Source organism: Longirhabdus pacifica (assembly GCF_004115085.1).
GTDB lineage: Bacteria > Bacillota > Bacilli > Paenibacillales > DSM-105158 > Longirhabdus > Longirhabdus pacifica.
The window spans coordinates 1-48810 of sequence record NZ_QXJP01000029.1; the positions used below are offsets into that span (position 1 = coordinate 1).

The 48810-nt window shown below is 35.2% G+C and carries 53 protein-coding genes and 1 pseudogene; 14 read left to right on the forward strand and 40 right to left on the reverse strand.

Translation table 11 applies throughout. The features are described 5' to 3' along the window. Nucleotides 1-274 precede the first annotated feature (274 nt). The 5 genes from D1Z92_RS15665 to D1Z92_RS15685 all read left to right on the forward strand — a co-directional run bounded on the left by D1Z92_RS15665 (nucleotide 275) and on the right by D1Z92_RS15685 (nucleotide 4808). Nucleotides 275-1546, forward strand: a complete 1272-nt coding sequence (locus D1Z92_RS15665) for a helix-turn-helix domain-containing protein (protein WP_128896624.1) — start codon at nucleotides 275-277, stop codon at nucleotides 1544-1546. A gap of 705 nt (nucleotides 1547-2251) precedes the next feature. Next, nucleotides 2252-2740 (forward strand): sigma-70 family RNA polymerase sigma factor, encoded by a 489-nt coding sequence (locus D1Z92_RS15670; RefSeq protein ID WP_240666778.1) that lies wholly within the window; start codon nucleotides 2252-2254, stop codon nucleotides 2738-2740. A gap of 165 nt (nucleotides 2741-2905) precedes the next feature. Beyond that, nucleotides 2906-3727 carry a phosphodiester glycosidase family protein gene (locus D1Z92_RS15675; RefSeq protein WP_128896626.1) on the forward strand — a complete coding sequence of 274 codons (822 nt, stop codon included), beginning with the start codon at nucleotides 2906-2908 and terminating at the stop codon, nucleotides 3725-3727. Between the two features lie 112 nt (nucleotides 3728-3839). Next, nucleotides 3840-4463, forward strand: coding sequence for a hypothetical protein (locus tag D1Z92_RS15680; protein WP_128896627.1), 624 nt, complete (start codon nucleotides 3840-3842; stop codon nucleotides 4461-4463). 114 nt (nucleotides 4464-4577) lie between these two features. Continuing rightward, a complete protein-coding gene (locus D1Z92_RS15685; protein ID WP_128896628.1) occupies nucleotides 4578-4808 on the forward strand; it encodes a BhlA/UviB family holin-like peptide in 231 nt (76 codons plus the stop codon). Nucleotides 4809-4991: 183 nt separating this feature from the next. On the opposite strand, the gene D1Z92_RS17655 is transcribed toward D1Z92_RS15685, so the two are convergent. After that, nucleotides 4992-5174, reverse strand: a complete 183-nt coding sequence (locus D1Z92_RS17655) for an excalibur calcium-binding domain-containing protein (RefSeq protein WP_240666779.1) — start codon at nucleotides 5172-5174, stop codon at nucleotides 4992-4994. Beyond that, nucleotides 5169-5564 (reverse strand): annotated as a pseudogene (locus tag D1Z92_RS15690) (NucA/NucB deoxyribonuclease domain-containing protein); the annotation flags it as partial. The pseudogene D1Z92_RS15690 and the gene D1Z92_RS17655, both read right to left, overlap by 6 nt. A gap of 93 nt (nucleotides 5565-5657) precedes the next feature. Here D1Z92_RS15690 and D1Z92_RS15695 point away from each other — a divergent pair. Beyond that, nucleotides 5658-6781 (forward strand): IS3 family transposase gene (locus D1Z92_RS15695; RefSeq protein WP_128896630.1). Its coding sequence is split into 2 segments (ribosomal slippage): nucleotides 5658-5907 and nucleotides 5907-6781, totalling 1125 coding nucleotides; the frame shifts between segments, so codons are not numbered across the junction. Here D1Z92_RS15695 and D1Z92_RS15700 read toward each other — a convergent pair. The 3 genes from D1Z92_RS15700 to D1Z92_RS15710 form a co-directional block, all read right to left on the reverse strand. Beyond that, a complete protein-coding gene (locus D1Z92_RS15700) occupies nucleotides 6765-7031 on the reverse strand; it encodes a hypothetical protein (RefSeq protein ID WP_128896631.1) in 267 nt (88 codons plus the stop codon). The genes D1Z92_RS15695 and D1Z92_RS15700 overlap by 17 nt on opposite strands. An 88-nt stretch (nucleotides 7032-7119) precedes the next feature. Then, nucleotides 7120-7539: a prepilin peptidase gene (locus tag D1Z92_RS15705; RefSeq protein WP_128896632.1), complete on the reverse strand. Its 420-nt coding sequence runs from the start codon at nucleotides 7537-7539 to the stop codon at nucleotides 7120-7122. 97 nt (nucleotides 7540-7636) lie between these two features. Then, nucleotides 7637-7822 (reverse strand): hypothetical protein, encoded by a 186-nt coding sequence (locus D1Z92_RS15710; RefSeq protein ID WP_128896633.1) that lies wholly within the window; start codon nucleotides 7820-7822, stop codon nucleotides 7637-7639. 154 nt (nucleotides 7823-7976) lie between these two features. Between D1Z92_RS15710 and D1Z92_RS15715 the strand changes: the two genes are divergently transcribed. Next, nucleotides 7977-8192: a hypothetical protein gene (locus tag D1Z92_RS15715; protein WP_128896634.1), complete on the forward strand. Its 216-nt coding sequence runs from the start codon at nucleotides 7977-7979 to the stop codon at nucleotides 8190-8192. 143 nt (nucleotides 8193-8335) lie between these two features. Here D1Z92_RS15715 and D1Z92_RS17765 read toward each other — a convergent pair whose 3' ends face one another. Together D1Z92_RS17765 and D1Z92_RS15720 are read right to left on the reverse strand one after the other, a co-directional pair. Further along, entirely contained in the window at nucleotides 8336-8416 is an 81-nt protein-coding gene (locus D1Z92_RS17765; RefSeq protein WP_306438824.1) for a putative holin-like toxin, read from the reverse strand. Between the two features lie 157 nt (nucleotides 8417-8573). Beyond that, entirely contained in the window at nucleotides 8574-9047 is a 474-nt protein-coding gene (locus D1Z92_RS15720) for a hypothetical protein (RefSeq protein ID WP_128896635.1), read from the reverse strand. Nucleotides 9048-9269: 222 nt separating this feature from the next. On the opposite strand from D1Z92_RS15720, the gene D1Z92_RS15725 reads away from it, so the two are divergent. Beyond that, complete coding sequence (locus D1Z92_RS15725; protein WP_128896636.1) at nucleotides 9270-9488, forward strand: hypothetical protein; 219 nt, start codon at nucleotides 9270-9272, stop codon at nucleotides 9486-9488. 129 nt (nucleotides 9489-9617) lie between these two features. Here the strand turns inward: D1Z92_RS15725 and D1Z92_RS15730 are convergent, their stop codons facing one another. The 20 genes from D1Z92_RS15730 to D1Z92_RS15825 form a co-directional block, all read right to left on the reverse strand. Then, nucleotides 9618-10070 carry a hypothetical protein gene (locus tag D1Z92_RS15730; protein WP_128896637.1) on the reverse strand — a complete coding sequence of 151 codons (453 nt, stop codon included), beginning with the start codon at nucleotides 10068-10070 and terminating at the stop codon, nucleotides 9618-9620. Further along, the gene (locus D1Z92_RS15735; RefSeq protein WP_128896638.1) at nucleotides 10071-10496 is read right to left on the reverse strand and encodes a hypothetical protein; all 426 of its coding nucleotides are present in this window, start codon (nucleotides 10494-10496) and stop codon (nucleotides 10071-10073) included. After that, entirely contained in the window at nucleotides 10496-10714 is a 219-nt protein-coding gene (locus D1Z92_RS15740; protein ID WP_128896639.1) for a hypothetical protein, read from the reverse strand. The genes D1Z92_RS15735 and D1Z92_RS15740 overlap by 1 nt, the downstream gene beginning before the upstream one ends. Before the next feature lie 49 nt (nucleotides 10715-10763). Beyond that, nucleotides 10764-11639 (reverse strand): type II secretion system F family protein, encoded by an 876-nt coding sequence (locus D1Z92_RS15745; RefSeq protein WP_164931657.1) that lies wholly within the window; start codon nucleotides 11637-11639, stop codon nucleotides 10764-10766. Between the two features lie 5 nt (nucleotides 11640-11644). Beyond that, nucleotides 11645-12604, reverse strand: coding sequence for a hypothetical protein (locus tag D1Z92_RS15750; RefSeq protein WP_128896641.1), 960 nt, complete (start codon nucleotides 12602-12604; stop codon nucleotides 11645-11647). 12 nt (nucleotides 12605-12616) lie between these two features. After that, the gene (locus tag D1Z92_RS15755; RefSeq protein WP_128896642.1) at nucleotides 12617-13921 is read right to left on the reverse strand and encodes an ATPase, T2SS/T4P/T4SS family; all 1305 of its coding nucleotides are present in this window, start codon (nucleotides 13919-13921) and stop codon (nucleotides 12617-12619) included. After that, the gene (locus D1Z92_RS15760; RefSeq protein ID WP_128896643.1) at nucleotides 13893-15236 is read right to left on the reverse strand and encodes a CpaE/TadZ family protein; all 1344 of its coding nucleotides are present in this window, start codon (nucleotides 15234-15236) and stop codon (nucleotides 13893-13895) included. The genes D1Z92_RS15755 and D1Z92_RS15760 overlap by 29 nt, the downstream gene beginning before the upstream one ends. Beyond that, a complete protein-coding gene (gene cpaB, locus D1Z92_RS15765) occupies nucleotides 15190-15972 on the reverse strand; it encodes a Flp pilus assembly protein CpaB (RefSeq protein WP_128896644.1) in 783 nt (260 codons plus the stop codon). Before cpaB ends, D1Z92_RS15760 begins: the two co-directional genes overlap by 47 nt. Nucleotides 15973-15977: 5 nt before the next feature. Next, entirely contained in the window at nucleotides 15978-17129 is a 1152-nt protein-coding gene (locus D1Z92_RS15770; protein ID WP_128896645.1) for a replication-relaxation family protein, read from the reverse strand. Next, nucleotides 17104-19866 (reverse strand): type IV secretory system conjugative DNA transfer family protein, encoded by a 2763-nt coding sequence (locus tag D1Z92_RS15775; RefSeq protein ID WP_128896646.1) that lies wholly within the window; start codon nucleotides 19864-19866, stop codon nucleotides 17104-17106. The genes D1Z92_RS15770 and D1Z92_RS15775 overlap by 26 nt, the downstream gene beginning before the upstream one ends. Next, complete coding sequence (locus D1Z92_RS15780) at nucleotides 19859-21013, reverse strand: M23 family metallopeptidase (RefSeq protein WP_164931658.1); 1155 nt, start codon at nucleotides 21011-21013, stop codon at nucleotides 19859-19861. The genes D1Z92_RS15775 and D1Z92_RS15780 overlap by 8 nt, the downstream gene beginning before the upstream one ends. A gap of 29 nt (nucleotides 21014-21042) precedes the next feature. Then, nucleotides 21043-22929, reverse strand: a complete 1887-nt coding sequence (locus D1Z92_RS15785) for a VirB4 family type IV secretion system protein (protein ID WP_128896648.1) — start codon at nucleotides 22927-22929, stop codon at nucleotides 21043-21045. Beyond that, nucleotides 22907-23653, reverse strand: a complete 747-nt coding sequence (locus D1Z92_RS15790; protein ID WP_128896649.1) for a hypothetical protein — start codon at nucleotides 23651-23653, stop codon at nucleotides 22907-22909. The genes D1Z92_RS15785 and D1Z92_RS15790 overlap by 23 nt, the downstream gene beginning before the upstream one ends. Next, nucleotides 23631-24470 (reverse strand): hypothetical protein, encoded by an 840-nt coding sequence (locus D1Z92_RS15795; protein ID WP_128896650.1) that lies wholly within the window; start codon nucleotides 24468-24470, stop codon nucleotides 23631-23633. The genes D1Z92_RS15790 and D1Z92_RS15795 overlap by 23 nt, the downstream gene beginning before the upstream one ends. Nucleotides 24471-24473: 3 nt before the next feature. Beyond that, nucleotides 24474-25322 (reverse strand): hypothetical protein, encoded by an 849-nt coding sequence (locus D1Z92_RS15800; RefSeq protein WP_128896651.1) that lies wholly within the window; start codon nucleotides 25320-25322, stop codon nucleotides 24474-24476. Between the two features lie 13 nt (nucleotides 25323-25335). After that, nucleotides 25336-25653 carry a hypothetical protein gene (locus D1Z92_RS15805; RefSeq protein WP_128896652.1) on the reverse strand — a complete coding sequence of 106 codons (318 nt, stop codon included), beginning with the start codon at nucleotides 25651-25653 and terminating at the stop codon, nucleotides 25336-25338. Between the two features lie 473 nt (nucleotides 25654-26126). Continuing rightward, nucleotides 26127-26342: a hypothetical protein gene (locus tag D1Z92_RS15810; protein WP_128896653.1), complete on the reverse strand. Its 216-nt coding sequence runs from the start codon at nucleotides 26340-26342 to the stop codon at nucleotides 26127-26129. Between the two features lie 83 nt (nucleotides 26343-26425). Then, the gene (locus tag D1Z92_RS15815; protein ID WP_164931659.1) at nucleotides 26426-26929 is read right to left on the reverse strand and encodes a metal-dependent hydrolase; all 504 of its coding nucleotides are present in this window, start codon (nucleotides 26927-26929) and stop codon (nucleotides 26426-26428) included. A gap of 67 nt (nucleotides 26930-26996) precedes the next feature. After that, nucleotides 26997-28313, reverse strand: coding sequence for an FtsZ/tubulin family protein (locus D1Z92_RS15820; RefSeq protein ID WP_128896655.1), 1317 nt, complete (start codon nucleotides 28311-28313; stop codon nucleotides 26997-26999). A gap of 1 nt (nucleotide 28314) precedes the next feature. After that, nucleotides 28315-28683 carry a hypothetical protein gene (locus D1Z92_RS15825; protein ID WP_128896656.1) on the reverse strand — a complete coding sequence of 123 codons (369 nt, stop codon included), beginning with the start codon at nucleotides 28681-28683 and terminating at the stop codon, nucleotides 28315-28317. A 242-nt stretch (nucleotides 28684-28925) separates the two neighbouring features. On the opposite strand from D1Z92_RS15825, the gene D1Z92_RS15830 reads away from it, so the two are divergent. The 3 genes from D1Z92_RS15830 to D1Z92_RS15840 all read left to right on the forward strand — a co-directional run bounded on the left by D1Z92_RS15830 (nucleotide 28926) and on the right by D1Z92_RS15840 (nucleotide 36237). Beyond that, entirely contained in the window at nucleotides 28926-29618 is a 693-nt protein-coding gene (locus tag D1Z92_RS15830; RefSeq protein WP_240666781.1) for a helix-turn-helix domain-containing protein, read from the forward strand. Nucleotides 29619-29699: 81 nt separating this feature from the next. Continuing rightward, complete coding sequence (locus D1Z92_RS15835; protein WP_164931660.1) at nucleotides 29700-30866, forward strand: S-layer homology domain-containing protein; 1167 nt, start codon at nucleotides 29700-29702, stop codon at nucleotides 30864-30866. A gap of 1 nt (nucleotide 30867) precedes the next feature. After that, the gene (locus D1Z92_RS15840; RefSeq protein ID WP_128896659.1) at nucleotides 30868-36237 is read left to right on the forward strand and encodes a PKD domain-containing protein; all 5370 of its coding nucleotides are present in this window, start codon (nucleotides 30868-30870) and stop codon (nucleotides 36235-36237) included. Nucleotides 36238-36304: 67 nt separating this feature from the next. On the opposite strand, the gene D1Z92_RS15845 is transcribed toward D1Z92_RS15840, so the two are convergent. The 4 genes from D1Z92_RS15845 to D1Z92_RS15860 form a co-directional block, all read right to left on the reverse strand. Then, entirely contained in the window at nucleotides 36305-36727 is a 423-nt protein-coding gene (locus D1Z92_RS15845) for a hypothetical protein (RefSeq protein ID WP_128896660.1), read from the reverse strand. After that, complete coding sequence (locus D1Z92_RS15850; RefSeq protein WP_128896661.1) at nucleotides 36720-37490, reverse strand: ParA family protein; 771 nt, start codon at nucleotides 37488-37490, stop codon at nucleotides 36720-36722. The genes D1Z92_RS15845 and D1Z92_RS15850 overlap by 8 nt, the downstream gene beginning before the upstream one ends. 56 nt (nucleotides 37491-37546) lie before the next feature. Next, nucleotides 37547-37870 (reverse strand): hypothetical protein, encoded by a 324-nt coding sequence (locus tag D1Z92_RS15855; RefSeq protein WP_240666777.1) that lies wholly within the window; start codon nucleotides 37868-37870, stop codon nucleotides 37547-37549. 93 nt (nucleotides 37871-37963) lie between these two features. Further along, nucleotides 37964-39670 (reverse strand): hypothetical protein, encoded by a 1707-nt coding sequence (locus D1Z92_RS15860; protein ID WP_128896663.1) that lies wholly within the window; start codon nucleotides 39668-39670, stop codon nucleotides 37964-37966. A gap of 802 nt (nucleotides 39671-40472) precedes the next feature. Between D1Z92_RS15860 and D1Z92_RS15865 the strand changes: the two genes are divergently transcribed. Beyond that, on the forward strand, nucleotides 40473-41156 hold the full coding sequence (locus tag D1Z92_RS15865; RefSeq protein WP_128896664.1) for a hypothetical protein: 684 nt from the start codon (nucleotides 40473-40475) through the stop codon (nucleotides 41154-41156). Between the two features lie 226 nt (nucleotides 41157-41382). Here D1Z92_RS15865 and D1Z92_RS15870 read toward each other — a convergent pair whose 3' ends face one another. The 3 genes from D1Z92_RS15870 to D1Z92_RS15880 all read right to left on the reverse strand — a co-directional run bounded on the left by D1Z92_RS15870 (nucleotide 41383) and on the right by D1Z92_RS15880 (nucleotide 42881). Then, entirely contained in the window at nucleotides 41383-41589 is a 207-nt protein-coding gene (locus D1Z92_RS15870; RefSeq protein WP_128896665.1) for a hypothetical protein, read from the reverse strand. Continuing rightward, complete coding sequence (locus tag D1Z92_RS15875; RefSeq protein ID WP_128896666.1) at nucleotides 41586-42227, reverse strand: recombinase family protein; 642 nt, start codon at nucleotides 42225-42227, stop codon at nucleotides 41586-41588. The genes D1Z92_RS15870 and D1Z92_RS15875 overlap by 4 nt, the downstream gene beginning before the upstream one ends. Nucleotides 42228-42458: 231 nt before the next feature. Continuing rightward, nucleotides 42459-42881, reverse strand: coding sequence for a DUF3997 domain-containing protein (locus tag D1Z92_RS15880; RefSeq protein WP_128896667.1), 423 nt, complete (start codon nucleotides 42879-42881; stop codon nucleotides 42459-42461). A gap of 362 nt (nucleotides 42882-43243) precedes the next feature. Here D1Z92_RS15880 and D1Z92_RS15885 point away from each other — a divergent pair, with 362 nt between their 5' ends. Continuing rightward, nucleotides 43244-44110 carry a hypothetical protein gene (locus tag D1Z92_RS15885; RefSeq protein WP_128896668.1) on the forward strand — a complete coding sequence of 289 codons (867 nt, stop codon included), beginning with the start codon at nucleotides 43244-43246 and terminating at the stop codon, nucleotides 44108-44110. 384 nt (nucleotides 44111-44494) lie between these two features. On the opposite strand, the gene D1Z92_RS15890 is transcribed toward D1Z92_RS15885, so the two are convergent. From D1Z92_RS15890 to D1Z92_RS15895, 3 genes are all read right to left on the reverse strand, one after another. After that, nucleotides 44495-45043, reverse strand: a complete 549-nt coding sequence (locus tag D1Z92_RS15890; protein ID WP_128896669.1) for a hypothetical protein — start codon at nucleotides 45041-45043, stop codon at nucleotides 44495-44497. Nucleotides 45044-45077: 34 nt separating this feature from the next. Beyond that, on the reverse strand, nucleotides 45078-45233 hold the full coding sequence (locus tag D1Z92_RS17380; protein WP_164931661.1) for a hypothetical protein: 156 nt from the start codon (nucleotides 45231-45233) through the stop codon (nucleotides 45078-45080). 71 nt (nucleotides 45234-45304) lie between these two features. Then, nucleotides 45305-45736 carry a JAB domain-containing protein gene (locus D1Z92_RS15895; protein WP_128896670.1) on the reverse strand — a complete coding sequence of 144 codons (432 nt, stop codon included), beginning with the start codon at nucleotides 45734-45736 and terminating at the stop codon, nucleotides 45305-45307. 857 nt (nucleotides 45737-46593) lie between these two features. Between D1Z92_RS15895 and D1Z92_RS17385 the strand changes: the two genes are divergently transcribed. Next, nucleotides 46594-46761, forward strand: a complete 168-nt coding sequence (locus D1Z92_RS17385) for a hypothetical protein (protein ID WP_164931662.1) — start codon at nucleotides 46594-46596, stop codon at nucleotides 46759-46761. 189 nt (nucleotides 46762-46950) lie between these two features. Here D1Z92_RS17385 and D1Z92_RS15900 read toward each other — a convergent pair whose 3' ends face one another. The 3 genes from D1Z92_RS15900 to D1Z92_RS15910 all read right to left on the reverse strand — a co-directional run bounded on the left by D1Z92_RS15900 (nucleotide 46951) and on the right by D1Z92_RS15910 (nucleotide 48715). Next, entirely contained in the window at nucleotides 46951-47622 is a 672-nt protein-coding gene (locus tag D1Z92_RS15900; protein ID WP_164931663.1) for a DUF3560 domain-containing protein, read from the reverse strand. A gap of 114 nt (nucleotides 47623-47736) precedes the next feature. Next, a complete protein-coding gene (locus tag D1Z92_RS17890; RefSeq protein WP_128896672.1) occupies nucleotides 47737-47892 on the reverse strand; it encodes an aspartyl-phosphate phosphatase Spo0E family protein in 156 nt (51 codons plus the stop codon). Further along, the gene (locus tag D1Z92_RS15910; protein WP_128896673.1) at nucleotides 47840-48715 is read right to left on the reverse strand and encodes an ArdC family protein; all 876 of its coding nucleotides are present in this window, start codon (nucleotides 48713-48715) and stop codon (nucleotides 47840-47842) included. Before D1Z92_RS15910 ends, D1Z92_RS17890 begins: the two co-directional genes overlap by 53 nt. Nucleotides 48716-48810: the final 95 nt, after the last annotated feature.

The window sequence follows — 48810 nt, forward strand, 5'->3', positions numbered from 1 at the left end:
TCCTTTCTATCTTTTCTTCTTCCTTGTAGCTGCCGTTAAAAAAGGCAATGGAATATACCAGGACTTTGCCGCATGGCTTAGTCCTGGTTATTCGCTTGTCTTTTAGGTAGCGTATGGCTAGGGGATCCAAAACATACTTTGATTTTAAATTAATAGAAATAAGTGAATAAAACAATAACGAATGTTATTTAAGCGACATGAAAGACGATACTTCGACATTGATTTAATGCTATATTAATGGAAATAAGTTTCTTTAAAATAGGGGAGATATAAAATGATAGAAACTATGAAAACATTGGGGGAATTAGTTAAAAGACAGAGAGAAAACCAAAACATCACGCTAGGGCGGCTACAAGAAGAACTAGGGATTAACAAAGGAGTAATAAGCAAGATTGAAAATGGAGACACAAAACGGCCAGAGTTTAAAACGATATTCACTATCGCAGATGCCCTGTCTATCCCTCATGAAAAAATTATAGATAAATACGTAGAAGTAGAAAATCGTCCGGAAGTTTTACATGAATTACTTGTTAAAACCATTACAATAACGGATGATATTAAGCTCATAAAAAAAATAGCTTTATTGTACATTGAATCAGATAAGCATGAAACAGAAGATGCACTATCCTCTTTGTATTCCTACACAAAAACAGTCGAAAATAAAGAGATAAGATTAACACTATACATACAAATCGCTGAATATGCACGACTAAGAGGTATACCACCATTTATCGCTAAAGGATTAGTGGAATCGTACTTCATTCACTTTCAGGACATTACAAGAGATAAAAAGACGTATGCAGAAGGAAAAGAAATTATCCATTACATGGACTTCTTACCAAACGAAACACAACGTGAATTTTATTTTAAAATGTGCAGACAAGCCTTTGCATTAAAGGAATACGAAGAAGCCATTGAACTAACCCAATGTGGGCTATCCATTTCCGGCAAGACATCCGAACTAGAAACCAGAGCATATGGAACCATGATTAATGCTTATTATTTCCTTGAAAAATACGAAGATGTAGAAAAACATTTGCCTAAATTCGAACAATTAGATTATTTTGATAATGTCAAAGAAGTAATTCAAGTGTTGCGAGCAAATATAAAAGCAAAACAAAAAGAATATGATACTGCTATATCCATATTAAAACAGTGTTATATGACAGTTACCGATAAACAAAAAATACATATCATCAACGACTTACTGGACATTTACATGGAACTAAATCGGATAGAAGACATACAACAAATCGTACAAACAGAGAACGAATTTCTACCGACAGAACCTGTTGAACATCATTATGAAGGAATGGGAAAATACTATGTAACCAAGGGTAATTTTAAAATGAAGCATGGTAATGTAAATGAAGCCATACATTGTTATAGTGAAGGGTTAAAAGCGTATATCTATATCCAGCGATATGAAGAAGCTTTAAGCATATATGCTCAAATTATTTCTTCTTGTGTTGAAAATAACTATGAACTCAATGCACCCCAATTGCAGCAAATCAATGAAGCAGCTAAAATGATCAAGAACAAATAAGGAGGATGATCATCATGAAAAAATTATGTGCAACACTTTTATTGTTATCTGTTATAGTTTTTAGTACCACACCACCTATAGGTGACGTTATCGTAACATCTGTCATTCACTTTGACGAAAGATAACATATAAAGCAATAACAAAAACACACGTAGCGATTACATGAAGTAATCCATCGTGTGTTTTTTGGTGTCAATGTAAAAGGAAGAGAAGAGTAAAAACACGTAAAGATGCGTTTTAAAAACTCATCTTTACGTGTTTTTTTATTTTCGTATTTCTATTGATTTTAATAATAAAACAATGCCGTAACAAATATTTTTCCACTGTAATACATAATGACAGCTTGCTCTGCAAGCTTACGGTCACTTTGGGTCATCCTTGCCTTTTCCGGCACATCCTATCATCCTCGCTACCTTGTCAAAAGTTTTCTCGGCATATCCTCGCTTCACTGTGGTATTCCAAAATCCTTTTGACAAGCAAGTTGTACCGTCCAGCAGCCGCAAAAGTCGGCTTAACTGGAACCTTGGTACAACTACGCTATGTAGTATTTCAATATAGCAGCATCCTTATGATACGTCATGACCGGAGGCAAATATACGTGACCTTATTTAAACAAAAAATTATTTAAAAAGGAAAATAAAAGAATAAGTTTACATTTTTTCTTTTAAATTCTTTTTTATATATAGGGGGTGTATAAAAGTGGAAATGTTAAATCTCGTACATGAAAGCAAAACTAGAAATAAAGATTCAATTTTAAAGATCATTCAGGAATATCTACCACTCATCAAAAAGTACAAACGTAAACTACACTACGAAGATGGAGAAAACGATCTGATTGAAAAACTCATTCATATCTTATATGACCTACCAGAATTAAAAGAAGAAGACATAAGTAAATATATTGCAACATCAATAAAACATCAGTATATTTACTTATCAAAAAAATACTATGCCACAAAAAACAAAGAATTCTTAACGAATGAATTTAACCATTATTGTACGATAGAAGACCCGTTACTACTAAAACTAGCAATAGAGCAACTGACCGAAAAGCAAAAAAAAATCATTCTATATAAGTACGTATATGGATACAAAATAAAAGAAATTAGTCACATGATGAAGCTTTCCAGACAAAGCGTATATAAGCACCAAAAACAAGCATATGAAACATTAAAAAAATGGATTTTAAATTAAATTAATAAAAAAGTTTACATTTTTAATAAAGTTTTCTTCTTTATATAGTGAAGAGGAAAAAACCTCTACAACAAAATACATACCCAATAATCCATGAGGGATGCATGGATGAACGGTACATCCTTGTATTTTGAAACAAATTTAAAATAAAAGGAGAATTTTAAAATGGCCTTAGAAGATCACTATTTTAGTCACTTTAAATATACTAAATCAGAAAGCGATGCATTAGTAACTGCATTATATTGCGATCCAGAAGATTTAAATTTGAGGTATCTTCAATATGATGCAATATTTGATAAATCAAGAAGTGGAGTTAATGGGACTTTTTATTCGTATCATGATGAAGAAAAAGACATAGAACCGTATGCTCTAGGAATTTTTATGGAGAATGGTTACAAAGTAAAAAATGGTAGTGATATCAATGGAGTTGATAAAAAAGACAAAAGAAGATATCGGGGTACAATGTACTATCTTAACGGCAAAGTTAACGTTGGTGTTTGTTTTAATATTAAGCAATTAACATATGAACGTGTTAGTTGGGCTGTCGGTGGATTTTCTTTACACTTGGACCAATCGTTAACTGATGAGGAATATCGCAAATCTCTCGAAATTGAAGAGTTAAAAAATGTTGATTCAGGGACTAACACACGCCCCCGTACTTTACTTGGATATGATATTAGTAAGAATAAAATGTTATTAGTAACTGTTTTTAATTATGACGATCCAAAAAATTTTAAAAAAGGCGTAACTATATATGAAGGTAGACAACTTATGAGAAGACTAGGTTGTGATATGGGTATTCATTTAGATGGTGGAGGATCCTCGGCGGTCGTAGTACGTCCCATTGGTGGAGATATACACAAAGGTTTTACTACTGATGGAGGATTAGGAAAAACTGGATTTATGATCGATACAGGAACATCCGAGTCTACACCCCAGGAAAGTAGTACAATATCTGGTTCAACTGATATATGGATTGGGCTATAATAAAACTTTAAAGAAATGAAAGGAGAAAATAATACTTTTTCTCCTTTTTCATAAACCTCTGTTGCTTATTTGTTAATACTCAACTAATATAGAAATAAGTGGAGGTGTTTTTATGAAAAAAATTAATTTATTATTATCATTAATTCTATTCATTACGATAACTGGTTGTGATAATCTTCGTGATGATACGACAGAGGTTAGTAGCTCTACTAACGAGGAAGAAAAAAACAGTATGACAAAATTACAAGAAGAAAACGATAAACTAAAAAAAGAAATTGAGAATTTACAAACTAGAATTGACTCATTAGAAGAAAGTAACTTTCAATTTGAGAATACAATACACGACAAGAAAAAAATTATTATGCCAGATACTGATGAAATTATTTTTGATCAAAAAATACCCTTTGAAATATTAGAAATATTTCAAACCTATATTAATGCTTTAGAAACAAACGACGTGAAATTAATGAATACTATTCTCGCCTATCAACCTCAACCCACCAATCTTTCTTATTTAACAGGATACACAGAAGAATCAATTAAAAATAACAGTAATACTGAATATAAACTAATTTCTTTAAGGGGACCCCACGAAGAAGGTGAGGATACCATTTACGTGCAGGTAGAATTTGAATATGTAACAGAAGACAACGTTATCGAAAGTGTTGGAGGAATATTCACTTTACAATCATTAGAAGCATACAATTATGTTTGGAAAATAGTGAAACAAACATAACCATATAGATTGATATATAGATGAATTTAGTGGTTATTTTGCACCTAATTTATATAGAAGATAATGGAGAGATTTCATCGGCAAGTTAATGCTTCCTAGATGGGAGTGATTATATTGGAAAGCGAACTTATTAAAATAGCCGTCAGCCAAGGTCTTTGGGCAACTTTAGCTGTTGTACTTATACTTTACATCTTAAAAGCACAAGAAAAACGAGATCAAAAACAAGCAGAAAGAGAAACTAAGTACCAAGAAATAATTAAAAACTTATCACATCAATTAAATATTGTAACCGATCTAAAACAGGATATAAAAGATATAAAAAATCATATTATATCTAGTAAATAAAAAGAAATGATATAACAATCATTTCTTTTTTATTTACGAAATTTATGTTTATTTAAATGTTAATATGATTTTACCCACAAAAAAATAACCACCCCAACTAGGAACGGATTATATGTTATAATTTATATACGGGTGAGGAAGCACCTTCCCGTTAGCGTCTCTATACGTATAGGGGTGCTTTTTCTATTTTTCACAGGCTACCCCATCGCCATCTCTGTCCAAACTAGTACTATATCCCGCATCACCTTTATGAAGGGGTGCGGCTCCTGCCGCTTTGGCTTCTGAACAGTTGGCAAAAGGCTGTGTACCTGTTGTTTCCTCTATGACAACTAAATCAACACTATCAGTGTCTACTTCTCCCTCAATTACAAAAAGTACTCTTGCACCATCTTCATATTCAGAGAGTTGGTTTGCCACCCATGAACCAGCACCGCGGTTGTCGGAGGGATCAACGTAGGCCACGCTTGCACCTTGTCCACCTTCCTCGCACATTGCCATCGGCCACTCATCACGGTCATGATCGGCTTTGGTGTCTATGCCCGCAAGGGACTCATCACGGTTTTCATCTGCACCGTCACGGTCAATTGTACATATTTGAGACTCGCCGTTCTCTATTGCTAAGGAAATGTGGGCAGCAGTCTCAGGATACTTGTCGGCAGGAAATTGAAGTGTTACAGGTTCAGATATGCTTACCGATGTTGAAGCTGTCATTGCCTCGCCAATTAAAACGGTTTGTGTGTCATTGTCCCAACCAATTTCTACCCCTAGGGTGGATCGGCTACACTTAGCTAGACAGAAAAATTAAGGTCAAGTAGACTAGAACTAATAATATATGAGGAGCGTTCTACAATGACCAAAAGAACAAGAAGAACATTTACGCCTGAATTCAAACAACAAATGGTGAATCTTTATCAAAGTGGCAAGCCGAGAAAAGACATTATTCAAGAATATGAATTAACTCCATCCGCCTTAGACAAGTGGATTAAACAATCTCAAATCTCTGGTTCATTTAAAGAAAAAGATAATCGGACTCCAGAAGAGCAAGAGTTAATCCAGTTACGCAAAGAATTAAAACACTTACGAATGGAAAATGATATTTTAAAGCAAGCCGCGCTGATAATGGGACGAAAGTAAATGTGATTAAAAGTAATCAACACAGATACTCGATATCAGCAATGTGTAGCGTCCTACAACTACCTAGAGCAACGTATTATTACGAAGTGAAGCAACGTCAAACAAATGACGATAAAATTGTTCCACTTATACAAGAAATCTTTCGAAAAAGTCGGAATAACTACGGCACACGTAAAATCAAAGTAGAGCTGAAAAAGCAAGGCTACATTGTTTCTAGACGGCGAATTGGTCGTATCATGAAACAGCAAGGTTTGGTGTCGACCTATACCGTGGCGCAGTTTAAACCGCACAAAACAACGTGTAATGAAGCGCCTATTGCTAATGAATTAGATCGTAATTTTCAACAAGAACAAGCATGTGCAGTTGTTGTTAGCGATTTAACTTATGTAAGAGTTGAAAATCGCTGGCACTATGTCTGCTTATTAGTGGATCTTTTTAGTCGTGAAATCATAGGTTATAGTGCAGGTCCAAGTAAAGATGCAAAGCTAGTTTGGCGAGCATTTGCAAGCGTCAAGCAGCCTCTTGATCGTATAAAGTTATTTCATACCGATCGAGGCAATGAGTTTAAAAACAAACTGATTGATGAGGCGTTAGAGACCTTTCATATTAAACGATCTTTAAGTGCCAAGGGTTGTCCTTATGATAATGCAGTGGCCGAGGCCACTTACAAGATCTTTAAAACAGAATTTGTAAGGCATTATCATTTTGAAAGTTTAGAAGATTTAAGGGTTCAATTGGCTGACTATGTGCACTGGTATAATCATATTCGAATTCATGGAACATTGGGCTACATGAGCCCTGTTCAATATAAACGAGCTGACCTTAAAAAAGTTGTCTAGTTTTCTGTTGACAATCCAGGGCTTCTCCTGCTGCTCTCACAGGCAAGTATGTAGAACCTTCATATGTGATAGGGTACATTGTGGTTCCGCTCTGATCTTGAGGTGTCCAGTCCTCACCCATAACCTTAAAATTAATGTTTTTGTTTAAATGCGCTTTGATTTCTTCCATATTTGCGCCAGCATATGCGCCAACCGTAAAAATAAGAACAGCGCAAAATATAAAGGATATAGATAATACGTATTTCTTCACTTAAACCACTCCTTTTTTTGATTCAAATCGCTTTTTCATTCTATTATTATATCACGCTATCCCCCTTCTACTTCATTGTTCAATTAACTCACCATCCTATAACAAATACTATAAATGATATGAGAACAAATGGAGCCATAGGAAACGACTTTTGCTTGTTCTTCAAAACCAAAAATATGAGTTGCAATATAAAGATGAAAACTGTAGTGAAAACTAAAATAATAGTTGGGCCCACACCACCTAAAGCAAGCCCTAAAAATAGAAACAATTTCACATCTCCCCCGCCTACTTTATCAGGAGAGAAAAAAAACAATATGGACATACATGCAGCAGGCACTAAACCTAGAACATAAAATCCGATTGGATAAACTGGAGCAACCATGTGCATCAACATCACCACCATAGCACCACCATACACCAACACGTTTGGAATCACTCTTTTTTTTAAATCCGTATACGTGGCTATCATGAGTACACAACATGCCACAATGAAAATAAACGAATACATGTAACCCTTCTCCTTTGATACAAATTCAATATTTTTATAAAATATAAAGATAAAAAATAATGATGAAACTTAACCACCATTTATTATACCAAACTATTTAAATTGTATCATTTTCAAGGTGTAAAAGCATATTTGCTTTATAATTTAAAATAATAATTTCAAGCTCTCTATATTTTTCAGCGACTAAATCATGCTCAGCCCCAAAAAATGAAGTAAGATCCTCAATTTCTTGATATAAGTGTGTAATATGCTCTATTGCGTCTTGATTTAATTCTTCATTCATCCTTATTCCTCCTTCTGTCATCTTCTTTACTATATTATACTACATTTTTAGTTATATTCATATAAAAGTAACTATTTTTCTATTATATTAATTATTAAATTTGATATTTAACTATATTAGTGGTAAGATATAAGTAGATCAAGGAGGGGCAACATTGAGTACTTATAAAACGGTAAACGTGTATCCAGATATAAAAGCAATACTGGATAAATTAAAAAAAGAAACGAAATTCAAAAAAGAAAAATACAACTTTTCTGAAATCATTGCATACATGTATCTCTTCTATGACAAACACTATGAAGATCTAAAGCAATATGAGCATGAAGAGATATTACAAAAAGTGAAAGAACTACTGGCTAAACAATCATGATTAAACATGGTATAATGAGAATATAATAATAAAGACGCACCGTGAGAGGGTGCGCCTAAAGCATTCAATAGATTGCCCATCAATGGGTGATCGGCTTTAGAGATAAGCGTGACCGCCTGAGTCTCCTATAGCTCAAGGGCGGTCTATTTCTTTAAGTAGTTTAACAACGCCAGGATGAACATGCCAAACATGAACATCAAACTTAACGCTTGAAAAACTTCCATCGGCCTCACCCCCTTTTCATGGAGTGAGCCAACCACCCTTGATAGCCGTTATACTATTGAACACATCTATATTATACCACAAAATAACTTTTAAATATATAAAAATAACTATTTTATATTAAAAAATAGTTATTTTTTCATTTTGTTTTATGTTCATTTAATTCATATAGTATTCATGCTCAATCACACCGTATGTATCCTGCTCATCCTCAATTTTGTAAAAATATAAAGCGCAGGAAGTTGTCATTGCATCATCACATTGAGAAGTATAGCGATGTTGTTTCATACTATCCTCCGTAGCCCTTTCAAAAGAAGGATCCGCATTCGGAATATGCAAACCATCTAATTGTTCCTTATTGACCCACATAGAAGGATATACTTTTCCCATATCACAATACCGATCTTTTACATTGTTATATTCACATAACTTACATAACAATATCCAATCCTCCATCGATATCAATGCAAATGAAATCGTAAATGGTTCATGTCCTTCCCTTAAAAAAGGATGAAACGTTACCTCTTCTACACCGTTTGAACAATCATCTAACCAATCACTTAAAGGATTAGGATTATATGCTCCATCATGATAAGGAGTCATTCCTTTTTTGTAGTATTCTATACCTTTCATCTTTCCGTCACTCCTACATTTTTATTTATTTTTTTCTTTTGGAAAGCGAAGCGTGATATTCCAGAAGGAGTTTTTCCTTTTTGCTAAGGCGAACGCAAAATAAGCATAGATACATCGTCAAGGTGAAAAAACTTCCTTGATCTACGACTCAGCACAACATCTTTTTTGCGCTTTTGAAAAAAGATGTTTGCCCTTGACGGTGGATCTAGCCCTCTTAGGTTTGTGCCGGAAAGGTTCGGGTGTCCTAACGGCACAGACCTTAGAGGGCTTGCTTGTTTTACGATTCGCGGTGCAAAAGGGAAAAATACTTTCAATCCGAAGGCAGCGGTAGCTGCCAACCATGCCCTTACGCTTCTTTTTAAAAAAGCAGCAGCCGCCAGGCTACTGCTTCCTTTTATCTTTCTTACTTGTTATCTCTTTATCTTTTTTTCTTCCTTGTAGCTGCCGTGAAGAAAGGGAATGGAATATACCAGGACTTTTCCGAATGGATTAGTCCTGGTTATTCGCTTTCCTTTTAGGCTGCGGACAGCTAGGGGATCCAACTAGTTTGAATTGGATTAAGCCATATCATCACGAAGAAGAAGGAGAAAAACCACTCGACACACTGAGAATAGGAATCTCAATCTCATTCGGCAAAAACATCATATCGACTTCCACTACACCTAACACCACCGCAGAAGGACGATCTACTGTAAACACCACTTCTTGATTATTTAACGGATTTTGCACCTTCACTTCTTCTTCTTTAAACACATTCACAACCTCAAAGGAAGTAATCGAAACATTTTGAATGCGACCACTGAGCAAATTTTGCTCTAAATAATCCATAAACCTTGCTTTCGCAGCACCTTCTTGTAATTGTAAATCTGGCGTTTCTTCATACACAACCGGATTAGCAGCTACATTCATACTTCTATCAAAAGCCCCTTGAATTTCTGCTTTCAACACATATAACTCCCCACCTACAACAAGCAACGAAAGCAACGCAACAAACAATAAGGTCTTACCAAAATAGGAAAGCATCTACCTAACCACCTTTTCCGAAACACCAACCGCCTTCGTTCGAATCGGCAAAGTAACCACAGACCATCCCACATCTTGATTCTCAAAAAATAACTTACCAAACTTAAAATCATATTCAATCTGTAACTCATACGTATCCCCTCGATTCACGGGATAACCAGTAGCCACTACCTTCACGTCATCTAAATCAACCAACCCATTCATATTCTCTGTAATAATCTCTTCTACTTCACTCGTGTACCCTCCGTGAATGGCCATTGCTCGATTCGCTTGTAAAATTGTATTGGAAAAATCTAACCGGAGATAAAAGTACATGGAGAAAAAAACTAAAGAAACAAGGAAAATCACAAACAGCAGCGTGTAAAAAATACCTGTAAGGGTCGTCTCACCGCGTTGACAGCGGTGAAACGTTTGTAACCTACTCATCACGGATTAACTTTATCGATATCAGAAGAAACTCTACCTTCTAACGCAGTAATGGCAAGAATCAACGCAGAAGCAATGACAATGGCTCCTAAACCGAAAATAGCTGTCCACGCTACATTTCCTAACCAATCCCCTCTTTGATCTTCATGCAACTGTTTGATCTTTTCCTTTGCGCTCCACTTCATATTTAACCCTTTAACCACCATTTTTTGCATCATGTTAACATCTCTCCTTTGATTTTAATTATACTAAACTATTGAAATTGTATCAATAGTTTGTAATTTGATATACATTTAATAACAAGGGAACTAAAACAAACATCAGTGCAGCAATGACAAACAACATCTTAGGAAATAAAATTTGAAACGGTTTTTTCTTAATCGCTAGAACGGCTGCTGCCTTCCGTTCTAAACGCATACTACGAGATAAATCTTGCATCGACTTCGTTGAATCTGAACCCATTTGCATATGATTTAAAATCGTATTATAAAACAAATGGGACTCCTTCGTCTTCAACTCATCACAAAACCGCTGTAACGCTTCTTGATCGGACAACACTTGCATTTCTGCGTATAATCGAACCAATTGATGACGAAACGATTGAGGAAACAACGGGATAACCCGTTTGACAATATCTCTTGGAGTAAACCCCGAATGTAAAAAAATTTGAAAATAATGAACGAGATACAAAAATTGCTTCTCTACCTTTCTCTCTTTTTTCTTGATTAACCACCGTAACAATACGGTAGGAAAAACAAATAGCAATAACAATAGGAGAAAAAAACTAGCCCATCCTAGCATCATCAACGTCACGGAATCAAGCGAAAACAAAATAGGGCTTAACAATTGAAACGTAAAAACACCCGTAAAAACGGTAAAAAAGAACTGAAAGACTAAAAATCGTTTCCCGTTTAAACCAAGTGGACGTTGTAATGCCGATAATTGCTCATCATACCGCTCCACTTGACGATTTTTAGGTACGTAATCTTCTTGAAATCGCTGATAATACCGCTGTACATACCCTCTAATTTCCTTCACTCGCTGATCATAAAACGAAAATGAAATACGAAGCGATGAAAACACCGCAATCAACAAAAAACAGGACGTAGCAACTAAACTAAAAGCAACAACATAAGCAAACAAAGGCATCACTCCATATCAAAATTAAACATTGAAGGTAACATTAAAATCGCAACCATTACCATCGTCACACCGATAGAAATAATCTGATTCGCCCAAGGTGTAGCTAATATCTCTATCACCTTCTCCGGCGAAAAAACAAAATAGGCAGGGAGTATCACGATAGCAATGATGGCCAGCACCACACTCTCAATTTTATGTTTGTTCATTTCTTCTTTTAACATCTCTTGAATGTCTCTTTCATCCTCATAGATAGCATCAATCATCGTTAACTCTTGATACACATCCACACCTAATGATTCCGAGATCTTAAAAATATTAAGAAACAAACGAAAATTCGGATCATGTACCTGCTTGATCATATTTTCAATCGCATAATCAAAAGAAATACGCTCACGCTCTTTTAAAAACTGTTGGAACAACAATTGATAAGAAGGTGGAAAATAATCTAAACTATACAACACACTGTGCATCATATCCCCAGACGTTTTATACACATGCGACACTTGACTCACTACCTCTTTGGATAGTACTTTGTATTGAAACTGCAATCGCTTATACCGCCATTGCAGGATCATCCATGGTAGAAACAAAAACCCTACAGGCAACACCATGATAAGCCATGCATTGCCTATCATCCAACCGATGAGTAATCCAAACACAGCCATAAAAAAGGACAATGCTAAAAAATAATATCCATTCAATTTCAACCCACTATGTGCAATGACCATTTTCACATACTGAAAGGCACGAATCTCATGTTCCGCATTATACTGCTCCGTAATGCGCTCCACTTCACTATTAGCATCTTTCATACGATGATGCATCATGGATCTCATCTGTACATACCGTTCATCCAACCCAAGCTTAAACCGTTTGAGCGAGCGATAGATATCTTGCTGAATAAAAAACAATACCACCGCAATCAAAGACAAACCAATACAAACATAACCGATTGTAAACGTCATCGTTTCACCATCCTACTCATAGACCACACCGTTTTCTTCCATCTTTTCTTGGATCCGTTCATGTAAACCATGTTCGGTACGAATATGCCCATTTGATGGCGTATATCGGAATACATCTTGCAGTACAAAATCACCGTTCTCTACACCGCAAACTTGTGTAATCGCTGCAACTCTTCGTCTCCCATCCCTACGATCCCTTTTCACTGTAATCACCTGTTCTACCGATTCTGCAATCCTTCGCATAATAAAATGCTCTGAAAGATTTGGATACTCTGCCGCAATCATATTCACACCACGATACAAACCAGCTTTTGCATTGTTAGAGTGCAGCGTGGCCATCGTTCCTGGTTGTCCAATCGCCATCGCATCCAGCGTAATATCAAACGTATTGTTCTCTAATATCTCCCCGATAATAACGATATCCACATCACTACGCAGCGATCCAGTTCGCAAAATATCGTAGGCACTCCCTTTCATATTTTCCTTCAGCACCGTTCGATATTGAAAAGCACGTACATGACGTTTCACTTTCTCAAGCTTCAATTCCAGTGTGTCTTCTATCGTATCAATCCGTAACCCATCAGGAATAAACGTACCTAACAACCGTACAATTTCCGTTTTCCCCGTCCCTCCACCGCCCACAATCAATGTATTCACCCTTGATTGCACACTTTTTTCTAAATACGATGCCATTGCTTTAGAAAACGTCCCTTTTTCTATATGCTGCGCTAACGTCAAAAACCCTTCACGATGTTTCCGAATAGAAATGGTGGTTCCTTTAGTTGCAATGGGATCAATCATCACATTAAACCGCGTCCCATCTGCCAGATATCCATTTTCAATCGGCTTCACATAGTTGACACTTCGCTCTTGTCCGCTATGCGTTTCACTCATTTTTCGTAGCATTTTTTTAGCTAACTCAGCCACTTCATCTTTCGAAGCAAATTGAATCGCCGATGCATACAACATCCCATCTTTCCGATAAGACACATGTCCAGCATCATTGATGTGGATGTCTGTAACCCCTTCGGTATAATATAAATCCGTAATCTGACCGAACTCACACATTTGTTGTAAAATATGCTGCACCACATCTTGCTGTTCCAGATGAGTTAATCGATGCGCATGAAAATGTTGAATCACTAACGTTTGAATAATCGATTCTAACTCTTCCCTCACTTCGTTCCTCTGCAAGTTTTTTTGCAACACATCCACATGATCCCTTGTCAGCTGTTCTTTCACTAAACTAATTTCACTTGTAAAAGTAGAAAAACGACCTTCTGATTTATCATTGTGATGTTTGACTAGCTGTATCATGTGCTACCTCCTTCCGTTTTAAAAAAGAAAACAACGAAAAACGTTTCTTTTCTTTAATCTCTGCTGGATAAATGGCCTGACATATTTGAATAAACGCTTCCTCTACTTGTTCATGTACTTCCACCAACGACTTTCCTTTATACACCGCCTGAATTTGCTGTTCATAACAGTGCGGAATACTAGCAATAGGTGTCGTATCCAATTGATCTTCTACTTTCATTGTTTCATCTGATTTAAAAAATTGTTCCAATAACTTAGGTGTAAATTTAGCATCATCCCATGCATGATTCACAATGATCCTTTTCGCTTTTTGCTTGAGTGCTGGTTGCTGTGCAAGCTGCAATCGTTGCTTTTGAAAATGCATATTATGCGAAAAATCATAATCGACTACACAATACATACTAGAAGCAGCTTTTAACACATACTCATTAGGTTCTCGATGCGTATCCATTAACACAATGTGAAATTGTTCTTTTAGCAACTCAATAATCCGCCGTAAATGATGCTCTCCTAGCAGCTCCAAAAATTCAGGACTAGAAAAGCGACCATCGAAAATTTTTAAATTTGCATATTTCGGATGCGTAATCAAGTAGGATTGTAATGCTTCGGCATGGAAACGTTCTCCGTCAATCTGTTGACATACCTGTTCAAACGTCATGCTATTCGGCTTTACGTTCAATCTCGTATTGATAGTGGGTTTCAGAAAATCAAAATCACACAACACAATATCTACATCCGGATGGAGCTGCGCCATTTTGACGGCTGTATTTTGCGCAACAAAACTTTTTCCTGTCGCACTCGGCGCATAAAAAGCAACGCAAGATTGTTTCTGTGGCACATACACCACACTTTCTTTTAATACCTCTCTTACGGCTTCGTCCAATTGTACATCCTCATCCGGCACTTCTAATAATTCATAACGTTTAACTTGTATATAGTCTCGAGGCTTGTTGACGAGCTGTTCTAACTCATTTAAATTTAATTCACTAGATACAAAATCATACACCTGCGTTTGCACTAAAAACCGTAAAAACTCATCTAATGCCTCTTCCTTCGCAGTATAAATATAAATCATTCTCGTCCCTGGGAAACGTCTTCTAAACTCCTGTATGAACGCTTGCCGTGATAACCCTTCCTCCATATGAGCAATACCATCGGCAATAATGAGGATATGTGGTTTATATTGCTCTGTCTTTTTTAGCACATCATCTTTGGATAACCCTGTTGCCACAACTTCAATATAGGCTTTTGTTTCTTCTGCTAAAACATCATCGATCTGAGGCTCCCCCGTTGCTAACATCGCGGTTTGCTTCATTTCTCTCACCCCCACTAAGATCTATTGTGTCTATCGCTTCGATGCTGTACGATGCAGCCCCAGCTATGGAACTAGGATCTAAAACAACCTTCACCTTTCCACTTTCTTCTGCAAGTGAAATGGCCACACTTTGTTCTTGTGACACACGTAACACCAGTTCCAATGGATACTCTCGTTCTGCTGTAGCATTCGTATTGATAAATTGTATACCGCTCTCACTCCCTTCTTTTGATTCACTTAATCCCGTTTTTGTTCTCAAATCTAATACTTCCACATGCTGATATAAAGGCTTGGCTACTTTGAGCTGATCTTGCGTTTCATGTACCCAGATCAAATCTACAAACTGCCCTGCTTTTACAACGCCACCAATCGATTCTGCATTATCTACCGTAATAGAAACAATGCGTTCTCCTTCCTTCACGTCATACCCCACACTTTTGTTTACCCTTCCATCATGTAATTTCACCTTCAAAAAGGATTCATGTTGATAAATTGGCACAGTCGTATACTGTCCGATCATGGCATCATCTACTAACGTGCCATCCATAAGATAATGCGACTTCTTTTTCTCCTTTGTGACCATCTCTTTCGTTATTTTCGTATTTTCAGGAATATCTACCTTGGCCACATAAATATCAATTTCATGTAACCGCTTGGTGTTCTCGATATAAATGAGCAGCGTACCTATCATGCCAATCGCTATAGCAACCACAATAATGATCCATTTCTTTTTCAAATGATTTACCCTCCCCTAAAAGCATCTAAAATGGAATACGTCGTAAAGGTTTCCTTCTCTGCATCTTGCGCATTCACGAAGATTTCAGCTAATGGTGTTTCCTTCATCTGATCCAACGTAGTAAACAACCACGAAATGCTATTTATTTTTTGTTTTTTCTTAACCGATCTCGCTAACTCAAGCATTCTTTTTTCCGATGTCGTTGCTACTAACACGATAGGAAAAAACGCAAACTGTGCTTTCCACTTCATTGTCTTTGCATACGCTTCATAACGTGGAACCTTTTCCGCAAAATCGTGTAACTTCATCGTGTTTCGATCCACTTCAAGAAAAAAAGGACGTTCTTTTTCTTGATACATAAGGGACATTAATCCATCTGGATTAAACCGCAAAGATTGATAATTGGCTTGTACTTTTTCTGTGATCAAATATTCTGCAATCGTCTCTTTCACATGAAACCCATCTTTTTGCACCTGTCTATAGGCTAAAAAAACATTGTTAATTTCCACCGTATGATATACCGTATGCATCATAATTTCATTATGCTGCGGTGTCCATCCTAGTTGATTAATGTTGATGTTTTCATGGTGAGCAACTAAATGGGATCCAACTTCGCCTAGCATGTAGTGATTTTCCATCGATCCGATAAATTCATTCGGTATAGGCTGGAAAGACTCTAAAATATGATTATCTACAAGCTTTTTACATCGCTCCCGGACTTGTCTTAAAGCCGACTTTGATGTATAAAAACCCATCGCATGCAGCTGTGAAGTGGTTAAAATTCGATGATGATAGACCGCCATTAATATGTTCAGATCCACTTCTCTAAACCATTTTTCACGTAGCACGAGTGAAGCCAGCATTTTAGGATCATCTACTTTATTTTTAAAGTGATATTTTTCATGCAAGAAATGACGAATATCTTCTTTGCTCCATTCATTCACATCACTTTTAGGATGTGCAATAGATCCCCACCGATGATGCGTCAAACGAAACACATCTCCTGATTTTCCTTTGGATATGACAAAACCTTTATTCCCAAAATAATTACGTAAATATTTAGGAATGGCCAATTCCTCACATATATCTATCATTTCTTGTGGCATGGCAAAGCGAGTATGACGATGTATTTTACGATTCTGTATTGTTTTGGCCATTAACACCCACTTCCTTTCCAAAACCAAAACCTATGATTTCCTCTTCTTCCGTTTGATCTTCCTCTTGCACGTCCTGTTCTTGCTCCTGTCCTTCATCATGTTGTACGACTTCATCTGTTGCGATGAGGTCTGTTTCTTCCTCTATCGGTATCAACATGTCATCGTCCTCATCCTCTTTTAAAATCGGCGCACTCTCTATCTCTTCTTCTTCAACACTAACAAACCGGTTGTACCTTTCTTCTATCTCTTGAATCGCTTCCTCTCCGGCGAAAAATTGTTTTCTGGAATGCTCAATGACTTGCTTGGCAATTTTTTTGTCATAACGATAAAGCGGCGGCAGCGTGAATAACGAAAAAGGTTCATGTTCATAATCATCTACACACAACTTCACAATACATTGATACTTTTCTAACGAGGTTAAATCACTGGCCGTAAACCGTGGGGATACGGAACTCGAAAAAAACTCCGCATCGCTTTCCCCAACATTGAAGTAAATCTTCGTTCGACTCAGTTGATACACCCCTTCCTTTACCTTTTCATCATCAAACTGTGAACGATATTGATGACCAGCAACCATCCGCAAACCATACTTCCTAAGCTCCGCTAACATATCTGCGACGGATTCAGAAACATAGTTTTGCAATTCATCTACGAATAAAGTAATTTTGGGTCTTTCCTCTTTGACGGGCATCGTAAACTCTCTTTCTTGCGTTGTCAGATACACGTAAGAAATGAGTAAAGATCCTAAGAAACGTGAGTTTTCTTCTCCGATTGACCCTTTAGCTAGATTCACTACGATGTTCTTTTTCCTTGCAAACAAATCTGCTAAATCGACAGTAGACTTACTTTGACATAAGATGTTCCGAGCTAAGAAATTACCGGTTATCCTCCGTAATTTATTTAGTGGTGCGTTTGTCGCTTGATTCCTAAACGATGGGGACAGTTCTTCAAACTCATTTCTCCAGTACCCACGAACAACAAAATTGTCTAAATTTTGTAAATACGTTGCTCTAAATTCCTCTGACATAATTGCGAGCATGACTTCCAATATGGAACTATGCTCAGACACCATGGCTAAATCTACAGCATTCCGTAAAATGTCTTCGGTTGATGCTCCCCAAGCATCTTTAAATTCCTTTTTCAACACACCGATAAACTGTTCTTGCATGAGTGACATGTTAGCCCCTCTAAAAACACGCTTATCTAACATATTTAAACTTGGTGGGAAATCATAATCGGCAAAGTTGAGGTAATACGTATGTTCAATTTCTTCCTCTGAAACCGACCCTATAATACTCTTCGCCATATCACCTGTAGGATCAATAATCATGGAAGAACCTACTTTGGGCTGGCTTCGTACTTGTTGTAAATACAAATTTTCTAATAGCTGCGATTTCCCTGTACCTTGTTTTCCGCATACATAGATACTTTTGTTGAGATCCTCTTCTTTAATCCCGATTCGTTCCTTTTTTCCTCTGTATCTCGATTCTCCGAATACATTTTGTTCTCTCGTTGCTTCCACAGGTGGTGGCTGCTGCTTGGATTTAATCCGTTTGATGTTTGGTGTTAGCACATCTTTATTGGGCAAATGAAACAGCGAAGCCAGCTCATCTGTAGAAAGTAAGTTGTTCGTTGAATGCATAAACATGATTCTTCGTTTCGTAAGAAAAGATAATAGAAAAGGAAACCATACAATATACTTTCTTCGCATTTGATTTTCCGCATCTAACTGTTGTAACGCATTGGTTACATCCGATAGTTTTTTTCGACGATTACTACCATGTTGCTCTTGATCTTTAGTAATAATGCGAATATCTACGGTAAAGCCATGCTGCGTGATCTTTCCACTCATCGCCTTTTGCTCTTTCAGCTCTACTTGTCCTTGTTTTTGATTGTCTTTCAGCGAATCTATCGTTTCGATTTCTCGCTTTTGGCTTTGCTTTCTGTCTTTATACGTAGAACTAACAAAAAGAAGTTGTAATACAAACAACACCATCCGAAAAGGGAGAAAGATCACATTTTTTACGATACCGAAAAGGAAATTAGTATTTTTCGGTATTTGAGCAGTCGCTTCATAATGTCGTAAAATACGTCTGCCGCGATATTGCCACCAGAAATTTCGCTTTGGTCTACACATCACTTGCAAGGTGACAGCTTGATCAGGATCAAGCTTCGTCATACTGGATGTAATCGTACTAAGTGGATCTTGTGTCCAGTCTTTAAATGTTTGAATAGAAAAGACATAATGCTTCGATAAGTTCATTTTCGTGACAGAACGATGTGCATTATATTGCTGCATATAATCTTGTTTCGATCCAACAGCAAACATTTGACTTTCTGCATCTTTATATACCGAATGAATAACCTTCTCTACTTTTTCTGTATATCTCTGTTGCACCACCACATTAAACGTAATTTCTTTTTCTTCTGCATGAATTTCAAACGCATACCAAGGCTGAACACGAAAGAGACGAAAATACCAAGGATAATTGTTCCAAATAGCTTTGAGTGCGATATTCATTTGATGCGGCTCGTTTTCATTGTCTTTCGGTAGGATAAAACGTATGATATTCATCGTTTGACTTTCTCGGTACATGATCACATACTGTGACCCTTTCCAGCAGCCATAGAAAATCAAGACCATAGCAACTACGGTATATACATACCATTGATAAGTAAGATAAAACGACAACATAAAATGAAACATCTCGACTATCTTTTCTTGCGGTCTAATCACCCTGGTCACCTTCTTCCTCATCGTCATCATCATCGTCTTCTTCTGGTGGTTCCGTGGGATATAACGTTTTTGTAAAACTGTCTGTAAACCCATTCCCATCTGTAATGGAAAGCTTGATTTGATATCTCCCTTCCGATGATAACGAAAGCGAAAAATCATCGCTGCTGTACGTTGTTTTTGAGCCGCCGGGTGTAATCACACGATAATGATATTCCAGATCTACGGTATCATCATGATCTGAGCGATCATATATATGTACCGTATTTCCAACTTCTTCTGTACCTGATACATAAAAATCTGCTTCCGGATAAATGTAATTTCGCTTCGCCCACTCCGCCGGGTCATTTCGTTCATAGTAGTAATCAAACTCTTCCCACACTTCTAACATGAAAAATGGATCTGTATGCTCCCCTTCCACAAAAATCATGAAATGCAAATGAGGGCCTGTTGAATTTCCAGTGCTACCTACAAAGCCAACAATGTCTTTTAAATCAACTACTTTCCCTAGTTCTATATGCGGTCCAAATTCGCTAAGATGTGCATAATAATATTTAATCTCTGGATGCTCTAAATCTTGTAAGGTAACCGCATTTCCTCCTGCACCTACGGTGTTTATTTTGACCACTTCCGACCTGGTGACAGGAAATAACGTCAGACCTTGATTACCGCTTATATCCACACCATTATGGGGTTTCGTCCATAAATCATTTTCCACCCCATACGTATCTTGCATAAAGTAACTATCAAATACATGTAGAGGAAACCGATGCTCAAAGAAGAAAGGCTCAAAAAACGCTTTAAATTCCTCTGCACTTTTGATGACCGAAAATGCCTTGATTTTTGAATCTAGTAATATACTTAATGCGCCTTGTGTATTCCCTTCCTGTTCTTTGTAATATTGAATGTTATCTGCTGCTGTTTTGATTTTGTAAGTATCCACATCTTCTGCATCATTTTTCTGATACGTATAAGCCATCAATATTGACCAATCTATATCTCTTGACTTCGCTTCGTAATAAAAAACAGGAATATATTTGGCTTCTAAGCCTTCTGTTGGATCACTAAAGAGCATAAAAATGAAAATAATGAGTAAAAACAATAGAAGGAGTGGGAGTACAATCAAAATGAATTTAATAGATAACAACATATAGATCCACTTTTTGATGTCATCCATATTTAACTCGCTTCATCAAAAGCCGATGCCGTTACAAGATGCTTGATCTCCGGTATGATTTCAAGCTTAAATTCCGCACTATTCTTGTCGGTAATAATATACCCTTCCCCTTTATCCGCAACTTTGAGGTCATCAATGATTTTGTCATTGAGACCTAATTCATTTTTCAACTCTTCAATACCAACTGGTTTTTGTCCTACCGTTAACACGACAACCATACTCGTGTTATTTAGTATTTCTATGCCGAAGCCATTTGCATCTTTCAAGCAGTCCATAATATTTTGCCAAACGGTAGTTAATGCACCACCGTATTTTCTGCATCGTTTGGAATACTCATAAAAATACTCTGCTTCTTCATCGTTGTTGATAATCGACCATGCTTCTTCCGCATAGACCATGATTTGCTCTCTTAAATGGGCTGATAAATCTTGATTTCCCTTGATTGCATTTTCAATAAAATCTAGTACGATCCACAAAATGACTGGCCGTGTTTCATTGCTTAAATTTCTGACTCCGAAAGATACCCACTCATATTCCGTAATATCTACATTGCTATGCGTATTAATGATTTTCCCAGGGCCTTCTTCAATGAAGAAGGCTACTTCATCTCTCAAATTTTCTAAGGATTCATATTCTTTCATTTGACGGTCAATATCTGAGAGAGTAGGCATATCCGTCAAAGGACGCAATTTACGATTTTTTATCTTTATCGACCCTGCATCTTTCTGTACAGCTTCATAGAGTGTGTTGTAATCTTCCGTAAATCCTTTTTCTTCATATGCTGCACGTATACAACGTGCGATCAAACTTCTTTCCTTTGTCGTGATGTTCCCTGCCATTTTTCGATACAAATTAATGAGAAAATCTACTTTCCGATCAAAATAATCATATTTATCTTCCTCGTTACAACGAAGGTCACATGGATTGATTCTTAGATCTGAACGTTTCGAAAAATCGAGAAACAACCCTCCAACTTCCTTCGTAATGGCTTTGGTTTCGTTATCCCTATCGATGATGTATACCTTTGCTCCTCTGAGCCAGTATGAAAAATGTTCTTGTTTAGCAAACGTACTTTTTCCAGATCCAGAAGGTGCAATGATGGCCGCATTGGGATTTTTCATTTTGAAACGATCCAATAAAATCATGGAATCGTCCCCTTTATTTTGTCCGTAGTAAATGCCGGAGTTCATGCTTAAGCTGCTAGACGATAAGGGAAACAGATCTGCAATATTGGATGTCGTAAAATCTTGTACTTTTCCTAATTGATCCATCAGCAGTGGCAAAGTAGCATAAAAGGCTTGCTCATTTTGCCCATCGCAATTGTAAGCTTTCATGCCTTTTCGTCCCAACAACCGCTGTACTTTGCTCACTTCTTTTTCTAACTTCTCAAGTGTTGTTGCGTGAACATCAATATACGCAGACAAGACATAACTATTTTCTTTTTCATCAATCAGCTTATCTCGAAGTTCCGTATCTCTTTTCACTTGCGCTTCTTTATACCCATCACTTTTTTTTCGTTTTTCTAAAAAGCGAATGGCTTTGTTGTTATCGTCAATCCGTTTGTTTAAAAATCGGATAAAAAATTTATTGTTTACAGGAACAACGTGATAATTGATCACGGTATTAACATTGATGTGATACAAATCTTCCAAGTGATTATGCTGCAATATCGTAGGCCAACCAAAAACAAACAAAGTTTGAATATAATACTCGCCTACTTTACGATACGTCAGCGCTTTAAAATTCACAGGATGCGGAGCCATGTAATCTTTTTTCTCCTTCATCCCTCTTTGTATCAGCATCGGATCTTGAAACATTTCTTGCTTCGGCTGTCGATCTATTTCATACGTTTGCTTCTTCTTAGGCTTAGACTTGAGCCACTTTAACATGTTCGTCCTCCTTTCCTTCTACATGAAGAGGTATACCGTTGATCGGGACTTCTTCCCATCTTTGTATGACTGCCATCTCACGCCGATAAGCTTTGTACATATACGTTTCCAATTCATCTGTTTTCAATCGCTTAATGCCACTTCGTATTTTTTTTAATGACTCTTTCAAATCATCTTCTATTCCTTTAAAAATCTCGCTTACTTCTTGCATCTTTTCATTTTCATCCATACTTTTGAAGAAGTTCTTCTTCGGAATAAAAGAGTTAATGACATCCTTAATCATTTTTTGTGTACTTCGATCTACCTCATTCGTTTCTTGTCCAACACGATAGCCAATGATCAATTTCAATTCACTTTCCATCATTTTTTTTTCCTCTTTTTGCTTTTCAATAAAACCAATATAAGGATTAATCCATTTTGCACGGATAGGATCCACATGTTGCTTAATGCTTTTCATTTCCTGCACATAGTCATGAATGTCCAAAACCATGTTAATTCTTCGCCACTGATGACTAATCCTAAGCCCATTCACTGTTTCTTTAAAACGACCAATCGTTTTTTGTACTTCCGTCTCATTTTTAGATTTCATGTTAATTAAAGAGCAATCCAACACCATCACATACTCATTTTTGTTAATGATGATCATATCGTTTTCAATAGCTTCATAACCAAGCATGTCTTGCACAGTCTGTATATTGGATTTATTTTTTGTCCCGAATATCAACCTTGATCTCTCCTTTACTCCCTCGATGCAAACGAATCGTCATGGCTTCATGTAAAATTTCAATCGTGTTCATCGATGTCTCAAAAGCAATCGGTTGCTGCGTGGCATAAAACACTTTTTCTATTTTTTGCACTGCATCTAAATTCTCGATTTTCTTCTTTTTCATCTGCTTTTTCTTCTGTGTTGGCATAAATGGATCCACACTTTGCTTATCCACATGAAATACCGTTTGTTTTTTGACGGGCATACTGATGTTTAATCCTACTAAAGGAATTTGGAATACCTTTTTAAACTGAATATACTGTTTCCCTATTTGCATCACATATTTCTCAATATCTGTCCCATTCACGTCGATAAAAGCGATGATTCCTGCTAGTGCTAAAACAAAGACTCGAAGAAACATCACCAACCTGGATGATTCTACTTCCTCGAACTCATACACGAAAATACCAATCGATGTGGTTTGAATCATTTCATCATTGAGGTACATTTGATATTCATAACCATCTCGTTCTTCCCACTGTAAAATGACTTTTTTTCGTTCATACACAATGGATGGATCCACTTGGTATGATTGAAGCCCTGCTTTCATTTCTTCTTCCTCATCAGGAAGTGCGCCCCAATCTACTCCGTAATTTTCTTCAACAGCAACAGGAACCGCTTGTACATTCCATTGATATTGACTTTCATCTACACCACTAGGACGGATAAAAAAGAAAGCAATAACGAGTGCAATGATAATAATATTTCGTTCTCTTTTAGTGAAAATTCCGAAAACCGTACGTTGTTTTTCTCGTTTGTACACCGGTGATGCCATTTTTTACCCCCTTCCTAGCGATATAATTTGTTTCACTCCAAAACCAATAATAATAACAGGGAGTGCGAGTATGATGATGAACGTAAACAATGAAAGTAATACTTTATCGAATGGATTTCCCATGCTTACGGTGTAATCAAAGAAAAAGCTGATCCCCAGCATATGAATCGGTTTTATGATCACAAATCCGAATGTCAGATTGATCCACAAACGGAAAAAGCGATCGGTGTAAGGGATGGACGCTCCAACTAATGGAGAGGTCACTGTGAGAAAATCAATCATGGCATCACATATGAGATAAATACCATATAAAACGACCCATATAATAGAAAGAATACCGAGCAGTAAAAAACCTAAAAGCTGATAACCTGCATCTTTAAAATCATCCGTTCCTACTGGAACTTCAAAATCCACATTGCCTAATTGGATAGTAAAATAGTTTGCCATTTGCTGGATCATATCGATGATATCTGTACCAGCGTATATCATGAGTCCTCCACCAATACCTGTTAGCAACAGATTCTTTTCTTCGAAATGCAAACGTCCTGTCACAAATGGAGAACCCATGTTTACCCCTAAACGACTAACGACCATCCATGAAAACAAGACCCAAGCTAACCCCTTTAGAATGATTAACCATTTATGAATGATATCAGGATGCTCTTTATAGTAGGGATCTGCCAAACTTGACCGAATCCACTTTATGGATTCGGTCAACCATTCGTTTACTTCATTCTCTATCCAATTATTTATTTTTTCTCCTACATCAAAAAAGGCGTAAGTAGATTGTGTAGTGACAACCATAAAGATCATGGTTACCAAGATGATGAGAATACTTTTTTTAACATTCATCTACAACCCACCTTTAGAATAGGTCCTTAAACAATTCCATTAATAGAGGCCCTACTTGGATGGTGATCTGTAGAAGTACCACTGTCCATATTCCTTTTGTAAAGATTCCTTCCTGCTGTGAATCTCCTTGTGTTGCTGCTTTTTGTTTTAATAACAGCAATACAATGATGAGAATGGGAGCAATATACCATGAAATATCTTGTATAAAAGACCAAAAGTTTGATTCTACTGATTGTGCTTTTGTTTTTATTCCTTCTCCGACTGCAAATACCGATGAAGCAGACATGATCGCAACATAGCAACTAAGCATGAGTGCTGATATTTTTTTCATATTCCCTTTCCTTTCTATATGATGTGTATAAAGCATAGTGATTCATGAACCACCTCCTTTAATAAGTTCATTTAATTATATTAAAGTATTTAATTTCTATCACTTTATCTCAAAAAAATATGCAGAGATCCATACCTTAAAAATAAAAGGGATTGCGAAGCAATGACAACCTCCCTTCCTCGATTCTACCGACACAGCTTCTTTGAACATTCTTACAAAAACTGCTTTGAATCACCCACAAAAGCTTCCTCGAATCCACCCACAAAAAGCTTCCTCGAATCCACCCACAAAAAGCTTCCTCGAATCCACCCACAAAAAGCTTCCTCGAATCCGCCCACAAAAAGCTTCCTCGAATCCGCCCACAAAAAGCTTCCTCGAATCCGCCCACAAAGGTTTTGACCTTGACCTTGACCTTCTCACTCTCTCTTCTTCTATTTCATTGTCATCATTTTCTACTTTTACTATATCATTATTTACACTGTTTTCCCCTTGCCCCCGTCCTGATCATTTCGTCCTTCGACTGTTTTCACTTTTTCATTAGAAAAAGGTGGTCGAGGGAGTGGGGTCACGGATGGCTTTATAGCCGTGACCCCACTCCCGAAAGGACGAAATCCCAAGCAGGACGGGGGCAAGGGGCTTCCTGCATCTCCCACAGCACCATATGTTTCATACGTTTTTCGTAGAAGCATGTTAAAAACATACCAAAAACAGATCAATCTCATATCTTTATGATACAGCAATAATGATACAATTTCAATAGTTTTATATAATTTTATGGCAGCATAAAAAGACTTGATTGATATACAATCAAAAAAATTGAAATAGCTGTGAAGCCTATCATGCAAATGTGATCGATCCATTTTTCTCTTTTCCTCACCACATAGGAAGGTAATGATGTGTTTTTCTTACGAAATGAAATTCTTGTTTTCGTAAAAGGCCAAAGTAGATAGACCCCTCGCAAATTAAACATATCTAGTAAAATATGAGACAGAACACCAATAAAGAATGCAATAATCCACGTACTAGCCTTTGGGAAACATATACATAATATAGTAGCGATCACAAGGCTAGTGACAAGAGAGTGTGTTTCTTTTCGGTGCGTTACAAAAGGTAGTTTGAATAGTCTATTGGAGATCATGGTGTTTTTTTTATCGATATCAGGAGCTAATGCCCCAACCATCATACATAAAAATAATTGAGGTTCGATTAGCGTAATCGTATTCAATGATGTATATATGGTCGTTGCAAATGCAATATGCGTTGTACCTTTCAACATGATCCCTCCTTTTATCATATTAGATGATATAATATGATATTAAATGATATAATATAAATATCATATATTATTTCTTAAATGGATTAAACACACCATTTTCTTTTGTTTCTATTTTCTCTTCTTCTACAGGGGATTGCTGTTGAAACGGATTTCCACCTCGGATTTTTCTTGCATTCGTTTTCACTTCCACTTCTATCTTTCCACCTAATGTTAAACTTGCCTGAGCTGCTTTTTCTCGTTCTTTCCTTTGTTTCAAAAGTACCTCAGCTTCATTTCTCAATTGTTTCGCACGTACAGGTAATCCTCCCATACTTGCTATCGTATACACTAATGCATTTTTTTCACTACCCCAAGTTGCATACCCCACGTAAATAGATCCTTTAATTTTTTCTTTTAATTTCTTTCTCACCACTTCTAATGTATCTTGATTAATCATATTACGTTTTCGTGGTAATAAAATACTCATCCCTAATGCTTTTACATCGTTTTCGTAGTCGAAGCCATTTGCTAATACATTACGTCCTTCAAAAATAGAAACAATTTCTTGTATCAGATCATCTTGACCACGAATATCATCTAAATTAATTTTTTTCTTCATAAACGTTAAAATGCCGCCTGTTTGAAGAATGTGATTTTTTATATCTGCCGCATCCAATGTCAATTCAGATTTTAAAGAAGTAAGGACATTCCACTCATGCAAAATACTCGCGACTTTATAGTTAGAATACTTGTCCCAAGTCAAGTTTTGCATTTCTGGATTTTGCAAATGTTCTTCGATGATTTTTTGATTATCCAGTACGATGCAATTTTCTAATAACCGATAGTTCCCATCTTCGGATTGTCGATGTTCATTTAGTTTTGGAACCATTTCAGATAAAGAGTTGAATGCATTCAACGACTCTACTTCATCTGGATTAGGTAACGACACAATTGTACCTACTGGAATAGCTAAATAGTCTGCTACAATATCTACAAGCGCATTTACAATCCCTGTTCCCGTACCTCCACCTAGAGAGCTGCAAATATAAATCATTTCACAGTCTTTCATCACACGAACAATTTCTTCAAATAACCATTCTCCATTTTCCATGAATGCTTGCTTTCCAACACTCGGATCTTTTCCGACCCCTCTTTCATACCCTTTCAACACAAATTGATTGTTTTTAGGGACATTATGAAGACTACTAATGTCTCCAATATTGGAGTTGATGATGATGGTTGGGTACTGTGGCTGGTTCGTCTTAGGATTCCATATGGATGCAAACGCATCTACAATCTTAGATCCACCTTGTCCCAAACCAATAAATCCGTACTTTAGTGAAGCTTCTGCTTCCTTTTGCATTACAAAACTCTCTAGTCTCCATGATTTTTCTATCGTTGTCATTTTAACTTCCTCCTTCTTCCATTACCTTTTTCAAGACTTTGCTGCCTCGTAAAATACTACTGTTTTCTTCGATGTAATCTTGAAGAAATTCTTTAGCAACTTCCCCTGTTTCCGTTAAAAAATACTTATACGCGACTCCCTCCTTAAAATAATCAACAAATGTTGCTCCTTCTAATTTTGCAATACTCTCGTTGATGACCGATTTAAACTTTTGACCATATATATTTTCTTCATCTTGGAATACAGCTTGTTTGAAAGTTTTGGCAATGTCTGTTTTGGATATTTCTTTGTTCGTCCAGATGATGTAGAAAATATCTATAACCTCATCTCTAAATATCTTTTTACAGATATCTTCGATTGGTATTTGCAATGAATGTCCCTCCTTTACTTCTCTCTTGCTATTATTATAACATAGTATGACATAATATAACAATAACATTATATGATATAAAGTGATATTATATTATATAATGTTATTGTAAATAAAAATCATCTTAGGATCCCTATAATCGACGTTATACAACTTACAAAATGTAAGAAAATGTATATGTTGGTTGGTCGGTTCTGTTCTTATATGATATAATTCGAACTAAAAGAGAACGAGTTGTGATTATGAAAAATGTTTCTATAGATACCATAAAATTAAATCTCACCCATTTAGCAGATGTCTTTAATATTGACTATGTCACCATGCATCAAATTAAAGACGAGCTTGAAAACTTAAATAGCGAAGATAAAAGATTAACTTATAATAATGAACAAATACAAAATTTTCTTATTAAATGTAAAGAAAATAATTTCTTATACTTATTTGAAACAGATATTACAGAACCATTTTGCAGTCGTCTATTAGTATCCAAAGAATACAATCTTCAAGAAGAGGATGAATGGGTTGAACCGAAAATTTTAAAATTCTTGTTAGATTACTCAGCATGGGATATTTCAAAATTACGTGAAGAAAAAAAAGTAAAGTTTAAACAAGTGGAAAATCAGAGAGTCAAAAAGGGATCAAAAAGCTCCCTTATTTTTTTATACGAAAAAAGTTCCCTCATCCATTACATCGAACATCGTTATGATTCATCAAAATTGAAAAAGATATATATTGATATGTTGATCAGTAAACAATTTTTAACGGTAAAAGAAGCAATGAAGTTCGCTGGGGAATACAATATTGAAATAAAACAAGCCACTTTCTACCGTAAAATAAACAAACATAAAATTCCTGCAACAAGGATAAATAAAGCACTTCGCATCCCCAAAAGAGAGTTTTTAACTTTTTTACACGAAGAATATGGGGTGACTTAGGCTTTTTTCTTCATTAATAAATTGATACATTTTCAATACTTTGATAAAATTAAAAGAAAATAATTTAGGGAGATGAATACATTGAAAAAAATCATAGTAATGACGCTACTTCTATTTACTTTTTCTACTTTGGTAGCATCAGCAAACTTTAATGATGTTTCTGAGCATTGGGCGAAGGCGCATATTGATTGGGCAGTATCTGAGGGTTATATCAGTGGGTATCCAGATGGAACTTTCCGTCCGGATGCAACCATCACTAGGGCCGAATTCACTTCAATATTAAAAAGGGTGTCAGATTTAGAAGTTTCAAATAAACAATCCTCATTTACGGATATTACAAATCATTGGGCAAAAGATGAAGTTATGGCTGCTGTTGCTGCTGGTGTAATTGTAGAAAATGAATATGGAACTGCATTTCAACCTGACACACCAATCTCAAGATTAGAGATAGCTAAAATGATCGCTAGAGCATTAGCAATAGATGAGAAATACAAAACACTGCTAGACTCATTTAAAAGCTTATACAACGGTGATTTGCCGCTTATTGACTACAGAGAATTTAAGCAAGATGATGTACCGCATCTTGCGATGGTGTTCGGCGCAAGAATTATGAATGGCTATCCTGATTCCTCTTTTCGAATCGAAGAAAAAGCCACTAGAGCCGAGGCAACGACCATGTTGCATATTTACCACACAGCGAAGAATAACACACCAGAAAATTATCAATATCTTAATGAAATGGAAGAAGTAGCATTATACGGTACGAATGCTCAAACAATATCGAATTTAGAGAGAGCTAAAAACATACAAACAGATAATATGACATTAGACCACAACAACTATACTGCAACATTGAAACGTGCTTATATTATTCCAATTAAAGGTGATATCGTAAGTATGTATGAACGTAAATTTTTATGGGATCGCTCTAATTTAGAAGATCGTTATTTAAATGCAGATGCATATGTTATTGGTGTAGCAGATGTCACCTTTAAAAAAGATGGGGGAAGATCATTATATTTCCAAAGTCTTATGATGTATCCTAGTTCAGCTTTTGGAGATGCACAAGCAAGTAAACAATTTGATTTCATCTTCCCTTGGATGTATGAAGATGTCAAAGTCAAGAAAAATAGCACATATGAGATTGTTTTATATGGTTCAATGAGGAAAGATTATAATTCTAGTGACTTTAACGTTGGAGAAAATCAAATCTATATATTATCTAATCTAAATAAAGGAACTGAATAAAATGAAAAAGTGTCAAGTTATTTTGGTCATCATCGCACTTTTATTTAGTTTCATACCTACTACAACAATTGCAGCAACAACAAAGATTACCGTGACAGCAACTAAAGAATATTATCCAGGATATATTTGGTGTCAACATCAAAATGGTGATTGGAGTACCTGGAGTGAAATAGACGGGTATAAATACGCAAGTGATGCAGGTGGTGAACCTGCTCTAACTAAGGTTAGAAATTTTGCGATATTAGAACATCCTAAAGCATGGAAAGATAACCAAAACAAACAATACTCTCTATCTGAAGTGAAAAACATACAACATGTATTTGATGGGGAATATCCGAGAATGGGAGACACTGCTGACTCAAAAATACAAGGATCTTTTGGTATGGAAGATGGAAAGCTCATCATTGAAGGATACACAGGGAAGGGGATATATAAACTTAACGGCACAGATGCTTGTGGAGGAAACAATGGGGTAAATTACCCTTTCCCTATAGTTGTAAAATGGCAGGGTGAAATTGAGGTAACAACAACAGAAGCAACAGCACATATTATGCATTTCACTGAAAAAGGACAAAGCCTAAACAGTGTATTCGGAGATAGTCAAGAAACACTAGAAGAAGGGATAAGCTACTCTTTTAAACATCCCACGGATAATGATTACATCTATAAAGGATACAAAATTAAAGAGGGTGTACCTCCTTCCGGATCTACTAAAAATGGTGATCCACCTTCTTTCACTTATGACGGCAGCTATGACAAGTTATATGTATACTTCTATTACGAAAAAAAGGGTGGTGGCGATCCAGACCCTGATCCTGAACCGAATGGACCGATAGCTGCCTTTCGATATACGCCATCAAGTCCAAAAGCAAATCAAAATGTCAGTTTTAAGGATGAATCTACCCATCCTGACGGGCTAGATATCGTCAAATGGGAATGGAATATTGATGGGACCAAATCAATGAAGCAGCATCCTACTTACACCTTTCCCAAAGAAGGTAAATACAATGTCACCTTAAAAGTTACAGACGAAAATGGAAAAACGGATAGCATCACTCATCCCGTTACCGTTGATTTACCTAACCTTCCCCCAAAAGTTAATATACGTGGTGAGGATACAGTATATGTAGGGGATACAGAGTATTATCGGGCAAATGCATCTGATCCAGATGGTTATATCGCTATGTACGAATGGGATATGTCGGGTGATAGCGAGGACAAAATGAAATTCATATCAGATACCGATGGGCAACGAGTGAAAATTGAGTTTCTCCAAGAAGGAGAAACGGAACTGTATGTGGGAGTTGAGGATAACCGCGGTGAATACGCATGGGATACAGAGACCATTACAATTCTTCCACCAATCCCTATTGCAGATATTTCTTCGTCCGGGGATTTTAAAGTAAATAGAAAAATTACAATAGATTCCAAAGACAGTTGGTCACCAGACAGTTTCCCATTAGATCACAGCAAAACTAAATGGACAATTACACCAGTGGAAGGACAAGATAACAATTCTATTAAATACATTGGTAGTTTAAATAGTGTGTCTAAAAAAGACACGTTATATAAAGAAACAGGAAGATATAAAGTTACGTTATACGTAGAAAACACGGCAGGATATTCGGATACAGATGAAGCCATTATAGAAATTTATCCTGACGAACCACCTGTTGCTTTATTTGATACATCAAAAACCGTGCTGCGAGAAATTACAGATGGTAACGCACATATTGAAATGACGGATAATTCATATTCACCAGATGGAGACAGCATAGCAAAACGTCTCTGGTATTATCGTTTCGATAAGGATAATGATGGAAACTTTGAAGAAGAAGTATGGAAAACATTTAGTGACCAAAACGAAGAAAATCCAGAACTTATCCAAGAACATGTAGGAAAATATGAATCTTATCATGAAGTATTTGAAGCAGATTTCGATGACCCGTTCGTTTCTCAATTCGTGACTAAAGACGAAGTTTTATCCGATACATCCGCAATTGAACGCATAGAAGTCATCAATATTGCCCCTGCTATATCCCTAGAAGCAACGAACCAAAAGAAAGTTAAACTTATAGTAGAGGTTGGAGATACAACGTACAGCAAAGCAGATGTAGAAGCAAAGATAAATGATACTGTGATTCCAGCATTAGTATCAAAAGGAATGGATGTATCTGCTGTGGTTGAAAAAACACCTACTCGACCAGTCAAAGAGATGGTTGCAGATGCAAGAGGTCGTATTAATAGTTGGTACAAAAATTTCAAAGGAGTAACAGGTGACTATTTTGTTTTTGGTAGATATTATTACAATCCAAAAACAAATAAATCAGATGGTTTTGAAAGTTTTGTTGGTGGAGGATACGATGAAGTTTTAAGAAATTCTCTATATATTTATGGAGATGGATATAAACATTATGATGATGATGGCGAAAAATTTAGATTTTTGACTAGACAATATATCCCTTCTGGCTCGGATGGAGGATATTGGTTTGGCGGAAATCGATACGACGAAGATGATAGCCTATATCTAAATAGTTATACGAATCAAAAAGGAAATTTAGTATGGAGCTATGAGCTGCGAAGCTCTTCCAAAAAAAATGGGATTTATGATCGATATGATCACCCTTCTAGTGGAGATGATCCACTCATCAAAGGCGAATTCCGTTATGTTGGTATTGACGAGAGTAATAAATATATTTTCTATACTAAAGATTACGATACTTATGATCGAATTTATATGTATGATCGTGAAACAGAAAACAGCACAAGAAGCAGTCATTCAGGAAGAATACTTGAAGTGACGAATGATTATTTATATTACAAAGATAACAATGGCGGAGAATTGCAAAACATGATTCGTCGATGGAACTTTAAAACCAACGAATCTAACATTGTTATGTCTTATGACGATGCTACGCACCTTAATTTAAATAGTCCACTAACGGATGTGGAAGAAAAGTGGCTATACTATAAAAAAGATGGCTTGCGTAGAGTGTCATTGGAAACTGGGAAAAAAGAAATGGTACATCCAGACGCTGCTAGTTATTACATTGGAGTAGATGGAGCATATATTACAACGGATAACGGTTTAGTAGTATATAAAGCTCATAGATCCAACTCTGTGGATTTAACAAAAATTAAAGATATAAAAGTCAACGATGAGGAATTAATTGTTGTTCCTATCGATGATAAAAAAATCTATGATTTTACTGATCCTAAAGTAAAAGAAGAAGTGAATCAAAGCATATTAGATCACCGTGGTTACTATTTTCCCATTGGGAAAGCAGCAACCAATAAAACGCAGCATCAAAGTATTCTTAAAATCAACAACGGAACCTTTATTGAGAATACCAATTTAGATGCTGTCATGAATACGCTACGTGATGAAATTATAGCTGCAATATATACTCCACCATCAAATGCAACTTACATTACTTTAGACGAATCTGCGGAGTATTTACTGAATTATATAGATCGAGAAAATGATCCTAAATTCAATGAATCCTATACGTATGTGCATGATCCTCATGTATTTGATAATAGTATGGGAATTTCAAAATATCATAATGTAACTCGAACATCACCAGTTGAAACTTTTGATGTAAAAGGATTATTTCAAATTAAAGCGAAAGCACAAGACAACCCTGTCGGAGATGATTTGCATTTTGTAGATTATCGCTTATGGTCGAATGAATCTATTGCCAATATATACGTACATGAAAGGCCTGTAGCCAAGATCGATTACACGATTTACGAAAATCCAGATAAATCTTGGGAAGATTTTATCTCTTTAGATGGATCTGCATCTTATGACCCCGATTATATATTTTCTAGGTCAGACAAAGGTATTGCAGAGGAGGAGTGGATGTGGAGAGAAATAAAATGGGATGATGGCGAAATTATAGAATATGGGGATTGGAACAAAGGAAAAATACCAGACAAGCACGTCTTAGACCGGTGGTCTCAATATACTGTTTCACTGAGGGTGAAAGATATACACGGGGCATGGAGTGAACCAGACATTCAGATACTTGAACATACAAAATTCAAGGCGGGCTTTACTCTTTTTCCTAAAGTTGGATATATCGACACCGATATAAATGTTATGAATCTAGCATATCACGAAGAAGGGGAAGAATTAGATATATGGTATTATCTTTTCAAAAAAGATGAGAATGGAGATTATCAACGATATCAAGTAGGAAATTATCCGTGGCAAAATACTATATATGAGGAAGATTGGACAAGAGTTTTTGAAGATAGAGGAGATTACAAAGTTACACAATCGGTTAGATATGAAGATGAGGATGGGGATTATGAATACAAAAATGAGGATGACTATTTTATTATCATCAATCGTCCTCCAACGGTAGAAATTACAAACCCATCTAGTAATGATGATAAAAACCCTACTATCTTTGATGATATACCAACGTTTGCTTGGGATTTTATAGACCAGGACAATGATCCCCAAGCCAAATTTAGGATCAAAGTTTATAACTACAACAATGATCTTGTTAAAGATTCTGGAGAGGTATCAGCAGCTAATGACACTTGGTTTCCAAGTCAACTTCCGGAGGACACGCCTTTATTTGTTATAGCAGAAGTCTACGATGGGTATGATTGGTCACAAAGCAGTCCTAAATACTTCTTTATAAAAGGGAATGATGCTCCAATCGCTGATTTTACATGGAACCCTACTGAACCATGGGAAGGAGATACGATACAGCTCATAGACCAATCTAATGATCCAGACGGTGATCCATTAGAATATGATTGGAAAATTATAAATCCTAATAATGTTGACGAATATTCATCACAACAAAACCCTGTAATAACAAATGCAATAACAGGAACATACACGGTTACGTTAACTGTTACTGACCCCGATGGTGAAACAGATTCTGTTAAAAAGAATATTTTCGTAAATAGTAACTTTTTAGCAATAGATATAAAACACAGTACAGTTGAAATATACCCTTCCACCACTTCATGGGAAGATCTTAGAATAGAGAGAAATAGACAAGAAGCTGTATTCTGGGCAGGAGAGCCATTCCTTAGCGTCGCATCAACATCATCAAATGCTAAGGATGTACAAGTGTCATTTGATTTTCCAAAAGCAGAATATAAAATTTCAGAAATATATTCATCGGAACCGTATCCTGATTTTGCTGGAACAATTAATCTCACATCAACTAACGATATAAACTGGAGCGGTAAATACGGAAATGGATTACAATATTATTTTATTCCTGACGGAAATTACAACATCACGTTCACTGCTACGTATGAAAATGGAACTCAAAAAAGCTTAATATATAATCTGGTGATTCAAGATTCTGGTTTACCAGTGATCGCACTAATAAAATAGAGAGAGGGGATCTCGCATCCCCCCTCTCTCTCTACTAATAATAATATTAATAATAACATTAACATTATTATTCTAATTCACTAAATAACTTACGTAATGCTTCATTGACTATTTTACTTTTAATGCCTTTTGCTCCTTTTCCACCTTTTTTACTGAGTTCGTTCAATATATGAGCAATATGCTCATCTAAATATACCCCCACTAAAACCTTCTTTTTTTCCTCAGTAAATATACTATCCATAATATTAACATTTTTATTAATACTAATATTATCATTAACGCTATTGCTAATATTAGTATTAATAATATTATTTTCGTTATGATTATTTTTTTCATTAATATTAGTATTAACATTGGTGTTAACACTATCATCAATATTATTATTAATAATATCTTCATTAATAATATGCGTATTATCATTTTCATTAATATTAATATTATTATTAGCTACTTGATTAAAATTTGCTAAAGTTCTTTTTTTTCTAGCCATTTGTAATCTCCTTTGCTAGTTCATAATAAGATGCAACTAATTGATTTGTATGATCCGTTAAACTAGCTGGTAAGCCGTCATAAGCAATAGATGATGCGAAACGAACTGAGCGAGGAATAATCGTATCAAAAACCTTTATATCATGATTCATACAATATTTCCTACATTCCTGTAACACTTCTGAATGTAAAATGGTTCTTAAATCTACTAATGTTGCAACAACACCTAATATGTTCAAATTAGGGTTGTGTTGATTTTTAAAATCTTCTATTGCTTTCAGTATCTTTAATAAAGACCGCATAGAATAGCTTTCAGGTTGAAAAGGTATAATGACTTGATCAGAACAGGATAAAACATTTCCTTGAACCAAACCCATATTAGGTGGAGTATCGATTAATATATAATCATATTGATCCTTTAAATCTAAAATTTTATTTTTAAGTAATGAAAATGGATTTTTATAATTTGAATTATTTAAAACATCAAACTCAAAAAAAGCCATATCATCATTTGCCGGTATCACATCAATATTCTTATAAACATTAAAAATTGCATCCTCAGCTTTCACATCTTCAACTAAAACATCGTAAATCGTATATTCATAATCATCTGGATTTTTTCCGAAACTTAAAGCAACATTACCTTGATTATCTGTGTCAACAATCAGTATCTTATGTTTTTTAGAAAAGACACCAGCCAGATTAGTTGTTATAGATGTCTTTAATACCCCACCCTTATTAGTCGATATAGCCCATACAGCCATAAAAACTACCTCCTTAATATTAATGTTAATATTAATAATACTACAAATATTTAAAATTACCTTCCATCTCTATAATCCAAAATTTTCTGTTGAATTTGTTGCTCTGAAAATCCTTTATCACGATAAAAATTGATCATATAATCTTCAGCACGACGATTAATATTTTTTTGAGGTAACGTTTCCGGTGTCCATCCTTCATCTATAGCACGACGTAAAAAATTCAAAGGGGATTTTACCGTTCTAGGAGACTGACGAAGAATAAGCAATAATTCCAGAACTCTATCATAAGGCAAAGGCGATAACAGAGAAAGAACTTCATCAGACGGATAAGTTAAAGTAGCAATTTGATAAGATTGGATAATAGCAGATACTTTGTTCACAATAAAAAACCTCCTAATGTTGTGGTAGCCGCAGGTGCGGCAAAGGGTTTATAAGAGCGGTGACTACTAAAAAACTCCAATAAAAAGGTAAACTCAAAGTAACCGGTAAAGACCTAACCCCTTAGATATTGATATAGGGCGCGGAGAATGCGATGCCAGATGTTCAGAAAATGTATATGTATCAAGGGTTATCTGATCTTTATTGTCAGTCTTCCGGATCCATTTAGACTGCAATTTTTTTATTTTTTTATAATCTATTAACTGGGATATACCGAATGATAGCTTTATAGTAGAACTAAAAAACGTCACCATACCATTCTTTTTTAGTTCTTTTATAAAGTAAAAATAGCTTCTATCCGATAGTTTTAAAGCTGCTTGAATAGACTTCTTTTTAATTTTACTTAAAAATCCTCCTTGTACCGTGCGATAGCATTTCGTGATCAACAATAAAAATTGACGCAACCGGACACCGCCTAGTTTTTTAAAGACATGAAGAAACAAGTACGGTACTTTATATCCTTTTTTTCGTTCAAATTGAATATAGCCATCTTCACAAATTGAAAGTGATAGCTTTTTACATATACGCATATATTGTTTTACATGATGATGTTGTACTTCTTTTATATTTTTTATCCCTCGTAATAATCCTTCATATGACATTCGAAAGTATAGTTCAATATCCTGTATTGGCCATTTATCTTGATATATTTTTTTTACGTGTTCTGTATAGATCATAAAATCATTTTGAGGTTGCTGTGTTTCATTCACCTTAGAAAAAGGACAAGTAGCACAAAGAGAACCAGGATCGATTTGTCCTCCGGAGGATAAATAGTCTCGTACTTGCTGACATGAAAATTTAGTTTGATGACGTTCTACGCTGCGTAAAGGACTAGTAATGTCCTGGTTAGAAACATGTCCCTCAAAACATGCAGCAGCTTCATAGATATAATCTGTTTCTATGCCTCTTTGATGCGCATCTATGGCCATGGATACAATGACTTTATTTCTGATTCCTTTATGCACTTGTTCAGGAAACGTTTTAAAATAGCTTATACATTGACGTTCACAAGAGTTAGCAAAATACGCTTCATACCGATTTGAATTAGATAGAGACTCACATTCTTCAATAAACGCATTCCAATCTAGCGATTCATGGCATGGAGCATAAATATGATCAAGATTGACTATACTAGAAGTAAACTCTTTGAGATGGGTTCGAACTAATAGCAATTGTTCAAATGAAATAGGAACCGTATACCCTTTTCCTTTCATTTTGTATTTAGAGTTAAAAGTACGAATAATACGGGTGGAGTCGTATATAGATAGATCAACAGAAGATAAACTAAGATCACTAATCATCTTTTTAGTTATGTTTTTATTTCTCATACTAAGTTGTTTACCACTACCAATGCAGGAGTAGATGTCTGGATTGACGGCCATATAAATAGATCCACCTCCTGTGATCCAGGTGAAAATATCATCTCTGTGTACACCATGCCGCTGCAAATATTCATGCACACTAATTGCATCATGGAGTTGAGAAGTTCTACTTTTCTCAAACTCTATCAACCATGGCATTCTAATTGTTTCCTCACTTTCAATTCTCACCTTTCTTTCTTCAAAAGAAGATACAGGAGAGGAAAAAGAAGCAATGGATATAAATGATACGATAGGATTGTGCTGTATAAAAGTGAGTCCAGTGTATGAAGGTAATTCCCTGTACTTGGTATAAAATTTTCTTGTTCTAAATTCATGATATTTAAATTTTCCATTGTACCAACATTGTTTTAACGTTTTCATAGTACACCTCGATTTTATTTATCATGTCGAAATTTGTAATATATATAGTAATCCATTTGATTAATAGAATTATTTATGCTATAATGTCTCGACAGCTGAAAAAGGCAAACTTTAAGCAGACCTCATATTGTCCGTTTTAAAAAAAGGAAATAAAAGGCTTTTTTGTTTTTTTGTTTTTTTGTTTTTTTGTTTATTGTGTTTCTGTTTTGTTTTGCATTTGTTTTAATTTTTTAGGTTTTCATAGTTTGTATTTGAACAATTTGGGAGAATTTGTTCAATGGTTGAGATTGGGAGATCTCATTCTTACTTAGCTGTTACGGTTTAAACTCAAATTTTTTGAGTTTTTTTCTTTTTTATATAGAAAAAAGCGATCCTCAATGATAGGTACATTACGTACACCACTAAAGATCGCTTCATTCTTCAAAAATTATATTAGATCCCTTTTATAGATCAATACACTAAAAGAAATCAATAAAGGACTTGAAATAGAATGCTATAACTTGATATAATAAGTATATAACTTATGTAAATCAAGTCGATCCTCGTAGTTTGGTACGAGATTGACACGTGCGATGGATAAGAGCTGCCAACTCGAATTCATCGCTTTTTATTATTCATTTTTTTGAGATTTAGTTGTAAAACGACAAAATTCATCGTTAAGAAAATACTACCATAACCAAGAGAAAATATCAAAAGTTTTTTTTATAGAAAACCAATAGATTGATAAAATAGACTCTTGTTTTTCATGATATTTATCCTATAATTATGACATATGAACTAAAACATAAGAAGGGATACATGCATGAAGAAAAAAACTAAAGATATTATGATACCTAACTGGCATCGATGGACATTATCTTTTTTCTTTGAAGAATTATCACACCTACTACTTACCGTTTTCATATTTTTGTTTATTACTCTCCATTTTTATCAATCTGTCCAGTTAATTAAATTGATAGCCTACTTCACTTTGTTTTTATTTTTTTACTTAATAGTTGCCTATTTGGTTTTCTATTACTATAAATTAAGAGCAAGAAAAAGTATGCTTCAATACTTTTCAGTACATTCTATCTTTCCCATTTTTCTTAGTCTATTCATTTTACTCAAATCTCCACAACTAGCATTAAAAATTGCTCGTAAAAACAAAGTGACAAAACTACATGTAAAGACCAGTGCATTGAAAAAAATATTGCATGGTTCTACTAAAGAAAGACTAAAGTCAGCGATACATCTAATGCGTGAAGACATTGAAAAATTAGTAAAAGTTCCTGGTGTTTATTTTGGTGTTACTTACATTGGAATAGGTAAATCAAATATAAACTATATCAAGGAATATGGCGAATTTTATGAGCTTAACGGAACATTAGATTTTGTCACAAGATTCATTATCAAAGGTTGGTATAAAAAAAGGGAACAAAGAAAAATATTCGGTAAAGTTTTGAACAAAAAAAGTAAATGGAAAACATTCATCGTAATTATATATTAACATTAATATTAATATTAATGTTATATAGTCCCACTATGATAAAGTTCATATATGAGGGCAAGCAAGCAAAGAATAAAAAACACACCTTTTACGCCTTTAAAAAAGAATATAACCAATTTAATCATAACAACTATTGTTAGAATCAACATAAATAAACCAAGTAAGCCCGATATGCCGAAAAATTGCAATTGATTTAAAATATTCATCATAATCACCTACCTATTATTTAAATATTACGTGACAAACTGATTTTCCTGTACAAAGCAATTATAGCTCTGTTATTTTTTTCAAATTCAATATTCCTTAGACTAGGTATCTTATATTCTTTCTCTAATACTGTCATTAAATCAGCTAGTTTTTTATCCCTATCAACTGTACTCAGACTTTCTTTCATTATATTTTCATATTGAGAGTTATATTTATTTAAACTCATCCCATTTCTCCCTTCTCCTTCTCGTACTCTTTCACAATTTTATAGAAGGTACTTTTTTTCAATTCAAGCATACCCATAAACTCAACAGCAGTCATCTTTTTTTGTTTCCATTTGTCGAAATTCATTTCCAAACAGGATCGTTGTTTTTCTGAAAGAGTATTAACATTTTTCTTAGGACGGCCAAATTCAATACCCATTTCTTTAGCTACCGCAATTCCTTCTTTTTGACGTTGTAATATTTTTTTTCGTTCTTGTTCAGCTACATATGCAAATATTGAAAGAAACTGATCTTCCAATAGCTTTCCTATATCACCCATAGTTCTAAATTTCCGGCTATCGAACAGCGTGTCATTTTCTAATGACACAACGTCTGCATTAATCTCTCTTGTTATATGCTGCCATTCTGTTCGAATCCCATCATACGTTCTTCCCAAGCGATCTATCGCATCAACAAACAAAACATCACCTTCACGAAGTATTCTTTTCATTGCTTCATAACCAGGACGGTTATAATATTCTCCGGTGAATTTATCCACGAATATCATTCTTTCTTGAATACCTAAATCCAACAACATCTTTTTAAGTTGTCGTGCTTCATTTTGATCTTTAGATGAAACACGTACATAACCTATTCTCACTTTATATCCTCCTATAAAAATGAATGTACCTCTATTATATCAATAAATTTCCGTAAATACTATAATATATTTATAGACGTTCATAAAAAAATTAAAATAGGTTTACGGACAAATATTATAAATGAACTGATCTGTTCGTAAAATCCTACTTTTATAAACGGATTAATCGACTAAATGAACAGGTTATGTTATTACAACACAACCTGAATCACTACAATACATTCAAAACCTTTACCTCTTGAGTAAATCTTTTACTTTTTTCAATTCTAAATTAATATTTAAATCCGTTAACTTTTGTTCAAAATTAGTGTTTGTTAAGGGACCCATTATTTCTTTATTTATTTTGTTGACTATCCAATAACGAACATCGTTTTCGTTAGGAATTTGATAAGAGTTACTTCGTTCAGGATCATCCATTAAACCCAGTTGTTTTGCTATGATGAATTCTTCATTATATCCTACCTCAATTACTTTTTCTGGAATTAAGTATTTATGTTCTTCTGTTATCACTATGACGTGGGAAGAAATTCTCTCGATGAAGTATCCATCTCCTATATCAATTTCATAATCTTGCACACCTGGACATCCAGATAAAATAATAGCGATTGTTATGAGCAAACAAATGACATACATTCTTCTATAATTACCTTTCATCTTCTTCCACTCCTTTTAAAAAAGATACAACTTAAATGGGATTTCATTTTGTATAAGTATAGGATGAATTTTCTTACTATATGATTATATCATTTTTCTATAAAGTATAAAAAAATGTTTTTTCATTTAATTTAATAGGATATATATGTTATTATAAAGTATTTATTGGAATTATTAATCTAAAAAATGAGCATTTATTCTTTAAAGTTATACTTTATTGAATAATTACATACTAATTTTTACTTTTTGAATGGTGGTTATCAAATAAAAATTTATTATGTTGGTATAGTTTTCTCATTTTTGAAGGAGGGATAATACATTGATAGATTCCGATAACATTAAATTTTTAGGAGGAAATAATTATGAGTAACCTTATAGAAAAGTATAAAAAGACTATAGTTTCATCAATTGTTGTAATTCCTTTATTGTTTAATGTTAATACAATGTATGCAAGTGATTCTGATTCGACGTTATCTGATATTATTAATAACGGAAAACAAGTTCATTCATTAGTTGAAAGTAATGAAAATCATGTTTCATCAAATGTTGTATATGACGATGAGGCTAAAAAAATATTTGAATTTCTTGAAATGGAAAACAACAAAGCGCAACAAAAAAATCAATTAGATGATATGAATAATATTTTCCAAAGTCCTATTATGAAAAACAATGAAAGTGATGATGATTATTCCATAGATTGGTATAGAATACAGTTTCAAGCTGTAGCTCTTGGTTTTAATGGGATAGCTGCCGATAAAGCTGCATATTTCTTGCGCAATTCTTTACAAGATGATCCAGAGGATAAGACATATGCAGATGATAGTAAATGGTCAAATCATTTTGAAACCCAAACTAGTTTATATACTACTTTAGCAATGGAATGGGCAGAAAAAATAGATGAAGCAAATGAGGAAGGAAAATTTCATGTTAGTGGAAGAGGTACTGAAGCTACACAGGTAAGTAATGTAGGGCATGATTGGTATCTTTCTTTAGGTAAAATCAGTTATATTTGGTCAGCAAGTAAGGATTCTGATACTGGAAAATGGACAGTTTACAATGTAATTAATGATGTATATGATTTCGATCATATTGATGAAGATGATATTCCTGATGATTATCCTAATGATTTAGTTGCTATTGTAGCTAATCATGCTGCTGATGCTCAGGATGCTGGTGCAATTGTCCCATATAATATAAGTATTTACATGAAAAATACTTATACGCCTTAAACTAATCACCTTTATAAGTGTTTTCTAGCAGGAAAATTTCATGTATTTCAGCTATACGATGTCTATAGGGATGTAGTGATGATAAAAAGGTTGCAGTAGCCTGACGGCTGCTGCTTTTTTTGTATATGAAAGGCATGGTTGGCAGCTATCGCTGCTGTGATTGAACTGTATTTTTACCTTTTGGGGAAGCTATCGCTTCACGAACAGACTTGCTCGTCTAGAGGAAGACGGTATCCCACTGTTTCCGTGGAAGCTTCCTCTGAGGAAAGAGATCTCGATTCCCCTTCATTGGGAGAAGCTTTTCAATGTCCTTATGCTTATTAAAACTAATTTAGCAAATATCTAACACAATATATACTAAGGTTGTGTTAGATATTTAAATTATCATCTAGTATTCTTAATCGTGTTCAATACTCTTTCATGATAGTCCGCATCTTCTTGTAACGCATCATATATAGCATGTGTCGAGTAATATTTACCTAGTTCTTTATGATATTGGTAATTAAATTTATCTGTCCAAGACACTAAAAATATCTTCTTAATATCTCTTCTTTCGTATAGATCATCTAATATTGTATACATATGAGAAGAAGATATAACAGAATCCAATGGATACAAAATACAATAATCGTACTCTCTTTGAGTTTTGCTCCAGGTTATCTTGTTAAGTGAATCAAAAAATACAGAATGCTCTCCTAATGCATAAGCTGTTCCAGTTTTAAAATTTTTAGAATTGTTAAAAATAGAATCAAAGTTCTCCATACTATTTACTCTAAATAATATTGTTGAAGGTTTTTCTACACATTCTTTTAATCCTTTCATTACTAAACGATGTTTTTGATATTGATGTGTTCCCGTTATAAGCATTGCTTTTGTTTCTTTATCATCTAAAAAAGATTTTACATTTGTCATGGTATCCTCTTTAGTACCCAAAGCCATTCCACCTCACCTTTAAACTTCAAAATTATTATTTTTTCTCATTTTTATTATTATCTATAAGAATATCCCCTTTGTCAGAAACAACATCAATTTTGGGATATTGTTTACCATCCATTTTAATTTTTTTCTTTTTCACCTTTTCTTTTATCTCTTCCTCCGATAGTCTTTTATATTCTTCACCCATAGTGTTTTCACCTGCCCTTCAAATCATTTACTTATATTATACATTTTAAAGAAGAGGATAAATGCTCCCCTTCAGTTTAAATATCCTTTCTCTCTAAGAGAAATTGAGTTATTGCCTACGATGATGTGATCCAGCAGTCTAATTCCTAATATTTCACCAGCGTTTTCAAGCCTTTTAGTTATTTCTATATCTTCATCACTTGGGCGAGGGTCACCCGAAGGATGGTTATGCCCCACAATAATTACAGCAGAGTTGTGAAGGATAGCAGGCTTAAACACTTCTCGGGGATGAATTATCGTTGCGTTTAATTGCCCAATTGAGACGGTGTGAATGGCTGTAATTTTGTGTTTTATGTTTAAACACAGGACTACAAAATGCTCCCTATCCTCTTCACCTATATATCTATCTAAAATATCTATTGCATCATCAGTAGATGATATAGCTTGTGCTTCCAAATCTCCGACTTTTTCCTGTTTGATTTTAATAATTTCGATTGAATTCATGTGAAATCACTCCTAAAAAGTATTTTCCTTTTGGAAAGCGAATCATGATATTCCAGAAGGAGTATTTTTCCTTTTGCTAAGGCGAACGCAAAACCAGAATAGAGCCGCCGTCAAGGTGAAATGACTTCCTCGATTTACGACTCAGCACAAAATCTTTTTTGTGATTTTGAAAAAAGATTTTTGCCCTTGACGGTGGATCTAGCCCTCTTAGATCTGTGTCGGAAAGGTTCGGGTGTCCTAACGACACAGATCTTAGAGGACTTTCTGGTTTTACGATTCGCGGTGCAAAAGGGGAAATACATATAATCCGAAGGCAGCTTATGCTGCCAACCATGCTTTTTCATTTTTTTATACTTCCTTGTAGCTGCCGTGAAAAAAGGGAATGGAATATACCAGGACTTTGCCGCATGGCTTAGTCCTGGCTATTCGCTTGCCTTTTAGGCTGCGGACAGCTAGGGGATCCAAAACATATTTTAATTTTTTACAAAATAAGAAATGTATTAAAAAATACGACTGAGAGCAGAAAAAAATAAAAATAAAAAATATCTAAACGCTTCATGACTTAAAAAAGGCAGTCTACAGCAAGAAACTCGCTCCCTTAGAGACTCCACCGCCAATGGAGTACAGCGTACCATGACCGAAACAAGCATCCAACGTTTTCTCGGCATATCCTCGCAAGCTGCGGTATTCCAATTTCCCTTTGACCCTTGTAGTTGTACCGTCCAGCAGCCGCCTATGGCGGCTTAACTGGAACCTTGGTACAACTAACGGGAAGCAACACAACGAAGACAACTCCTTCATGGTCTCCTTTCGTCAAGGCGGTCTTATACGGTCGCTATCAAAGGAGCGTGAAAAAAATGAACCATAAACCAACCCCCGAACAACAACTTAAACGAACATTACTAGAAATGTACTACAAAAGCATACCATTACAAGACATGGATGAACTAGAGATCAGTATTGACTACCTATTTCAACTACTAGCAGAAGATCTCATAGCTAAACTCAAACAACATAAAGAGTAAATCCAAAAGAGCTGCGCAAGCTGCTCTTTACCATGCACTTACGCTATTGATGTGGACATCTTGTAGTAGTCATACAAATGGTATCCCCCTTAGACATGAAGGTCTTAGGGAGGATACTAGTGACTTTTGGGAATAAAAGAGCAATGAAAAAACTTGTCATAAGAGCTGCAATTTGCAGCTCACACCTACTTAACTACCAATTTCTTTTAATCTTAACTGAAAATAGGACAACTTATCCTTTTCATATTGTATTTGTTCTGATGTCAACAAGGAGTCTTTATGATGTTCACTTTCTATTTTTTGAGCTATTCTATCTATTTCATTGTTTAGAAAAGTTGGATCTTTTAACTTTGTAGAGAAGTCAAAATATTCTAATGCCTTCGCCTTATAAAACTTGCTTTTCCGTAATTCCTCGAAACCTTTAATATATTTTTCAAATATTTTTTCTCTCCTTCTTCCAAAGGCCTCAGAACCAGCATGACCACGGATAATAGGTTGCGTGAAAAAAGCATTATTGCCTCTCATCTCGTTATAATCTGCCTGTAAATACTCTGCCCTTCTCTGTGCTTTTTCTGCTAAATCTTGATATCGAATAGCATCTTTTTCTTTCCTTGCTAATTGCTCTGAAAACGTTAATCTCTTACCGTTTTCAAAACCTAATTGTTCTGCTACCTTTATGGCAAGTGCATGATTTTTTGTAGCACGTGAAACCCACGCATTTGCTTTTGGACTAAAAACAAACCTCTTTCTTAAACGATCTTTATCCTCATTACTTATGGCCTGGTATTCTTGTTTAGAAAAATGTAACTCTATTCTTTTCGTATCATTATTTACAATATATGTTCTTGTTGTTCTTGTCATAGTAATCATCTCCTATATCATCTATGAAAAAGGCTTGCACCTTTTTCTCTTCTGCTTCATACTAATGACAAGTAAGTTCGCGACAAATTTACTTGTCATTAGTCGGTTGTTGCTCTAGCAATCGGCTTTTGATTTTTGTTCTAACAAAATGAGTTCGTCAAGTTCCTGCGAAAGTGAAATCACTTCCTTATCTAATATATCTAACCTTTGAACGCTTTCATTTAACGATACTCGCAATGTCTCTATCTCCTGTACTCTGCTGTATGCCATCTTCTCCCCACTCCTTTCCTAAAATATAATCTACTGCTTTTTGTGCTTGTGAAGCAGCTTTGATGACCAACCATTTATCATTTTTTAATTTGGTAAGCCAACCTTGAATATAAGCTGCGTTGTGTTCTAAAGTGTTGTTTATACCTACCGTTTGGCACAACATCGCTGCGCCCATCTCTGCAATTAATTCCTCTTTAGAATATTCTTCACTTCCAAAGCTAGAGGATAGCTTTCTATTCAATCTGTTTTCATGGCCTGTACTATGTATTAGCTCATGAAAAAGAGTGGAATAATACTTCTCAATGTCTTTAAATTGTTCTTTGGGAGGAATAATAATGATATCGTTATCTAGATCATAATCAGCTTGCGATGAAAAAGAAAAATCTGGCATCGATGTCATACGTTGCAATATTTCTTCTGCTTCTTGTATCGGGTCATGATCAAAACTGGGAGCCTTTCTCCTGCTGCTTAAACCTTCGACTTGCGTGTTCACGTTAAATACGTTATAACGCTGGATGATGGGGACATTTGTTATTTCTTCTTTCCCGTCTTCATTCTTGTTCATATATTGATTCAATTTCCAGAAGACAACAACGTGACTTTTTTCTCCTTTCTTTACTTTTCCGCCAGCTTCTTTTATTTGTTTAAACGTGGCATATTCCCCAAAAGGAAGTAATGCATTAGCTCCCCTATATGCCGTTTGTGTTCTCCAGTTGATCGGTATACCGTATCCTTGTATAGAAAATGGCCGTCTCCAAGGAATCACCCCTTTTTCTAGTTGATTCATAATACTTGTGGTCACCACTTCATAAACTTTGTTCATATGCTTACACTCCTTTATTTAATGTATTTTTTCCTTTTGGAAAGCGAAGCGTAATATTCCAGAAGGAGTATTTTTCCTTTTTGCTAAGGCGAACG

Excerpts from the sequence above, each read along its gene's own strand:
- D1Z92_RS15755 (WP_128896642.1), bottom strand. The coding sequence starts at position 13,921 with ATGATACAGCTAGTCAAACATCACAATGATAAATCAGAAGGTCGTTTT.
- D1Z92_RS15740 (WP_128896639.1), bottom strand. The coding sequence starts at position 10,714 with ATGATGCAAAAAATGGTGGTTAAAGGGTTAAATATGAAGTGGAGCGCA.
- D1Z92_RS15675 (WP_128896626.1), top strand. The coding sequence starts at position 2,906 with ATGGCCTTAGAAGATCACTATTTTAGTCACTTTAAATATACTAAATCA.
- D1Z92_RS15885 (WP_128896668.1), top strand. The coding sequence starts at position 43,244 with ATGAGTAACCTTATAGAAAAGTATAAAAAGACTATAGTTTCATCAATT.
- D1Z92_RS15710 (WP_128896633.1), bottom strand. The coding sequence starts at position 7,822 with ATGAATGAAGAATTAAATCAAGACGCAATAGAGCATATTACACACTTA.
- D1Z92_RS15795 (WP_128896650.1), bottom strand. The coding sequence starts at position 24,470 with ATGGCATCACCGGTGTACAAACGAGAAAAACAACGTACGGTTTTCGGA.
- D1Z92_RS15900 (WP_164931663.1), bottom strand. The coding sequence starts at position 47,622 with ATGACAAGAACAACAAGAACATATATTGTAAATAATGATACGAAAAGA.
- D1Z92_RS15815 (WP_164931659.1), bottom strand. The coding sequence starts at position 26,929 with ATGTTGAAAGGTACAACGCATATTGCATTTGCAACGACCATATATACA.
- D1Z92_RS15665 (WP_128896624.1), top strand. The coding sequence starts at position 275 with ATGATAGAAACTATGAAAACATTGGGGGAATTAGTTAAAAGACAGAGA.
- D1Z92_RS15895 (WP_128896670.1), bottom strand. The coding sequence starts at position 45,736 with ATGAATTCAATCGAAATTATTAAAATCAAACAGGAAAAAGTCGGAGAT.
- D1Z92_RS15770 (WP_128896645.1), bottom strand. The coding sequence starts at position 17,129 with ATGGCCAAAACAATACAGAATCGTAAAATACATCGTCATACTCGCTTT.
- D1Z92_RS15760 (WP_128896643.1), bottom strand. The coding sequence starts at position 15,236 with ATGAAGCAAACCGCGATGTTAGCAACGGGGGAGCCTCAGATCGATGAT.
- D1Z92_RS15830 (WP_240666781.1), top strand. The coding sequence starts at position 28,926 with ATGAAAAATGTTTCTATAGATACCATAAAATTAAATCTCACCCATTTA.
- D1Z92_RS15805 (WP_128896652.1), bottom strand. The coding sequence starts at position 25,653 with ATGAAAAAAATATCAGCACTCATGCTTAGTTGCTATGTTGCGATCATG.
- D1Z92_RS15845 (WP_128896660.1), bottom strand. The coding sequence starts at position 36,727 with ATGGCTAGAAAAAAAAGAACTTTAGCAAATTTTAATCAAGTAGCTAAT.
- D1Z92_RS17380 (WP_164931661.1), bottom strand. The coding sequence starts at position 45,233 with ATGGGTGAAGAATATAAAAGACTATCGGAGGAAGAGATAAAAGAAAAG.
- D1Z92_RS15670 (WP_240666778.1), top strand. The coding sequence starts at position 2,252 with ATGTTAAATCTCGTACATGAAAGCAAAACTAGAAATAAAGATTCAATT.
- D1Z92_RS15730 (WP_128896637.1), bottom strand. The coding sequence starts at position 10,070 with ATGCTTTCCTATTTTGGTAAGACCTTATTGTTTGTTGCGTTGCTTTCG.
- D1Z92_RS15705 (WP_128896632.1), bottom strand. The coding sequence starts at position 7,539 with ATGTATTCGTTTATTTTCATTGTGGCATGTTGTGTACTCATGATAGCC.
- D1Z92_RS15750 (WP_128896641.1), bottom strand. The coding sequence starts at position 12,604 with ATGACGTTTACAATCGGTTATGTTTGTATTGGTTTGTCTTTGATTGCG.
- D1Z92_RS15860 (WP_128896663.1), bottom strand. The coding sequence starts at position 39,670 with ATGAAAACGTTAAAACAATGTTGGTACAATGGAAAATTTAAATATCAT.
- D1Z92_RS15680 (WP_128896627.1), top strand. The coding sequence starts at position 3,840 with ATGAAAAAAATTAATTTATTATTATCATTAATTCTATTCATTACGATA.
- D1Z92_RS15880 (WP_128896667.1), bottom strand. The coding sequence starts at position 42,881 with ATGAAAGGTAATTATAGAAGAATGTATGTCATTTGTTTGCTCATAACA.
- D1Z92_RS15780 (WP_164931658.1), bottom strand. The coding sequence starts at position 21,013 with ATGTTGTTATCTATTAAATTCATTTTGATTGTACTCCCACTCCTTCTA.
- D1Z92_RS15865 (WP_128896664.1), top strand. The coding sequence starts at position 40,473 with ATGAAGAAAAAAACTAAAGATATTATGATACCTAACTGGCATCGATGG.
- D1Z92_RS17765 (WP_306438824.1), bottom strand. The coding sequence starts at position 8,416 with ATGGAAGTTTTTCAAGCGTTAAGTTTGATGTTCATGTTTGGCATGTTC.
- D1Z92_RS15870 (WP_128896665.1), bottom strand. The coding sequence starts at position 41,589 with ATGAGTTTAAATAAATATAACTCTCAATATGAAAATATAATGAAAGAA.
- D1Z92_RS15785 (WP_128896648.1), bottom strand. The coding sequence starts at position 22,929 with ATGTTAAAGTGGCTCAAGTCTAAGCCTAAGAAGAAGCAAACGTATGAA.
- D1Z92_RS17385 (WP_164931662.1), top strand. The coding sequence starts at position 46,594 with ATGAACCATAAACCAACCCCCGAACAACAACTTAAACGAACATTACTA.
- D1Z92_RS15810 (WP_128896653.1), bottom strand. The coding sequence starts at position 26,342 with ATGCTTCTACGAAAAACGTATGAAACATATGGTGCTGTGGGAGATGCA.
- D1Z92_RS15800 (WP_128896651.1), bottom strand. The coding sequence starts at position 25,322 with ATGAATGTTAAAAAAAGTATTCTCATCATCTTGGTAACCATGATCTTT.
- D1Z92_RS15735 (WP_128896638.1), bottom strand. The coding sequence starts at position 10,496 with ATGAGTAGGTTACAAACGTTTCACCGCTGTCAACGCGGTGAGACGACC.
- D1Z92_RS15840 (WP_128896659.1), top strand. The coding sequence starts at position 30,868 with ATGAAAAAGTGTCAAGTTATTTTGGTCATCATCGCACTTTTATTTAGT.
- D1Z92_RS17890 (WP_128896672.1), bottom strand. The coding sequence starts at position 47,892 with ATGGCATACAGCAGAGTACAGGAGATAGAGACATTGCGAGTATCGTTA.
- D1Z92_RS15820 (WP_128896655.1), bottom strand. The coding sequence starts at position 28,313 with ATGACAACGATAGAAAAATCATGGAGACTAGAGAGTTTTGTAATGCAA.
- D1Z92_RS15910 (WP_128896673.1), bottom strand. The coding sequence starts at position 48,715 with ATGAACAAAGTTTATGAAGTGGTGACCACAAGTATTATGAATCAACTA.
- D1Z92_RS15850 (WP_128896661.1), bottom strand. The coding sequence starts at position 37,490 with ATGGCTGTATGGGCTATATCGACTAATAAGGGTGGGGTATTAAAGACA.
- D1Z92_RS15720 (WP_128896635.1), bottom strand. The coding sequence starts at position 9,047 with ATGAAAGGTATAGAATACTACAAAAAAGGAATGACTCCTTATCATGAT.